This is a genomic window from Streptomyces sp. NPDC057253 (assembly GCF_042669125.1).
Lineage (GTDB): Bacteria > Actinomycetota > Actinomycetes > Streptomycetales > Streptomycetaceae > Streptomyces.
In genome coordinates this window covers 10259-56621 of record NZ_JBHUXV010000058.1, presented here as the reverse complement: position 1 = coordinate 56621, position 46363 = coordinate 10259, and the positions used below count along the sequence as shown (strand labels likewise).

Genomic DNA, 46363 nt, shown 5'->3' with positions numbered 1-46363 from the left:
CGCATCAACGTGCTCTTCGCGATGCTCCGCGACGGCACCTTCTACGAACCCCGAACCCCACGCCTCGCTTGACCAAAGACATAGAGGCACCCCCCCGGAGCCCCCAGCAGTCCCGTCGGCCTACACCCTGGCCGCGTCGCTCGCCATGCATTCGGCCCGGGTGCGCCGCCGTCTGCTCGACGCGGTGACGGTGCGTCAACTGTCGCGCGCTCCCGAGGGGCCGACTGGCCGTGCAACACCGGGACTCCAGTGGTGCGTTGACATCCTCACAGGTGGTCGCTTTACTCCTCGGCAGACGCTGGAGCCACGCTCCGCGTGCAGAGGTACGCCCAGCCGGTATGCAGGCCCTCGCGCCGCGAGCCCGGCCCGAGTCGCCAGGACGCCCCACGTGTCCGAGGCGGGGACGTGCCCGCGTCCTCTGGAGCTCACCGCATGAGCAACCTGAACACCGCCTCCCGCAAACTCACCGGCGCTGCCATCGGCGCCGCGGCCCTGATCGGCTCTCTGCTCGTCCAAGTGCCCTCGACGCAGGCCGCGACCGTGACCCCGCCGCCCACCCATGCGGCCTTCGACTACCAGATCGGCGGCGCCTACACCCCTCCGAGGGGTGTCAAGGTCGTCACTCGTGACCACACGGCCTCCCCGGCGGCGGGCCTGTACAACATCTGCTACGTCAACGCCTTTCAGGCGCAGCCGGGAGCCGAGAACGACTGGGACGCGGACTTGTTGCTGCGCGACTCCGCGGGCAAGGTCGTCTACGACGAGGACTGGGGCGAGGCCCTCCTCGACGTCAGTACGGACGCCAAGCGGCAGCGGATCGCCGGCACGATCGGAGCCCAGATCGACGGCTGCCGGAGCAAGGGCTTCCAGGCTGTCGAGCCCGACAACTACGACAGTTACACCCGCTCGGGGAACCGCTTGACGGCGAACAACGCACAGGCATTCATCAAGCTGCTGTCCGCTCGCGCCCACGCGGACGGCCTGGCCATCGGCCAGAAGAACACCTCCGAACTGGCCGGCAATCGCAAGGCCAATGGCCTCGACTTCGCCGTGGCCGAGGAGTGCGGCCAGTACGACGAGTGCGGCGACTACACCAGTGCCTTCGGTAACAACGTGATCGTGATCGAGTACACCGACGCCGGCAGGTCGAAGGCGTGCCGGGGGTGGGGTGGCACGCTGAGCATCGTCCAGCGCGACGTGGACGTCTCGCCGGCCGGTGCCGGCGGGTACGTCCGCAAGACCTGCTGAGCGTTCCTTTCCTGGACCTGTCGAGCGGCCGTTGACGTTGCCCGACAGTCCTGGAGGGCGGGCCTGTGACGGCTCGGTGAGGTGTCACAGGCCAACGCTCACAGCCCGACCAGTGCTCAATCATGCATATTTCATGGGCGTTTCAAGCAGGTTCGAGCACGTCCGCCTCTTGACAGCCACCTATCGCCGTCGTTTAACTCCTCGCCAACGCCGTAGTCGAAGCACTCGGCGGGAGAGGTACGCCCAGCCGGTAGCTGGCCCTGCGCCACAAGCCCGGACTGAGTCGCCAGGACCCCATCGGAGTCCGAGGCGGGGTCGTGCCCACCAGGATCTGGGGCCCGGACATGATCCTCATCTGCGCGACTCCCCCCAGCCGCCGTGACACGGCGGCCGCGCCTGGACGCGCTCCTCGCGCTCACCGACCCACTCGGTCCCGCGAGGCCCGCACCCGACCCGCCTCGCCTCACCTGAGGCGCGCGGTGCCGGCGGCAGCGCCACGGCCACCGTCCGGCTTGCAGCATCGGCGGCGCTGAGCACCGCCCGCAGCGCTGAGCACCACCCGCCTCGACGCCACGACGGACGCCGGCCGGCCGCACACCCGCCCCGCCGAGACGACCGACCTCAGCCGTGGGTCAAGCGTCGTACACCCAACGCGCATCCCGCGCGGAGACACCTGTCCCACCGCTCCACACCGGAGGAACCATGCATGCAGCCACCCGCAGCGCGCCGCCCGCACGCCGCGACGTGCTGCGCACCGGCGCGGCCTGGGCCGCCGCGGCGGCCACGGGCCTGTCGGCCGCCGGCTGCGCGGCGGGCGACGACGGCGTCAGCGCCGACGGCACCGTCACCATCGAGATGTGGCACGGTCAGACCGACACCGGCAAGAAGGCCCTGGAATCCCTGGTCGCCGCCTTCATGCGCAGCCATCCCCGCATCCGGGTCGAGCTGGGCGGGGGAGTCCTCGCCGACTCGATGCTCCAGAAGGTGACGGCCGCCCTCGCCGCCGGCTCCTACCCGGACATCGCCTACATCTTCGGTTCCGACCTCGCCAGCGTCGCCCGCGGCCCGCAGGTCGTCGACCTCACCGACATGGTCGGACACGCCCCCACTCCCTGGGGGACCTACTGGGAACCGGCACGCGCGGCCGTGACCGTCAACGGCCAGGTGCGCGCCGCGCCCGCGCTGCTGGACTCGCTCGCCGTGGTCTGCAACAAGAAGCTCTTCCGGCAGGCCGGCCTGCCGCTGCCGGAAACCGGCTGGCGGTGGGACGACTTCACCGCCACCGCCAAGGCGCTCACCGACAGCGGCGGCGGCCGCTTCGGCACCGGCTGGCCCGGCGTCGGCGACGAGGACACCGTCTGGCGCCTGTGGCCCATGATCTGGGATCTCGGCGGGGATGTCGTCGCCGACGACGGCAGGCACATCGGCTTCGCCGACGCCGGGACCCGCGCCCTTGAGGTGGTGGCCACCCTGGCACGCGACAAGAGCGTCTACATCGACCCGAAGCCGGGCAGCGAGCAGATGTACCAGGTCTTCGCGTCCGGCCGCATGGGCATGGTCGTCACCGGTCCGTGGCAGTTGCCCGACATCCACCAGGCGAAGATCGACTATCACGTCGTGCCACTGCCCAGCTTCTCCGGCCGGCCGGTGACCATCAGCGGACCCGACACCTGGACCGTGTTCGACAACGGCGGCGCCCGCACACGAGCCGCCAAAACCTTCGTGACCTGGCTCATGCAGCCCGCGCAGGACGTGCGCTGGGACATCGACGCGGGCAGCCTGCCCCTCAGCCGCCGCACCCGCGACCTGCCCGCCTGGCGGCACAAGGAAAGCGGTACCGAGGGACTGGGGGTGTTCACCAAGGCCCTCGACACGGCAAGGGCACGCCCCGTCCACGCCGCCTACCCGCAGATCTCGCAGGCTCTCGGCCAGGCCATCGTCGCCGTGCTGCTGGGACGGAGCAGCCCCACCAAGGCACTGCGCGCCTGCGCCGCCGACGCCAACGCCGCACTGCTCATCCCGCGCTGAGGAGCCCCGTCATGTCGCGACTTCCCACCCCGATCACCGTGTCCGGGCCCCCGGACAACCGGCGAGCACTGCGCCGCAGACGAACCGGCGAAGCCGCCCTGGCCTGGACGTTCGTTTCCCCCGCCGTCCTGATCATCATCGGCCTGAGCGTCGTACCCATCATCTGGTCGCTGCTGCTGTCCTTCCAGGCCGATGACCTCGTCACCCCCAGCCGCTGGGTGGGACTGGACAACTACCGTGCCCTCGCCGAGGACCCGCACTTCAGCCAGGCGCTGCGCAACACCCTGCTGTACACCGCGCTGTACGTGCCTGCCAGCATGGTGCTCGGCCTGTTCCTCGCGCTCGCCCTCAACCGTCGTATCCGCTTCGTCGGGCTCTACCGCACCCTGTACTTCGTCCCGTTCGTCGTCTCCGCGACCGCGCAGGGCGTGCTGTTCTCGTTCATCCTGGACCCCGAGTTCGGTGCCGCCAACGCCGTCCTGCACCACCTCGGAATCCCGTCCCAGGGCTTCCTCACCGACCCCTCCCAGGCACTTCCCGTACTCGTCGCGATCAGCCTGTGGAGCGGCACGGGCTTCTGCCTGGTCATCTACCTCGCGGCGCTCCAGGACGTGCCGGCCTCGTTGATCGAGGCGGCCCGGCTGGACGGTGCCGACCGCCTCCAACTCCTTCGCCACGTCACCCTTCCCGCGCTCAGGCCCGTCACGGTGTTCCTGCTGCTGTGGCAGACCATCGAATCCCTCCAGGCGTTCGACCTCGTGTACGTCACCACCAAGGGTGGCCCGCTCGGCTCCACCACGGTGATCGTCTACTTCATCTGGCAGCAGGCCTTCCAGAACGCCACCGCCGGATACGGGGCCGCCTCGGCCTACGTCCTGGCCGTATCCCTGGGTCTGATCGGCCTGATCCTCCAGCTCCTCCGCCGCCGCGTGCAGGGGGCCTCCGCATGACCACAGTCTCCGCCCCGCCCGACGCCGCGCAGGCGGCTTCCGCCGCCCCCAGCCGCGATGTACGACAGCGCACGCCGCGACTGCCCTTCAGCCCCTGGCACTTGCTGCTCGCGCCGATGGCCTTGCTCTTTGCCGTCCCCTTCATCTGGCTGGCGCTCAGCTCGGTGATGAGCAACGCCGAGATCAACCGTTTCCCGCCCGCGCTGTGGCCCTCTCACCTGGACCTGGGCGGCTATCGCTACGTGCTGGGCAACGCGATGTTCCCTCGCTGGTTCGCCAACTCCTTCCTCGTCAGCCTTGTCACGGTCACCGCGAACCTCGTGCTCGGTACCCTCGGCGGCTACGCGTTCGCCCGGATGCGGTTCGCCGGCTCCCGGCTGCTGCTCGGCCTGATGCTGGCCACGATGGCGATCCCGTTCCAACTCACCATGATCCCCACGTTCCTGGTGATGAAGCAGCTCGGCCTCATCGACACCCTCGGCGCGCTGATCGTGCCGTCCCTGGTCACGCCCTTCTCGGTGTTCCTCCTGCGCCAGTTCTTCCTCTCGCTGCCACGCGAGCTGGAGGAGGCCGCCTGGATCGACGGCTGCTCACGCCTCCACGTGCTGTGGCGGATCGTGCTGCCCCTGTCCCGGCCGGCCCTGAGCACGGTGGCGGTCCTGACGTTTCTCAGCACCTGGAACGACCTGACCTGGCCGCTGATCGCCATCAACCACGACACCCAGTACACGCTCCAGCTCGGCCTCACGACCTTCCAGGGCCAACACCACACCCAGTGGGCCGCCGTGATGGCCGGCAACGTCATCACCGTGGTGCCGGTCCTGCTCGCCTTCCTCGGTGCGCAGAAGGCGTTCATCCAGTCCATCACCTCCACCGGTCTCAAGGGCTGACCCCGTTCGCCCCCGACACACCCCTCAGGCAGGAACACCTCAATGCCGCACCCATACGACCTGCTGGTCATTGGTGACGCCAACCCCGACGTCGTCGTCGGCCCGCTCGACGGCCCGCTCGCCTTCGGCCAGCGCGAACAGCTGGTGCCCACCGGCACCCTCACCGTCGGAGGATCCGGCGCGATCGTCGCCTGCGGGGCCGCCCGCCTCGGGCTGAGCGTCGCCTTCGCCGGCCGGGTGGGCGACGACGACGCGGGCCGCTACATGCGCGACCAGCTCGCCGCCCACGGCGTCGACACCGAAGCGCTGCGGCTCGACCCCGGCCGTCCCACCCCCATGACGGTCGTGCTCACCCGCGGAGACGACCGGGCCATCATCACCGCCCCCGGCACCCTGACCGCGACCACGGCCGACGACGTACCCGCGCCACTGCTGAAAGCCGCGCGGCACGTGCACGCGGCCTCCTACTTCCTGATGCCGCAACTCGCCGTCGCACTCCCGGACCTTCTGCGCACCGCACGCCGGCACGGCGCCGGCACCTCCCTGGACACCAACGACGACCCGGCGGGCCGGTGGGAGGCCTCAGGTCTGGACGCGGTCCTGGCCCACACCGACTTCCTGCTGCCCAACGCCGCCGAAGCCCGCCGCCTGGCCCGGCTGGACACCGACGACCCCGCCGAGGCCGCCGCGCGGCTGGCCCGCCGCGGACCGGTCACCGCGGTCAAGAACGGCGCCGACGGCGCCCTGTGCCACGACGGCGAACGGCTCTTCACCACCCGGGGCATCCGGGTCCAGCCCCTCGACGCGGTCGGTGCCGGGGACAGCTTCGACGCCGGATTCATCGCCGCACTGCTCGACGAGACACCCCTGCCGGAGGCCCTCCGCTTCGCCGCGGTCTGCGGAGCCCTGTCCACCCGTGCTCACGGCGGTACCACCGCACAGCCCACGCGGGACGAAGTCCTCGCCCGCCTGTCCGAGACCGAGGAAGCCGCCGTATGACCACCCCCAAGATCGCTTTCGTCGGAGCGGGCAGCGTCGTCTTCACCCAGGGACTGCTCGCCGACCTCCTCGCGTTCCCCGAACTGAAGTCGGCGCACATCGCGTTGCACGACATCGACAGCGAGCGTCTGGCCACCGCGTACGCCGCTGCCATACAGATCGCGGACACCCTCGGCGCCCATCCCACCGTCACCGCGAACACCGACCGCCGCAAGGCCCTGGCGGACGCCGACTTCGTCATCAACATCGTGCAGATCGGTATGGGCGAGGCCACCCGGACCGACTTCGAGGTACCGGCCCGCTACGGCGTACGCCAGACCATCGGCGACACCCTCGGCATCGGAGGCATCTTCCGCGCCCTGCGCACCTTCCCGTTCCTGAGGGAACTGGGGCGTGACATCGCAGAAGTCTGCCCGCAGGCCTGGCTGTTGAACTACACCAACCCCATGGCCATGAACGTCCAGTACCTGACGCAGGCCACCGGCCTGACCCGGGTCGTGGGACTGTGCCATTCGGTGTACTGGACGATGCGCGATCTCGCCGATCTGGTCAAGGTCCCCTACGAGGAGATCAGTTACCACGCCGCGGGCGTCAACCACCAGGCATGGGTACTGCGCTTCGAGCACCAGGGCAGGAGCCTCTACCCGAAGCTTGACGAACTCATCGCCTCCGACAGCCAGTTGCGCCGAAGGGTCCGGGTCGACATGTACCGCCGGCTCGGCTACTACCCGACGGAGACCAGCGAGCACTCCTCCGAGTACGTTCCCTGGTACCTGCACCACAGCAGCGAAGTCGAACGGCTGCGGCTACCGATCGGCGAGTACCTCAAGATCGTCGACGAGAACGTCGCCACCTACGAGAAGACCCGCGAAGCGCTGGCCGCAGGAACACCGGTCGCCGTCGAGGGGACGATGGAGTACGCGCCCCAGATCATCCACAGCATGGTCACCGGCACCCCGCGCACGGTCTACGGCAACGTCCCCAACCGGCATCTGATCGACAACCTGCCCGGGCACGGTGTCGTCGAAGTGCCGTGCCTCGTGGACTCCCTGGGCGTCCAGCCGACCCGGGTCGGCTCCCTCCCGCCCCAGCTGGCAGCGCTCAACCGCACCTACCTGAGCGCGAACGACCTGGTGGTGCGGGCGGCGATCGAGGAAGAACCGCGGCACATCAGACACGCGGCGATGACCGACCCCGCCACGGCCGCGGCCCTGCCGGTCGAGGACATCTGGCGCCTGTGCGACGACATGGTCACCGCCCACGGCGACCTCCTCCAGCCGGGGCTGCGCGTCCGCCTCGCCCCGTAGGCACCGTGATCGGCGGGCCGCCCGGGCCGGCCCGCCTACCGGACCACATCCAAGGGTGTAGCCCGGTGTGACCTTTAACTTTCCGCTACCACTGGGACTTTGAAACAGCCCTGGGTCCTACTCCGGGCAGCAGTGCCGAGAACGATCCATATCTCGGCACACGATGACGCTGGAGACAGGCAGGATGAGGCCCTGTCCACCGTTCTCACATTTCCTCGACGCTCACACGTTGGGGACCTGTAGCTTGTCCCAACTGGTCCTGCCGGGTATGCCGTTGGCGGCGGCCCCTTCGAAGCCGAGCTTCTGTTGCCAGGCGGCGTATGACTTCACGTCGCCTGGGCCCCATACGTCGGCGTTGGCGTGGGACTGGTACCGGTCGCAGCCTTTGGCGACGAGTCGGTGGTGCATTGCGGCGATGATCGGCGACTTCCGGCCGGTGTGGAAGAACGACGCGCCAGGGAACGGCTCGGTGCTCGACACACGGACCGGGTGTGAACCCTTGAAATGGTCGTACGCCTCCTGGGCCGCCGCGAGGACCTGGTCGTAGAGCGTGTCCATGTGCGGACCGGCGCAGGCGGTTGAGGACCAGTGGTGGTGGTAGAAGAGGTTGTCTGCGCCAGGGCGTTCGCCGATCACCTTGGCGAAGAGCCAGCCGGCGAGCCGTGCGGCGTTCTTCCATGTGATCTCGGAGACCTTCCAGGCGGGCCCGAGCGTTTCGTTCGCCATTTCGATGCTGATCGATCTCTGGTTGCCGACCGTGTTTCCGACGGCCCAGGCGTACTCGTTCACTTTGACGTACTGAGCGACGGCACCGGCTGCGTCCACGTCGAAGTGCGCTGAAGCGGGACGCGTTTTCCAGACGTCGAGTACACCCTGGTGCGAAAGTCGGCCGCCGTTGTGGTGCAGCGTGACTGACGTCTTCCTGTAGGCCTTGTGGGTGACGTGGCCCGTCGCGCTGAGTTTGTCGATGAAGTTCGAGACGGGGCGGTCGTAAGCGATGGTGGCGGTCACTTGAGGGCCTCCGTTTCGTTCTCGACCCCGTCATCGGCGAAGGCGACGAAGTCGCTTGGCGGAAGGTCATCGAGGTTGTCGGTGCCGGGTCCGTCGGCGGTGTCGGTCCTTTCGCGGGCCGCCTTCACGTCCTCGTGGTCGAAGTTCTTCTCGGGCATGACGCAGTCCTTCCACTCACCACTGTTATGTGTCGCCGGCGGTTCGACCTGCGGCCGGGGACGAATTCTCTCGTCGCCGTAGGGAAGAGCACGGGGGGTTTGATCAGACGTTGGGGACCTTTAGTTTGTCCCAACTGGTTCTGCCGGGTATGCCGTTGGCGGCGGCCCCTTCGAAGCCGAGCTTCTGTTGCCAGGCGGCGTATGACTTCACGTCGCCTGGGCCCCATACGTCGGCGTTGGCGTGGGACTGGTACCGGTCGCAGCCTTTGGCGACGAGTCGGTGGTGCATTGCGGCGATGATCGGCGACTTCCGGCCGGTGTGAAAGAACGACGCACCCGGGAACGGCTCGAACTTGGCATGGTCGCCATCCATGTACTGCTTGTAGGCCCCGTTGGTGAACGTGGACCACTGGTTCCAGTCGTGTGCGTCCTTGATGGCCTTTGCCGTCGTGGCGTTGTAGAGCGGATCTTTGAGTTTTGCCTCGACCCTGAGTGTGTCCGGTGGGGAGAACTGCCCCGGGTGCTTGAGCGAGCGAATCTGGAACAAACCAATGGACGGCCCCCACTTGTCGTCGACCAGATCCTTGTCCCCGATGACGACCGGGTTGCCCTTCGACTCTGCCATGGCGACGGCCGCGGCGATCTTGATATCGCTGCCGGTGAACCCTGCCTGTGTGGCGAGTGCGCGCAGCTCCGCCAGGCTCATTTTCATTTCCGACGCCCCTCTCCGCCGCTGCGACCCATTCCTGATGGGCGCTCAACACCTGAGACCGGGATCCTTGTCGCTGCGCATCTGTGGGGGCGAACAGTTTTGCGAAGCATGAAAGATCGGCATTTCTAAGATATTGCAAGGTCAGGCATGGGGCAAGCGCAATGTCGAGGCGCTGGTGCACGGTTGAACGAAATCGCCGCGTACCTCGATCTGGCGTTCGTTCACAACTGTCCGGCTGAAGGCCCGACACCGATGCGTCGGCCGTCCGCCGCGTCCTGCCCGCCTGATCCTGCGACAGGTGTGGCTGCGTCAGTCGCGTCTGACTATTGACTATTGCCGTCAAGAGAGGTCTGGTCGTGTGAGCCTCGGCAGACGGGGTCGACCGTTTGCGCTTCTCGGTAGCGAGCCGCCGAGTTGGGCGCGAACCGGTCGTGGTGAAGCCTCCGAACCCCCAACAAGGAGTCCGCATGGCACCGCACATCAGCCGTCGTACCGTACTGACCGCCGGAGCGACCGCTGCCGGCCTGTCCCTGCCCGGCGTTGCCGCGCACGCGGACGACCGTGCCACCACCAGCGTGAGATTCACCCTGAACGCCCAGGTGCTCGACGGCGGAGAACAGGTCACGTCGATCATTCTCAGGACCTCCCGGCTCGGCCCGATCGACCCGGCCGGCCTGACCACCGACACCTTCAGCGTGCACGCCAAGGCCGTCAGCCCGTTTCCCGTCGCCCCGGACGACATCATCTTCGGCGAGTACGACCTCGACCGTACGGTGACCGCGGTCCGGCTCGACCACCGTGGCGACATCGTGCTCGAACTGAGCCATGGCGAGGGGCAGTCCGGGGGCGGCACGCTCGGCTACCTCGCACGCGCGGGCCGCAACGTGATGCTCGACCTCGCCTACACCCTCACCCAGCATGCCCCGATCCCGTTACGCAACGGCCGGACGATCACCATCGACAGCTTCGCGCAGGACCCGCGAGTGTCGGACCCCGAGGTGGATGCTTTCAGCTCGCACATCTCCGGCTCGGGAATGAAGTACCGCCTGTACTCGCCCACCGCCTCCCACGCTTCCCGGCACAAGAAGCGTCCGTTGATCCTGTGGCTGCACGGCGGAGGTGAGGGCGCCTCACTGCCCAACAACTACTACGACAACGAGACCACGCTGCGCGCCAACCGCGGTGCCCTGGGCTTCGCCACCCCCGAGGCACAGCGCATCTTCGACGGCGCCTACGTGGTCGCCCCGCAGAGCACCTCGTACTGGATGGAGGACGGCCCCCGCTTCGCCCCCCTCATCCACGAGATCATCAGCGATGTCACGCGCCGCAACCACGTCGACCGCAACCGGATCTACGTCGCGGGCTGCAGCAACGGCGGTTACATGAGTCTGAAGATGACCACCGTCTATCCCGCTCTGTTCGCCGCATCGGTTCCGATCTGCGGCGTCGTCGGGTCGTTCCCGCCTGGCGGTGCAGCCCTGATCCCCGACAGCGACCTGGCCCGGATCAGTACCCCCACCTGGCTCGTCACCTCCGGCGACGACACCACGGTGGACCCGCAGGCCAACACCGTGCACGCGTATGACGTGATTCCCCGTTCGCTGATGACGCTCTACGACAACGTCGTCTGGAACGGCTACCAGTTCAACGGCCACTGGTCGTGGATCTACGTGGCTCGCAACGACCCCAGCATCAACGGGACTCACGTCTGGCAGTGGATGGCAGCCCGGCACCGCCACTGACAGTTGGGTGAAGGGCGGTTGCGGGAGATCACCGGCAGGCTCCCGGGCCGATCGCGGCGAAGAACCGTTCCAGGCGCGATTCGCCGGAGTGGTCGAAGACCGTCTCGGGCGGGCCCTGGACCAGGATGCGGCCGTGGTGCATGAAGACCAGCCGGTCCGCGACCTCGCGGGCGAAGCGCCGCCTAGGTCGGTTCGTCGAAGAGCAGCACGCGTGGAAGACGGTGACGGCGCTGGGCGGCGAGTTCACGGTCCTTGCCGCCCATGAGCCGGCCGTCGATCTCCACACTGCCCTGGTCGAGTCGTTCCAGGTGGTTGAGCGTGCGGACGAGGGTGGTCTTGCCCGAGCCCGAGGGGCCGATGACGGCCACCACCTCCCCGCGGTGCACATCGAGGTCCACCCCGTCCAGGACGGTCACCGGTCCGAACGATTTCCGCAGTCCCCGCGCTCGTACCACCACTTCGCCCTCGTGCGCGGTGCGGGGCCGCGTCCGAGTGCGGGGGCGGTTCACGCCGAAGCCGCCGGCTGAACCGGCATCGCGTCATGGCGGTGTCAGGTGGTGGCGTCGTCGATCGACGGTCGCAGGGTGAGGACGCTGTCGGCTCCGGTCATCTCCAGGACGCGGCGCAACTGCGGGGCCGGCGCCGCGATGCGCAGGTCTGTCTCCTGGTTGATGCGCAGTAGCAGGTTCAGGAACGTGGAGTCCGCGAAGGTGATGCCGGAGGCGTCCACGATCACCTTGGTGTGCTGGGACGCCGCGGTCTGCAGGGCTTCGGCGAACGGGGTGATGGAGTCCATGTCGAAGACGCCGTGGGCGACGATCACCCAGGCGTCGTCCCGTTCGTACTGAACGAGTTCGATCTGTTCCGGTACATACCCGTTGACCCGGCCAAAGGAGCTGCGGCTGTCATCGGCGGCGCTCATGGCGGCCAGTATGCCCGCCGATCGGTAACGCAGGGGTTTCGCGAACGCCACGGATCGCGCCCCCCGTCATGTGCCCGGCACAGGCCCCGGCACAGGCCCCGGCGTGAGCAGGCCGCGAGGGCCGAGGCTGGGGCCCACCCGATCGAGTCGGAGACCGACGAGACCGCCGGACGCGACCGGCCCTCAGCCGGCGTGTGGTGGGCCCGGCCCCCGGGCTCGCCGGCGATGCCGGTGCCCAGGGTGAGCCGGCCCCTGGCGTTCAGGTCCCCGATGGAGAGGAGTCGCGGCGGCGAACTCAGCTGTCGAGAACGCGCCTGATGTGGTCGTCGGCGGCCGACTCGAAGGACCGGATCTTGACCAGCAGATCTCTGAGCTGCTGCTGCTCTTCCGTGGAGAGCTTGAAGATCGGTGAGCGTTCGAAGAGCTGGGCGAGGATCTCGTGGTACAGCGTGTCCCCGCGCTCGGTGAGCCGCAGCACGCGCCGGCGGCCGTCGGTGGGGTGGGGAAGGCGTTGCACCAGGCCCATCGCGACGAGCCGGTCGGCGAGCAGGGAGACGTTCGAGGGGTCGTAGTTCAGCTTGGCCGCCAGCTCGCGCATCGACATGTCGCTGCTCGGCTGGAGAACCCACAGCATCGTGATCATGGGCTCGGTGAGCTCGGTCTGCCTGAGTGCCAGTTCGGTCTGCCGTCGGACCAGGTCCGAGGCGGAGACCACCAGCCGCAGCAGCCTCACTTGCTCGGCTTCTTGATCAGCCTCTGGTCGCATCGCGGGTCCTCCAGTCCGTATCCAAGCAGTTTCTTGACTTCATTGAATCACTCATGCTTATATTCGAGCAACTCATTGAGCAACTCATTGATTGGATCCTGCTATGGACGCGCAAGCTGGAACGGCGCCGAGCGGCGCCTCTTCGGGGAAGTCCGCGTCGTCCGCGGCGAGCACGCAGTCCGTACCCGACCGGCGTCGCTGGTGGGTCCTGGCGGTCATGTCACTGGCGCAGCTGATCATCGCGCTCGACGCCACCGTGGTGAACGTCGCGCTGCCCGAGGCCCAGCGGGCGCTCGGCTTCTCCGATGCCTCGCGCCAATGGGCCATCACCGCCTACGCGTTGACCTTCGGCAGCCTGCTGCTGATCGGTGGCCGCATCGCCGACACGCTGGGGCGGCGCCGGACCCTGCTGATCGGCCTCGCCGTGTTCGGGATCGGCTCCGCCCTCGGCGGAGCGGCCGGCAGCTTCGGCGTCCTGGCCGCCGCCCGCGCGCTCCAGGGTGTCGGCGGCGCACTGCTGGCACCGGCCGCCCTGGGCACCGTCCAGGCCACCTTCACCCGGGCCAACGAACGCGCCCGCGCCTTCAGCGTCTTCGGCACCGTCGCCGGCCTCGGAGCCGCCGTGGGCCTGCTGCTGGGCGGCCTGCTGACCGAACACCTGAACTGGCGCTGGACGATGTACGTCAACCTCGTCCTGTCGGCCGTCGCGGTCGTCGGCACCCTGCTGACCGTCAGGGCCGACCGGCCCACCACCCGGGCCCGCATCGACGTGCTGGGCACGGTACTGGTCACCGGCGGCCTGTTCGCCCTCGTGTTCGGGTTCAGCCGCGCCGAGGTCAACGGCTGGTCCGGCACCTCCACCTGGTCCAGCCTCACCGCGAGCGCCGTCCTGCTGACCGCGTTCCTCCTCTGGCAGGCACGGGCCAAGGCACCCCTGATGCCGCTGCGGATCTTCGCCGACCGCAACCGCTCCGCCTCGCTGCTCGCCCTGCTGCTGGTCAACACCGGAGTGTTCTCGGCGTTCCTGTTCCTGACCTACTACCTCCAGGTCACCCTCAAGTACAGCCCCGTCGAGACCGGACTGGCCTTCCTGCCGCTGATCGGCGGCACACTCGCCGGCTCCGTCCTCGCGCTGAGCGTCTTCCCCCGCTTCATCGGCCCCCGCGTCAGCATCCCGGCCGGCATGCTGCTGGCCGCCGTCAACCTGCTCTGGCTCACCCAGCTCGACGCCACCAGCAGCTACACCCAGAGCATCCTGCCGGCCCTGGTCCTGCTCGGCGCCGGCGTCGGCATCATCTTCCCCACCGCCACCAACCTGGGCACCAGCGGCGTCCAGGAAAGCGACCACGGCGTCGCCGGCGCCCTGGTCAACACCACCCAGCAGGTCGGCGGATCGGTCGGCATCGCCCTGCTGAGCACCCTCAGCGCCTCCGCCACCGGCACCTACCTCGCCGCCCACGGCACCAGCGCCACAGCACTCCAGGACGCCGCCCTGCACGGCTACTCCGTCGCCTACGCCGTCGCAGCCGGCATCTTCGCCGGAGGCGCCCTGCTCAGCGCCCTCCTCTTCCGCAACGGCATCCCCGACGAGATCCGCAGCGGCGAAGCCCCCGTCGTCCTCTGACACCCCCCAGCACAACACCTCCCCGGCACCACAGCACGCCCCACCCCTGACAAGGAGAACACCATGCACGCGTCCAAGGCCCTCGAGACCCTCAAGCCCGACGTCTGGGCCGCCACTTCGCTGAAGCAGCGGCTGCAGCTGCTGGAGCAGGTCCAGCGCAACATGGCGCAGTACGCCGAAGAACTCGCCGAGGCCGACGGGACGATGAAGGACGGGCTGGTCGAGCAGCAGGTGTTCTCCGTCGGCCTGAACCTGAACTCGACCGTGGGTCTGATCGGCGGCACCATCGCGGCCACGGTCGACCTGTACCAGTCGATCCTGCGCGGCAAGCCCCTGACCGCCAAGCAGGTCACCGCGATCGGCGACGGAACCTACGACATCGAGGTCTACCCCCAGACCCGCAAGGACGGGATGACCGCCGGTCGGCAAAGAGGGCACCTGCGGGTCAAGGGAGAGCCACACCAGGTGGATCCCCTGGCAGGGGCTCCCGGAGTCGTCGCCGTGCTGGGCGCGGGGAACTACAGTGCCTCGACCGAGTCGATCAAGGCGCTGTTCTGGGACAACAAGACGGTCATCCACAAGCCCCATCCGCTCAACGCCGGCAGCGACGCCGTCTGGCAGAAGGTCTTCGCACCGCTCGTCGAGATCGGAGCCCTGGCCTACTGCGACGCCGACCAGGGCACTGAGCTCACGCAGTTGCCCGGGCTCACCGCGATCTACTTCACCGGCAGTGCAGCAACCGCCCAGGCGATCATGGCCGGCACCGACACTCCCGTCGTCGCCGAGTGCGGTGGGAACAACCCCTGCATCGTCGTACCGGGCGACCGGCCCTGGACCGACAAGGAGATCGCCCACCAGGCGCAGCAGTACGTCTCCCTCGCGAAGATCAACGGAGGGGCCGTGTGCGGACGCGCCCAGACCCTGGTCACCTCCAGGCACTGGCCGCAGCGCGAGCAGTTCCTCGATGCCGTCCGCAAGGCGTTCACCGAGGAGACCCCCGCCATCAGCAGCTACTACCCCGGCAGCAGCGTCGCCAAGGAACACTTCGCCGCCCACTACCCGCAGGCCGAGGTGCTCGTGCCCGAGAACGGCAGGCAGGCGGCCAGCGAGGGGCTGTTCATCACCGGCGCCGAGCCGGACGGCTTCGCCGCGGCGAACGAGGCCTTCTGCCAGGTGATCGCCGAGATCCCGCTGGACGTGCCCGCGGACGCGGACGAGTTCCTCGCCCAGGCGGTCGCGTACTGCAACGACGGCCTGCTCGGTTCGCTCGCCTGCATGATCGTCATCGACGAGGACACCAAGAAGGCCCACCAGGCGGCCCTGGACACCGCGATCGACGACCTGCGCTACGGAGCCATCGCCGTCAACACCATCCCGGCACTGCTCTTCACCAACCCCTACCTGGTCTGGGGCGGCGCCGACCGCGACGGCGAAGTCGTCTCCGGGCACGGCAACTTCGGCAACCTGCTCGGCTACGCCAACGTGTACAAGGCGGTCCTCTACGACCAGTTCGTGTCGATGACCCACTTCCTCTACAACAAGAAGGCGCCGTTCGACCGCCTCATGGCCGCCAACGCCCGCTACACGGTCCAGCCGACCTGGCTCAACCTCACCAGGATGGTCGGCTCCGCCACCCGCGCGAACATGGCCCGCAAGGACTTCTGACCTACGGCCCCGCCGCCTCAGCCGCTGCCCAGGACCGGTGCTCGGCGTCGAACCAGTGAGCACGACGGCTGGCCCATCCTCTCTGTGAGGGTGGGCCAGCCGTCGTCCCGTCGGTCGCTCGCTCTTCTCGCATCCGGGATGCCTCCGTGCTCACGCCATCGCCCTGCCGTCCGACGGCGAGCCCACCCCAGGCGACAGGCGACAGGCGACAGGCGACAGGCGACTCGCCGTCGCCTCACCGCCCCTCGGCCAGCAGTCGGGCCAGTCCTGCCGGACTGAACACCTCCTGGGCGGCGAGGGCGATGCCGCCATGCAGGCCGGCGCTGCCTCTCAACCGGCTGGCGGTGATGGTCAGTTTGCGGGTGGCCAGGGGGAGGGCCCGCTGGTACACGGCGGCCCGTACGGCCGAGACCAGGTCGTCGCGGAGTTCGCTGAGCGGTCCGGCGAGCACCACCGTGCGGGGGTTGAACATGTGGACGAGCATGGCCACGACCTCGCCGATCTCGGTGGCGGCCTGGCGCACGGCGTGCAGGGCGGTGGGGTCGCTGTCGGCGATGCGCCGGGCGAGCTCCCGGGTGCCGAAGAGGGCGTCGTCGTCGGTCGACTCGGGGATGCCGAGGCCGCGCAGCACCGCCTTGTGGGAGGCCAGGGCGCCCACGCAGCCGACGTTGCCGCAGGCGCACAGCGCGGTGCCGCCGCCCACCGCCCGGATGTGTCCGATGTCGCCGGCCGCGCCGTCGGCCCCCCGGTAGAGGTCGCCGTTCTCGGTGACCAGACCTGAGCCGATGCCGCTCGCGATCTTGATGCAGAGCAGCGGGGTCTCCATCGCGCCCCGCTCCGCCTCGCCGAGAGCCATGAGGTTGACGTCGTTGTCCACGATGACGGGTGCGTGGAAGCGCTCCCGCATGTGCTCGGCCACCGGAAAGCCGTCCCAGCCGGGCATGCCGGTGGGTTGTACGGCGCAGCCCTGCTGGAAGTCGACCGGGCCGGGCAGGCCGATCGCGATCTGGCGTACCCGGCCGGGGTCGCAGTCGTGCCGTTCCAGGAGTTCCCGCAGTCGTTCGGTCACCGTGGCGAGCACGGTCTCCGGGCCCGCGCCGATCCGGACGTCCACGCTCTCCTGGACGATCACCTGGCGGGTCAGGTCGGCGATGGCGATCCGGGTGGTCGAGGTGTCCACGTCGGCGACGATCACGGTACCGGCCCGAGGGCTGATCGTGAGCACGCGCGGAGGGCGGCCGCGTACCGACCTCCTGGACTCGACCTCCTCCAGGATGCCCGTGTCGACGAGTTGGTCGACCTGCTGACCCACGGTCGAGCGGGCCAGACCGCTGCGGCGGGCGATCTCCGCCCGGTTGGTCGCCGCTCCCGAGACCACGAGATCCAGGACCCGGCGCAGCGCCAGGGGTACCGAGGGAGAACTGCTTGCCTCCGTGCCGTAACCATCGTCTTTATGCATTCCATTGAACTTAATGGCGCACCTTTGCGCCCGTCAATAGGTTCACGATCCTCCAGGTCACAGAGGATCTTTGAGGACATGACTGCCGAGATTCAACCGAATTTAGGCCTTGAAAAAAATTAAATGACCCCTCTTGTGTGCGATGTGCGAACTAAACGATGGTGATGCGCAACGCGGCGTTCAGACCGTGGACGAATGCCGGACAACGGAGGTGCAGCGGTGAGTGGTTCGATCCGGGCGGTGGTGGTCGGGGCCGGAATGATCGGCGCCGTGCACGCCGCCGCGATCCGCGCCGCGGGCGGCGAACTGGCCGGTGTGGTGGCCTCCGACCCCGCGCGCAGCGCCGCGGCCGCCGAGGCCTGGCAGGTGCCGGCCCGGTACCCCGACCTCGCCTCCGTGCTCGCCGACGACAGCGTCTCGGTCGTCCACATCTGTACGCCGAACAATGTGCACGTACGGCAGGCCGAAGCGGCGCTGGCCGCCGGCAAGCACGTGATCTGCGAGAAGCCCCTGGCCACCTCGGCCGCCGACGCGGAGCGACTGACCCGGCTCGCGGAGGAGTCCGGGCTGCTGCTGGCCGTTCCCTTCGTCTACCGGTACCACCCGCTCGTGCGGGAGATCCGCGACCGCAGGCTGCGCGGCGAGTTCGGAGCCTGGCAGCTGATCCACGGCAGCTATCTCCAGGACTGGATGCTGTCGGAGAACGCGATGTCCTGGCGGGTCGACCCGGCCGACGGCGGACCGTCGCGGGCGTTCGCGGACATCGGCTCGCACTGGTGCGATCTGGTCGAGTGGGTCGCCGGAGTCCGCTTCGGCGAGGTGAGCGCGCGACTCGGCACGACGGTGGCGACCCGGCCCACGGGTACCGGCACCAGTTTCGCGACCGCCTCCACCGGACCCCGTGCCCGGGTGCGCACCGAGGACGTGGCCGCCGTGCTCCTGCGCACCGACGAGGGTGTCCTCGGCACGCTGACGGTCTCCCAGGTGTCCGCAGGGCGCAAGAACCGGCTGTGGTTCGAGCTGGACGGTTCCTCGGGCAGTGCCGTCTTCGACCAGGAGAGCCCCGAGACCGTCTGGCTCGGCGCGGCCGACGGGGCGCGGGTGCTCTTCCGCGACCCGAACCACGGCTCGGCCGAGCAGCGCCGCCTCTCCCGCCTTCCCGCCGGCCACGCCCAGGGCTACGCCGACTGCTTCGCCGCCTTCGTCACGGACGCGTACGCGGCTGTCCGCGGGGAGAAGCCCGAAGGCCTGCCCACCGGGGCGGACGGGCTCCGCTCCGCCCACGTCGTCGAGGCCGTCCTGCGGTCCGCGGCCTCGCACGCCTGGACCGACGTCCGTTCCGTATCCGCAGTTCTGGAGACCAGCGCATGAAACTCGGCATGCTCACCGCCTGTCTGCCCGCCCTCTCCCTCGCCGAGATCGCCGCCTGGGCCGGCGACGCCGGGTACGAGGCGCTGGAGGTCGCCGCCTGGCCCGCCGTCGGAGGACGTGACTTCGAGGCCTCGCACCTGCCGGTGGCCCGCTTCGACGCCCGCGCCGCCGAGGAGACGAACGCCCTCATGGCCCGCCACGGCCTGGAGATCTCCGCTCTGGCGTACTACGAGAACAACCTCCACCCCGACCCGGAACGCAGGGCGGAGATCCACGACCACCTGAGGGCGGTCATCGACGCGGCGGCCGCGCTCCAGGTGCCGTACGTGGGCACGTTCGTGGGCCGGGACTGGACCCGGCCGGTGGCGTACAGCCTGGAGGAGGCGGAGAAGGTCTTTCCCGGGCTCGTGACCTACGCGGCCGACAGGGGCGTACGGATCATCATCGAGAACTGCGTGATGGAGGGCTGGCACCCCGACGGCTACCCGGGCAACCTCGCCTACTCCCCGGAGCTCTGGGACTGGATGTCCGCTCTCGGCCTGTACCTCAACTGGGACCCCTCACACCTGACGTGGATCGGCGTCGACCCGGTCAAGACCATCGCCCCGTACGCCGACCGCATCGTCCATGCCCAGGCCAAGGACCTTCAGATCCTGCCCGGCGCGGCCGACCGCTACGGCTTCTTCGGCAAGGCGGTGCGGCGCGAGGACCCCTGGGACACCGGCTGGTGGCGATATCGCGTCCCCGGACGCGGTCAGGTCGACTGGGCGGCCGTCGTGGACGCCCTGTACGAGCACGGTTTCACCGGCACTCTCTCCGTCGAGCACGAGGACCCCGTCTGGGGCGGCACGGAGGAGAGGGTCAAGACCGGCCTGGAGATCGCGCATCGCACGCTCCGGCCCCTGATCGTCGCCTGACGGTCCGTCAGTCCATCACCCACTTCAGGAGATTCATGGAACGGCAACACGCGCGGCACCGCATCGGGATCCTGGGCGCCGGCAACATCTTCGGCCGCTACATCGAGGGCCTGCGCACCTTCCCGGAGCTCGACGTGGTCCGTGTGGCCGACGTGGACGCGGCCCGTGCCCGGCGGGCCGCGGACGAGTACGGCATCGCGGCCTGGGGTGACGGCGATGCACTCCTCGACGACGACTCCGTCGACATCGTCGTCAACATCACGCCGCCGCAGTTCCACGCCAAGACGGTCATCGCGGCGCTGGAGGCGGGCAAGCACACCTACGTCGAAAAGCCGCTCGCGGCCACGGTCGAGGAGGCCCGTGAGGTCCTCGCCGCCGCCGCGGGCACCACGGCGCTGCTGGGGTCGGCCCCTGACACCTTCCTCGGCAGCGCCGTGCAGACCGCCCGGCACGCGATCGACGCCGGCCTGATCGGCGAACCCGTCGGAGCCACGGCCTTCGTGCGGTCCAGCCGCGCCGAGACCTGGCACCCCGATCCGCGCGCCTTCTACGGTCCCGGTGGCGGCCCGGTCCTCGACATGGGCCCCTACTACCTGGCCGCCCTCGTCAACTGCCTCGGCCCGGTCGCCCAGGTCGCCGCCGCCACCCGCGTCGGCGCCCCGACCCGCACCGTCAGCAGCCCCGAACGTGTCGTGGACGAGGTCACCGTCGAGGTCCCCACCCACGCCTCGGCGACCCTGACCTTCGCCAACGGCGTCATCGGCACGACCCTGATGAGCTTCGACGTCTGGGACACCGAACTGCCGCGCATCGAGATCTACGGCACGGAGGGCACCCTCGCCCTGCCCAACCCCAACTTCTTCGACGGCGACGTGCGCCTGAAGCGCCACGACGACGCCGACTGGAGCGTGCTCACCCCGGTCACGGAACTCTTCGGCGCCGTGGGCACCCCCGAGCAGCACCGCCGGGGACTGGGCGTGCGGGACCTCGCCGAGGCCATCGGCGGCGCCCCCCACCGCGCCACCGCGGACTTCGCCTTCCACGTCCTGGAGGTTCTGGCGAGCTTCCAGACCTCCCAGCAGGAGAATCGATTCGTCACTCTGGCGAGCACCTGCGACCGCCCCGCACCACGCCTCGCCCAGTGAGAGGACCCCGCACCATGAAGATCAGGCAGGACCGCCTCGCCATCAACCCCCTGCAATGGGTCGCGAGCGCCGACGGCTGGATCGACCCCGGCCTCGCCCCGCCGCTCGACACACAGCTGGCGGCCATCAGGGACGCGGGCATCACGGCCCTGCACAGCGCCGTCCCCGCCGACCTGGCCCCGAAGGACTACGCCGAGCGGCTGGCCGCGTACGGCATCAGCCCCGCACCCGGCTACATCCCCGTCCGGCTCACCGAGGACGCCACCGAGCGGCAGACGTTCCGGGACACCGCGGCGCGCGTCGCCGCCCAGCACGCGGAGCTCGGCGTGCCCACCGTCTTCCTCGCCATGGGGATGGCCAAGGACGCCGAACGAGTGGCCCGGCCCGCGGTCGGCCACCGGGCCGAACAGGGGCGGCTGGAGCGCGTACGCGATCTGCTCGCCGAGATCGCCGGGATCATCCGCGCCGAGGGCATCACCCCGGCCTTCCACCCGCACGTGGGCACGTGGGCCGAGACCGAGCTGGAGACCCGTTTCATCCTGGACACCGTCGACGCCTCCCTCCTCGGTTTCGGGCCGGACATGGGCCACCTGGCCTGGGCGGGCGCGGACCCCGCCCAGCTCGTGCGCGACTACGCGGACCGGGTGGCGAGCGTCCACATCAAGGACCTCGACCTCGGGCTCGCCGCCGAGGCCAGGGACGCGGGCTGGGACTACCGCAAGACGGTGCTGGCGGGACTGTGGTCGGAGCCGGGCCACGGAAACGCCGACATCGACGGGTTCGTCGCGGCCCTGCCCGACGACTTCGACGGCTGGCTGGTCATCGAGGTCGACAGGGGAGCCCGGCCGACGCCGGAGGAGAGCGTGCGCCTGTGCGGCGAGTGGGCCGTGGGACGGGCTTAGCCGTGGACGAGTTACGCGGGCCGCGCACGGCCATCAGCGGGACGACCCGGGGGATCAGCAGGAGCCGAGGACAATGAGACACGTGGAGAGAACATGCGCAAGACAGCGGCCCTCGTCGGTGCCGGACTTCTGACAGCGACAGTCGCGGCCTGTGGCGGCGGCTCCCAGGCGGCGGGCGGGGACAAGACCCTCACCCTCGCCGAGTCCGTCACAGCCACGCCCTGGGACCTGGCCCAGGCCAGCATGGGGCCCGAGGCCCAGTACTACCAGCCGGTCTACGACACCCTGATCCGGCTGAACACCGCGGGGGAGCCCACCCCCAACCTGGCCACCTCGTGGTCGTACGACAAGGCCCAGACCACCCTGACCCTGAAGCTTCGCGAGGGGATCAAGTTCACCGACGGCACCGCCCTGGACGCGGACGCCGTACGCAGGAACTTGCTGCACACCAAGAGCGGCACCGCGAGCGCCGCGGGCGAGATCCAGGACATCACTGGCGTCGACGTCGTCGACACCCACACGGTCGCCGTCAGGCTGAGCCACCCCACCGCGGCCCTGCTGCCCGCGCTCGGCCAGGTCCCCGGCATGATCGCGAGCCCCAAGACGCTGGACAACCCCAAGACCCCCGTGGGCTCCGGGCCGTACAAGCTGGACAAGGCGACCACCACCGCCGGCCAGACGTACACCTACGTCCGCAACACGGACTACTGGAACACCAAGGCCTTCCCGTACGACAAGATCGTCATCAAGTACCTGTCCGACCCCGCCGCCCGCACCAACGCACTGCTGTCCGGCCAGCTCGACGGGGCCACCCTCAGCCTCAGCCGGGTGGCGACCGTCAAGGGCCGTGGTCTCAGCGTCGTCACCTACCAGCCCGGCGACGTCGAGGGCCTGTACATCTGGGACCGCGCCGGCAAGAAGGTGCCCGCCCTCGGCAAGGTGAAGGTCCGGCAGGCGCTCAACTACGCCTTCGACAAGCAGGCCATCATCAAGTCGGCCAAGACCGGGCTCGGCACGCCCACCACGCAGGTGTTCGCCAAGGGCGAGGACGGCTACCAGGCCGCCCTCGACGACACGTACAGCTACGACCCCGCCAAGGCCAAGAAGCTGCTCGCCGAGGCCGGCTACCCGAACGGCTTCTCCGTCACCGTCCCCGACATGTCCTCGATCTTCCCGCAGGAGCAGGCGGCGCTCACCCAGTCCCTCAAGGACATCGGCATCAAGGTCAAGCTGGACACCCTCCCCAGCGACCAGATCTTCAGCGCCATGCTCTCCGGCAAGTACGCCATGTCCTACTTCAAGCTCGGCGCGCCGACCTCCTGGGACAAGATCCAGCTCCAGCTGACGAAGAAGTCGACCTGGAACCCCTTCAAGTACGACGACCCGAAGGCCGACGACCTCATCGACCGCATCGGGCAGGCGACCGGCGCCGAACGGACCTCGCTGATGACGCAGCTCAACTCCTACGTCGTCGACCAGGCCTGGAACGCCCCCTGGGACGTCCTCGCCAACGCCTACGCGACCGCCAAGGACGTCAAGGTGACGCCCCAGCCGGGATCCCAGTACCCGCCGATCTACAACTACGAGCCGGCGGCGAAGTAGCCGCGGTCGCGTTCCGACGCACGGAAGGAGGAACGAACCGTGCTTGTCTTCCTGCTCCGGCGCATCGCCGCCGGTGCCGTCCTGGTGGTCGTCGTGGCCACCGCGACGTTCCTGCTGCTCAGCCTCACGGGCACCGACGTCGCCCGCAACATCCTGGGCGAGACGGCCTCCCGGTCCGCGGTGGCCACCAAGCAACACGAACTCGGCCTGGACCAGCCCCTGGTGGAGCGGTACTGGCACTGGGCCGAGCAGGCCGTGCAGGGCAATCTGGGCAGTTCCTGGTTCACCGGCGACTCGGTGAACCAGTCCCTGACGGACACCCTGCCGGTCACCCTCTCCATCGTGCTCGCCGGCCTGTTCGTGGCGGCGGTGCTCAGCGTGCTGCTGGGCACCGCGGCCGCCCTGCGCGGCGGCTGGGTGGACCGGCTGGTCCAGCTCGCCGCGGTGCTGGGCACCGCGGTGCCCAGCTTCCTGATCGCCCTGATCCTCGCGGTCGCCCTGGCCGTCCAGCTCGGGTGGCTGCCCGCCACCGGCTATGTCGCCCTCGGCACCTCGCCGGGGGGCTGGCTCCGCTCGATCACGCTGCCCGCCCTGTCCCTGGCGGTCGCCGCGACCGCGGCCACCGCGATGCAGGTGCGCGGCGCGCTCGTGGACGTCCTGCGCGCCGACTTCGTGCGCACCCTGCGCAGCAGGGGCCTCAGCACGCGCAGCGTGGTGTTCCAGCACGCGCTGCGCAACGCGGCCCCGCCCGCCCTGACCGTGCTCGCCCTTCAGTTCATCGGTCTGATCGGCGGTGCCGTCGTGGTGGAGAAGGTGTTCGGTCTGCCGGGCATCGGCTCCCTCGCCAACTCGGCGGCGGTCCGCGGTGACGCGCCCGTCCTGCTGGGCACGGTCGTGGTCACCGTCGTCATCGTCGTCGCCGTCAACCTGCTGCTGGACATCGCGTACGGCTGGCTCAACCCGAAGGTGCGTGTCTCATGACCACCGCCGAGACCCCCGCGGCCCCGGCACGGCGGGAGCGCCTGCTGCGCCGGACCCTTCGCGACCCGGTCGCCGTCGGCTGTCTGGTCGTCCTGGGCCTCGTGATCGCCGCGAGCCTCGCCGCGCCCCTGCTCACCGACTACGCCCCCGACCACAGCGCCCTGGCGGACACCCTCGCGCCCTTGTCGGGCAGCCACCCCCTCGGCGGCGACGGAGTGGGCCGGGACGTGCTGGCCCGGCTGCTGTACGGCGGCCGCACCAGCCTCGTGGGCGGCGCCCTGGCCGTCCTGGTCGCCTTCGCCGTCGGTACGCCCCTCGGCCTGGTCAGCGGCTACTACCGGGGCTGGTTCGACGCCGTGTCCGGCTGGCTCGTCAACGTCATCATGGCGGTGCCCGCGATCATCGTGATGCTCGTGGTCATGGCGGCCGTCTCGCAGGATCTCAACGTCGCCATGATCGTGCTCGGGGTGATCATGGCTCCGATGGTCTTCCGTCTCATCCGCGCGTCCGTGCTCGCGGTCCGCGAGGAGCTCTACGTCGACGCGGCCCGGGTCTCCGGACTCGGGGACGCGCGCATCATGCGCCGGCACATCCTGCCCGTGGTCGTGGCCCCCTCGATCATCCAGGCGACCCAGGTGTTCGCCGTGGCCATCGGCATCCAGGCGGGCCTCGCCTTCCTGGGCCTGGGCAAGGCGTCCCAGGCCAGCTGGGGCGCCATGCTCAACGACGCCTTCACCAACGTGTACACAGCGCCGATGCTCCTGGTGTGGCCGGGCCTCGCGATGGGTCTGACCATCCTGGCGTCCAGCCTGCTGGGCAACGCGGTGCGGGACTCGCTGGGCGTCGTCGACCCCCCGACGGCGAAGCGGCGCAGGCGCCCTGCCGCCGCGGCCTCCGCCCCGGCCGCCGACGCGCCCGCCGACCGCCTCCTGACCGTGACGGGACTGCGCGTCTCCTACGGGGAGAAGACGGTCGTCAACGGCGTGGACCTGACCGTGGCGCAGGGCGAAGTCCTGGGCCTGGTGGGGGAGTCCGGCTCCGGCAAGAGCCAGACGGCGTTCTCCGTGCTCGGACTGCTGCCCGACCAGGCCGAGGTGACGGCCAATCAGCTCACCTTCGACGGCGAGCAGTTGCTGAACCTGGATGTGACGTCCCTGAACGCCCTGCGGGGACGCGGCATCGGGTACATCCCCCAGGAGCCCATGTCCAACCTGGACCCCTGCTTCCGGATCGGCTCCCAACTCGTGGAGCCCCTGCGCAAACACCTGCGGCTGTCCAGGTCGGAGGCCCGCACCAGGGCGCTCGAACTGCTGGCACGAGTCGGCATCCCCGAGCCGGAGCGGGTGTTCCGCTCCTATCCGCACCAGATCTCCGGCGGCATGGCCCAGCGCGTCCTCATCGCCGGCGCCGTCTCCTGCGGCCCGAAGCTGCTCATCGCCGACGAACCCACCACGGCCCTCGACGTCACCGTCCAGGCCGAGGTGCTCGACCTGATGCGCTCGCTCCAGCAGGAACGCGGGATGGGGATGATCCTGGTCACCCACGACTTCGGTGTCGTCGCCGACATCTGCGACCGGGTGGCGGTGATGCGGCAGGGCCGCATCGTGGAGACCGCGCCGGCCGCGCGGATCTTCACCGGCCCCGAGGACGACTACACCCGGATGCTCCTCGACTCGACTCTCGAAGGCGGACCGGCACGCGGACCGCTGGCGACTCCCGCCGAACCCCTGAAGGAGGTGACCTCATGACGTCCCCGCTGCTGGAGCTCGACGACGTCGTCGTGGAGTACCCCGCGAAGGGCCGCGGCAAGGAGCCCTTCCGCGTCCTGCACGGCGTCTCCCTGTCCATCGCGCCCGGCGAGACGCTCGGCCTGGTCGGCGAGTCCGGCTCGGGCAAGACCACCCTGGGCCGGGCCGTCCTCGGCCTCGCCCCGGTCACGGGCGGCGAGATCCGCTACGAGGGCCGCCCCGTCTCCCGGCTCGGCAAGCGGGAACGGCGGGCCCTGAGCAAGGACATCCAGGTCGTCTTCCAGGACCCGTTCACCTCGCTCAACCCGGCCATGACGGTCATGGACATCCTGACCGAACCGCTCCTGGTGACCGGAGTGGCGCGGGCCGAGGCGGAGAGCCGGGTGCAAAAGCTCCTCGACTACGTCTACCTCCCGCGGGACGCGGCGCGACGGCTGCCCCGGGAGTTCTCCGGCGGCCAGCGCCAGCGCATCGCCATCGCCCGGGCCCTGTGCCGCGACCCGAAGCTCATCGTCTGCGACGAACCGGTCAGCGCCCTGGACCTGACCACCCAGGCCCGGGTGCTGGATCTGTTCATCGAGATCCAGGAGGCGACCGGCGTGGCCTATCTCTTCGTCACCCACGACCTGTCCGTCGTACGGCACATCAGCCACCGCGTGGCCGTGCTCTACCGCGGCGACATCGTGGAGACCGGCGACGCCGCCCAGGTCACGGAGAGCCCCGAACACCCCTATACCCAGCGCCTGTTGCTGGCCGCGCCCGTCCCCGACCCGGAGCGTCAGGCGCAGCGCCGCGCCGAGCGGCTGAAGGCGGCCGCGTCATGACCGCCGACGTGGTCGCCACCCTGAACCGCTACCTCGCGCTGTGCGACGTGCCCGCGAGCGCGGAGGGCGAACTGGGCGCGCTGGGGGAGCTGTTCACCGAGGACGCGGTGTGGGAGGGCGGCGGCAGCGCGTACGGCGAGAAGTTCGGCCGTACCGAGGGACGCGCGGCGATCGTCGCCATGCTGGCGGACTACCTGCCGCCCAACCCGCACTTCCGGACCAACGTCCATCTGCTGTTCCCGGGCACGGTCGACGTGAACGGCACGACAGCGCAGGGTAGTTGGCAGATGCAGCAGCTCTCGCGATACGGCTCGGGCGGCACCGAGGTGATGGTCGCGCGTCTCGACGTGACCTTCCGGCTCGACGCCGACCGGCCCCGTATCTCCGCCTTCCGCACCGAACGAATCTTCAGCGCACCCCTGCCGGAGGAGCGATGAGCGCCCGCACGATGCTGTTGACCTGCTACGCCGACACCCACCGCTACGGCTGGCACCACGTCGACCTCTTCACCCACGACCACACCGGCCGCGAGGTCAACTGGGTCCACTGGACGGTCGAGGAGGACGGTCCCGACGGCGCCGACGCGGCGACCTCCCGCGTCGAGCCCGCCCTGCGCCGCACCACCGAGTGGCGGCACGGCGTCAGCGCGGACGGCAGCGAGTACTGGACCGCGCAGGCCGACTGGGACGGCTGAGATGTGTCTCGTCTACATCGTGGACGACGACGAGGAGCTGAGCGAGTCCCTCGCCTGGCTCCTGGAGTCGGTCGGCATCCCCTCCGAGCGCTACCACGACGCCCGGACCTTCCTCGCCTCCTACGACCGCAGCCGGCCCGCCTGCCTGGTGCTGGACGTCCGGATGCCCGAGCTGAGCGGGTTCGGAGTCCAGGACCTGCTGAACGAGGCGGGGGCCCCGCTGCCCGTCGTGTTCGTCTCCGCCCATGGCGACATCCGCATGTCGGTGCGCGCGCTGCACAACGGCGCGGTCGACTTCCTGGAGAAGCCGTACGACCCGCAGCACCTGCTGGATGTCGTACAGACCGCGCAGCGCACGGCACACGAGCGCTTCGCGCAGGCGGCACGGCACGGCGAGCTGCGCGCCCGGCTGGACACGCTCACCGTGCGGGAGCGGCAGGTGCTCACCCTGTCCGTCGAGGGCGTGCCGAACAAGCAGATCGCCGGCCGGCTCAGCATCAGCGCCAAGACCGTCGACGTGCACCGCGCCCGCATCCGGGAGAAGACCGGCGCCGACAGCATCGCCACCCTGGTCCGGGACGTCCTGCGCCTGGAGGCGCGGTGACCGCCGCGGACGACCTGGTGCCGACCGACTTCCAGGAGCTGACCCAGGCCCTGAAGTACTGCGTCCTGCTGCACGACGCCCGCACCTTCGAGATCCTCTGGGCCAACCGTGCCGCCTGCGACCTGCTCGGGTGGACCGTCGACGAGCTCCGGCCCCTCAAGGCACCGGACATGAGCAAGAACGCCCGCCAGTACAGCCGCGAACTCGGCCACCGCTGGCTTCGTGGCGCGGTGGACAACGGCGTCGGCGCCACCGAGTGGTGCTACCGCTCCAAGAGCGGAGAGGAGATCCTCACCGAGGCCATCGCGATCCGGGTGGAGCTCGCCACCCGAACAGCGATCATGGTCCAGTTCCGGGACATCGCCGAGGAGAAGGCGGTCCGGCGCGACCTGGTCCGCACCGAGCACCGGCTGCGCGCCTTCCTCAGCGAACTCGCCGAGGGAATCGTCGTCCTCGACGACAGCGACCGGGTCGTCTTCGCCAGCGAATCCGCCCTCCGGCTGCTCGGCGAGCACCTGCGCGGCGCCGACTTCACCGCCTACTGCCGCGACGGCGCCGTACCCGCCCGCGAGGGCCGCTGCCGCCTCGCCGCTCCGGGGCACGAGCCGCGCTGGTACGCGGCCACCTGCCAGCGCATCGACATCGAGAGCGATCTGCGCGGCCGGATGCTCCTCTTCTACGACATCACCGACCGGGTCCTGGCCGAGGAGCGCCACCGTCGCGACACCCAGCGCCTCGACCACCTCGCCCGCTACAACGCCATGGGCGACATGGCGATGGCCATCGCCCACGAGGTCAGCCAACCCCTGGCGGCCGCCTACAACTTCGTCGAGGGCGCGCGGGGCCGACTGGCCACCGGGGACGAGTCGGTCGCCTGGGGCCTGGACAACGCCGCTCGTCAGATCGACCGGGCCCGGCGGATCCTGGGCAGTCTGCGGCAGTACGTGGGCCGCCTGGAGCAGTCCGAGCAGCTGACCGACCTCAACGCGATCGTGCGCGACTGTGCGTACTTCATCGAACTGCGGGCCAGGGAAGCCGCGGTGACGGTCGCGATCGACCTCACCGACGCACCGCTTCCGGTGCGGTGCGAGAACGTGCTGATCGGGCAGGTCGTGATGAACCTCGCCTTCAACGCAGTAGAGGAGACCGCGGGCCTGCCCGAGCAGGAGCGCCGGGTGGAGATCGCCACCCGGCTCGCCGAGGACGGGTCCGCCGAACTGGCGGTCCGCGACCGGGGGCACGGCCCGCCCCCTGACGAGCGCGTCTTCGACGGCGGCTTCACCTCGAAGGAGAACGGGAGCGGTATCGGCCTGGCCCTCAGCCAGCGCATCGTCACCCGGCACGGCGGACGGATCGGCGTCGGCCCGAACCAGCCGTGCGGAGCGGTCTTCAGCTTCCGACTCCCGCTCGCCGAACCCGAAAACCGCTGACCCGCCGAGGACTTCGTCGGGCCGTCGGCCGCCCCGCGCGGAGTCGTGCCGGGCCCGCCTATGCCCGTGCCCTTCCCCCCACCTCGTGAGAACGGAACCGAGATGACCACCCGATACCACCACGCCGTCCTCATCGACGGCACCGGAGCCGCACCCGTGGCCGACGCCGTCCTCGACGTGGACGACGACGGACTGATCGCCTATGCCGGCCCCGCCGCGGCCGCTCCGCCGACGGTTCCGACCGCGACCGTCGACCTGGGCGGTCGCACCCTGCTGCCGGGATTCTTCGACTGCCACGCCCACTTGTGCATGACCCCCGGACGCGGACTGCTCGCGGGCCTGACCACCGATCCCACGGTGGAGACCTTCGAGATCGCCGAGCGGCTGCGCGCCACCCTGGACGCCGGCGTCACCTCGCTGCGCGACCTCGGCGGCATACCCGCCGGCTACCGCACCGCCGTGGAGCGAGGGCTCATCACCGGCCCCCGCCTCCAGGTCGCCGTCAAGGTCATCAGCCACACCGGCGGCCACGCCGACTGCTCCCTGCCCGGCGGGGTCGACGCCGCACCTCACCTCGGGGAGATCGCCGACACGCCTGACCAGGCACGGGTCGCAGCCCGGAGGATGCTGCGGGCCGGTGCCGACGTCGTCAAGGTCTGCGCCACCGGTGGCATGGGCAGCCCGCACGACGACCCGGATGACGAGGGCCTGAGCGTCGAGGAACTGCGGGCGGTCGTCGACGAGGCCGCACGCCACCGGGGCAAGCCCGTGGCCGTGCACGCCCAGGGCACGGCCGGCATCCGCAACGCGCTGCGCGCCAAGGTGGCCAGCGTCGAACACGGCTACGGAATGACCGACGAACTGTGCGACATGGCGCTGGAGAACGGCACCTTCCTGGTCCCCACGCTCTCGACGGTATTCGCTGAACTCGATCCGGCCGCCATGCCCGAATACCACTACCGGAAGAAGACCCGGTGGGCCGGAATCAGCAAGGAGAACATCGCCCATGCCATCAGCCGGGGTGTGCCCGTCGCGCTCGGCACCGACGCGGGAGTCGTCCCGCACGCCCGCAATCTGCTCGAACTCTCCTACCTGGTCGACCTCGGCATGGACCCGCTCGACGCGATCACCGCGGGGACGCTGAACGCGGCCCGGCTGCTCGGGGTGAGCGAGCAACTCGGGTCCCTGGAAGCCGGGAAGAAGGCCGACTTCGTGGTCCTGGCCGGCGACCCCGTGCGCGACATCGGCGCCCTCGGCCGGCCCGAGCGCATCGTGCTCGTCGCCCAGGGCGGAGCGGTGCGCAAGAACCTCCTGTGAACCGGGGGGTAGGGGAATTCCCCTATTCCGTGCGGGGAATTTCCAATGGTGGCTGCCCAGTTGGCGGGCATAACGTGAAACCACAGCGCGTGAGAGAACCCCGGAAACGCGAGGAGAATTCCGCATGGGGCATTTCGAGAAAATGCTGGAAGTGGTGGCGGAACGGCGTGCCGAGTTCGAGGAGAAACGGCATGTTCCGCCGGACGTGATCGCCGAGTTCAAACAGGCCGGGATCTACCGGGCGGGCGTGCCCCGGCGCTTTGGCGGTGACGCACTGCCGCCCGCGGAGTTCCTGCGGCTCGTCGAGCGCGTGTCGAGCGTGGACGGCTCGGCCGGCTGGGTCGCCAGCTTCGGCTCGTCCGCCGTCTACCTGGCCGCTCTGCCGCTCGACACCCAGGCGGAGCTGTACGCGGACGGACCCGATGTCGCCTTCGCGGGCGGGCTGTTCCCGGTACAGCCCGCGGAGGCCGTCGACGGCGGCTACCGCATCTCGGGCCGCTGGAGGTTCGCCAGCGGCTGCAAGGGCGCCGACCTCCTCGGCGTCGGCATCAAGGCGGGCGAGGACAAGGCCGGCCGGCCGCTCACCGCCGTACTGCGCCCCGACCAGGTCGAGATCGCCGAGAACTGGGACGTCATCGGGCTGCGCGGCACCGGCAGCCACGACCTGGTGGTCGACGGGGCCGTCGTAGCACGGGAGTGGACGTTCGTCCGGGGCGGGCAGCCCACCGTCGACGAACCCCTGTACCGCTACCCGGCCGTCCCCTACGCGTCGCAGGTCCTCGCGGTCGTCGGCCTCGGCGTCGCCCGCGCCGCCCTCGACCACGCCATCGAGCAGGGCGGCCGCTCCGGCTACACCGGCGCCCCCAAGCCGGCCGAACGCGCCACCTACCGCATCGCGGTGGGCCAGGCGGAGGCCCGACTCCGGTCCGCCCGGGCCTTCTTCTACGAGATCACCGAGGAGGTGTGGGCGACCGTCGAGGCGGGCAGCGCCGCGGCCCCCGAACAGGCCAGCCTGCTGCGGCTCGCCTCCACCCACCTCGCCAAGACCTCCTTCGAGGTCGTACGGGCCGCCTACCAGCTCGCCGGCATCGCCGCCATCACGGACGGCAGCCCCATGCAGCGCTACCTCCGGGACGCCTCGGTGGTACCGCAGCACGCCTTCCTCCAGGAGGGCATGTACGACGGCGCCGGCGCGGTCCTGACCGGCGTCCAGCCCTTCCCCGGCTACCTGTAAAGGCAGGTCCCCATGTCCGATTCCCCGCTGCGGGTGCTGTTCTGCATCGGCGTCAACCAGAACTTCTTCGACCTGCCCACCGGTCAGGGCAAGACGGTCTGGGACGGCTTCACCACCATGCTCGCCCAGCTCCACGACCTCCCCGGCGTCACCGTCCTCGGCACGATAGACGACGACCAGCACATGGTCGGCCCCTCCGACTCCTGGCCCTGGACCTGCTACGTCCTCGCCGACGTCGTCGACCAGCCCACCGTGGCCGCGGCCTGCAATCTCTTCCGTACCGTCCAGGTCGGCGAGCACGGGCTGTGGCGCTACATGAAGATCGAGGCGCGCGTCGGCCGCCCGCTGCCCGAGCCGGAGGTGGCCCGATGACGTACGACTCCACGCTGGTCGGGGCCGACCGTGTCGCCGGCACCCTCTACACCGACCCGGCCCTCTTCGAGCGGGAGATGGACCGGATCTTCCACCGCACCTGGGTGTGGGTCGCGCACGAGAGCGAGATCGCCAAGGCCGGGGACTTCAAGATGGCGTGGGTCGGCAGCCGCCCCGTCATCGTCACCCGGGACCGCCGGGGCGGCGTCAACGTCCTGCTCAACCGCTGCCGCCACCGCGGCGCCAGCGTCTGCGAGACCCCCAAGGGCAACGGCAACGGCTTCACCTGCCCCTACCACGCCTGGTCGTACGGCCTGGACGGCAGCCTGCGCGGCATCCCGTACCCCGAGGGCTACGAGGGCGTCGTGGAGAAGCAGGACCTGCCGCTGCAACGCCTGAAGGTGGCCAGTTACGCCGGCATGGTCTTCGCGAGCTTCAACGAGGACGTCGAGCCCCTGGAGGACTTCCTCGGCGGGGCCCGCCTGTGGATCGACCGCTTCATGAAGCAGGGCGCGGGCTATCCCGTCAAGGTGCAGGGCGAGCACCGGTTCCGCTTCCGGGGCAACTGGAAGATCCAGCTGGAGAACACCACCGACTGGTACCACTTCCCGATCGTGCACCGCTCCTGGATGGCCTCGGTCGACGCGGAGACGGCGAGCATGCTCTCGATCATGACCGACGAGAGCGCGGTCACCCACTCCCTGGGCAACGGCCACAGCGTCTCCGTGTCCGTCGCCGAACATGTCGACCTGGACGCCGACGACGGCACCGAGAAGCTCCAGGACCGCTTCAGCCACATCGTCGAGGAACTCTCCAAGGACATGCCGCCGGAGCAGGTCCGGCGCATCGTCCGCTCGCTCCACGGTGCCGGGTTCAACCTCAACCTGTTCCCGAACGTGGCGATGTCGATGTCGTTCTTCCGTGTCCTGCGCCCGGTCTCGGTCGACGAGACGGAGATCCGGCACGTGGCCCTCGGTCTGGACGGCGGCCCGGAGATCGTCAACCGCGAACGGCTGCGCATCCACGAGCACTTCCAGGGCCCCTTCGGTTTCGGCAGCCCCGACGACGCCGAGGCGTGGAACCGCGTCCAGCGCGGAGTCTCCGGCGGGACCGACATGCCGATCCTCGTCAACCGCGGCCTGGGCCGCGAGAAGCCGAACGACCTCGGGCAGCCCACCTCCCACGCGACCGACGAGACCGGCATGCGGGAGGCGTACGACATGTGGAAGAGGATGATGAACGATGGCGACTGAGGCCCTGAGCACGGCAGTCGAGCTGCCCCTGGACGACCCGCGCGCCCTCGCCGCCGTCTCCCTGATCTGGCGTGAGGCCCATCTCCTCGACGCCCGTCGCTACGAGGAATGGGACGGGCTGTGGGCCGAGGGCGGCGAGTACGTCGTCCCCATCGACCGCGAGGCGACCGACTTCGCCTCCCGGCTCAACCTCGTCTACGACGACGACCGGATGCGGCGGATGCGCATCGAGCGCCTCACCGGTGGATTCTCCATCTCGGCCGCGTCGGCCGCCCGCACGGTCCGCTCGGTGTCCCGGTTCGTGGTGACCGGGCGGGAGGAGGACGCGATCGAGGTGTGCTCGGCGCAGATCCTCGTCGGCTACAAGCGGGAGGAGACCTTCGTCCTCGCCGCCGACGTCACGCACCGTGTCGTCTTCTCCGCGGACGGCCCCCGCATCTCCCGGAAGATCGTGCGGCTGGTCAACTCCGAGGAGTCGGTCACGGCGTCCGGGTTCCTGCTGTGAGCCCGCAGGGAACCGGCGGGCCCTGGGGGGACTGGGAGGACGACACCCACCGCGTCGTGCTGGTGACCGGTGCGGCCGGCGGCCTGGGAGCGTGCATCGCCCGGCGTTTTCACGACCGGGGCTGGCGGGTCGTGCTCACCGACCTGCACGAGGAGAGCGCCGTGAAGGCGGCTGCCGCGCTGGATCCCGCCGGGCACGACGCCCTCGGTCTCGCCCTCGACGTGCGGGACAAGGACGCCTTCGTGCGGGCGCGCGATCAGGTCGTAGAGCGCTGGGGCGCGATCCACGCCCTGGTCAACAACGCCGGGCACTCCAAGGTCGAGCCCCTGATGGACATCGGTCCGGAGAGCTTCGACGCGGTCGTACGGACCAACCTGGACGGCACGTTCTTCGGCTGCCAGGTGTTCGGCGCCTACTTCGCCGAGCGCGGTTACGGACGGATCGTCAACGTCGGCTCGCTGGCCGGCCAGAACGGCGGCACGGCCACCGGGGCCCACTACGCGGCGGCCAAAGGCGGCGTGGCGACCCTGACCAAGGTGTTCGCCCGGGAACTGGGTCCGCACGGAGTCACGGTCAACGCCGTCTCCCCGGGCCCCCAGGACCTTCCCGTGGTCCGCGCAACGGTCGCTCCGGAACGCCTCGCGCAGATCGAGGCGTCGATCCCGGTGGGCCGGCTCGGGCGCCCCGAGTTCATCGCCGACATGGTCCTGCTGATCGCCGCGGAGCACGCGGACGCGGTCACCGGAGCCTGCTGGGACGCCAACGGCGGCCTGTACATGCGCTGACGACGCCGTCAGCACCACCCTCACGACACCGAAGGCAGACGGATGTTCCCTGTCACCGTCACCGTCACCGAGACCGTCGAGGAGACCGCCACCGTCAAGGTCCTGCGGCTCGTCCGCACCGACGGAACCCCCCTCGACCCCTACCCCGCGGGCGCCCACGTCGACGTGACCGGACCCACCGGGATCACCCGCCCGTACTCCCTGTGCGGTCCGCCCGACGACGCCGGCGCCTACACCATCGCCGTCAAGCGCGAGGAGGACTCCCGCGGCGGCTCCCAGGCCCTCCACGACAAGGTGCAACCCGGCACCGAACTGACCGTGGGCACGCCCCGGCAACTCTTCGGCCTGGCCCCCCAGCAGGGGGAGCACCATCTGGTGGGGGCCGGGATCGGCATCACCCCGCTCCTCGCCATGGCGTACGAACTGCACGCCCGGGGAGCGGAGTTCCGGCTCCACTACGTGGCCAGCGAGCGGGCCGGAGCGGCCTTCGCCGAGCTGATCGAGTCCAGCGCCTTCGCGGACCGGGCCGTCTTCCACTTCGGCCTGGGGAGGGAAGCCACGGCCGACCTGCTCGCCGCGGAACTGTCGACGCTGCCGGCCGGCGCCCACGTCTACACCTGCGGCCCCGAGGGCTTCATGGACCAGGTGGCCGCCCTCGCGGCCCGCACGCTGCCCGAGGACCACGTCCACCGCGAGTTGTTCCAGGCCGGTACGGCACCGACCGGGGGCGACAGCTTCGAGGTCGAACTCGACACCGGCGAGGTCCACACCGTGCCGGCGGACAAGAGCATCGCCGAGGTGCTGGAGGCGGCCGGGGTGCCCCTGGACACCTCCTGTCGCGAGGGCATCTGCGGGACCTGCGTCCTGCGGGTCCTGGAGGGCGAACCCGACCACCGCGACCACTGCCTGTCCGTCAAGGAGAAGGCGGCCGGCGACCAGATCGCCGCCTGCGTCTCCCGCGCCAAGTCTCCGCGACTGGTGGTGGAGCTGTGGTGAACGCGATCCGACCCGAGCAGCAGAGGAGCGGCACCGCCGTGATCCCCGACCAGGCCGAGTTCCGGGAAGCCATGGCGCATCTCCCGGCGGCCGTCAACATCCTGACCACGAACGGGCCGAACGGCCGCTGCGGCATCACGCTCAGCGCCGTCTGCTCCGTGACCGACGACCCACCGACCCTGCTGGTCTGCGTCAACCGGTCCAGCGCCATGCACGACGTCTTCCAGGCCAACGGGCGGGTGTGCGTGAACGTCCTGGGCGGCGAACACCAGGAACTGGCGATGCACTTCGCCGGAGCGACGAAGGTGCCCATGGCCGAACGCTTCACCTGGGACATCTGGGACCACACCCCTGACGTACCGGTCCTCAAGGACGCTCTGGTGACCGCCGTCGGCACCATCAAGGACACCGTGGCGAGGGGCTCCCACAGCGTGCTGTTCGTGGAACTGGAGCAGATCCGCACCCGCTCGGGCGGGCAGAGCCTCGTCTACTTCAACCGGGCCTTCCACCGGCTCGAGGCCACACTCCCGGGAACGGCGCGATGACCGGGGCGTCGGCGGTCGAGGACGCGCTGAACCGGCTGGAGAAGACCGAGCCGGAGATCCGCGCCTGGGTCCGTGTCGACGCCGACGGCGCACGCGCCGCGGCCGGGCGGTCCGTGGACGGGCCGTTGAAGGGCCTGCCGTTCGGCGTCAAGGACATCATCGACGTCGCCGGACTGCCCACGGAGTGCGGCTCCGCCCTGCGACGCGGCCGGATCGCCACGGGTGACGCCTGGCTGGTGCACCGACTGCGCGGGGCAGGGGCCGTTCCCCTGGGCAAGACGGTCACCACCGAGTTCGCCTACTTCCAGCCCGGCCCGACCCGCAATCCCCACAACCCCCGCCACACTCCGGGCGGCTCCTCCAGCGGCTCGGCCGCCGCCGTCGCGGCCGGTGTGGTGCCGCTGGCCCTGGGATCGCAGACGGCGGGATCGCTGACCCGTCCCGCCTCCTACTGCGGCGTCGCCGGATACGTCGCGCCCGTCGGCGCATGGCCGACGACGGGTATCACCGGCCTGAGCCCCACTCTTGACGCACCCGGACTGCTCGCGGCGGACGTCACCGAACTGGCCCGGGCCGTGCGGGCGGTCGACGGTACGCAGGCCGAGGCCCCGCGACACCTACGGCTCCTGCTGTGGCCGGGAACCGGTCCGGCCCCCGTCGACCGGGCCATGCTCGACGCGCTGAAGCGCACGGGACGGTCCCTCGCGGCCGAAGGCGCGGCCGTCGGCGACCTCGGCGACAGCGGCCTGACCCGCCGGCTCGCGGATGCCCACGCCACCGTCATGGCCTACGAAGCCGCCCGGGCCCTCGCCGACGAGGCGGAAAGCCCCGAGTTCCTCAGTGATCCACTGAGGGACCTGCTGACCCGAGGACGGAACACCTCAGCAAGCGATCACACGGCGGCGCTGGAGCTCCGGTACGTCGTCCGGGCGCGGATGCTCCGGCTCCTGGAGACCACCGACGCCATCCTCGGCCCGGCGGCCCCCGGTCCGGCGCCTCACGGCCTGGCCGCCACGGGCGACCCGGTGCTCAGCCGCCCCTGGCAGCTGCTCGGCCTGCCCGTGGTCACGGTCCCCGGCCACCGCGACGCCGAGGGCATGCCGCTCGGACTGCAACTCGTCGGTCATCCCGACCGGGTGGGACGGCTGCTCGGGGTGGCCAGGCATACGGAGGGACTCATCCGGCGGATCACGGGAGGCGCCCCGTGAAGATCACGGCGATCGAGACCGTCCCGTACTCCATCCCGTACACGAAGCCCCTGAAGTTCGCGAGCGGATCGGTGCACACCGCGGAGCACGTGCTCGTGCGCGTGCACACCGACGAGGGACTGACCGGAGTGGCCGACGCCCCGCCCCGGCCCTTCACCTACGGCGAGACCCAGGCATCCGTGATCGGGGTGATCGAGAAGGTCTTCGCACCGCAGCTCCTCGGCGTGGACGCCTGGGCCCGCGAACGCGTCCACGGCCTGCTGCACCGCACGGTCGGCAACCCGGCCGCCAAGTCGGCCATCGACATGGCCCTCTGGGACATCGTCGGCCAGGCCCTCGGCCAGCCGGTCGGCCGGTTGCTCGGCGGTTACACCGACCGCATGCGGGTCAGCCACATGCTCGGCTTCGACGCACCGCGGCGGATGGCCGACGAGGCCGAGCGGATGCGCGACACGTACGGCATCACCGTCTTCAAGGTCAAGGTCGGCCGGCACCCCGTGCGCGACGATCTCGACGTGTGCCGGGCCGTGCGTGAAGTCCTCGGTGCGGAAGCCGAGTTGTACGTCGACGGCAACCGGGGCTGGACCCCTTCCGAAGCCGCCGCCGCCCTGCGCGAGCTGGACACCCTGGGCATCACGCTCGCCGAGGAGCTCTGCCCCGCCGACGACGTCCTGGGCCGGCGCCGCCTGGTCCGCGACTGCCCCGTCCCCTTCGTGGCGGACGAGTCCGCCACCACCCCGGCCGAGGTCACCCGCTCCCTTCTGGACGGTGCCGCCACGGCCATCAGCATCAAGACCGCCCGCACCGGCTTCACCCAGTCCCAGCGCGTGCTGTTCCAGTGCGAGGGGATGGGCGCCGAGGTGGTGATGGGCAACCAGATCGACGGCCAGCTCGGCACCGTGTGCACCCTCGCCTTCGGAGCCGCCCACGCCGCCTCGTCCCGCCGCGCCGGCGAGCTGTCCAACTACCTCGACATGAGCGACGACCTGCTCACCGAACCGCTTCGGATCAGCGGCGGCACCCTCGCCGTTCCGACCCTGCCCGGTCTGGGCGTCGCGGTCGACGAGGACAAGCTCGGCCGCTACCGCCAGGACCAGTGACCCCCACCCCCGACCTACCGAAGGAGCCGTATCCCCATGTCCGACACCACCCTGAAGGCCACCGCCGCCGCATCCGGCGCCTCGGCCACCGAGCGCTTCCTCACCGACAAGAACGGCCCGAGCGCCCCGTACGCCGACACCGCACGCGTCAACACCCTCGCCACGGAGGTCATCACGGCCCTGCACGAGGTCATCCGCCGCCATCAGGTGACGTATCAGGAGTACGACGCCCTCAAGTCCTGGCTGATCTCCGTCGGGCAGGACGGCGAGTGGCCCCTGTTCCTCGACGTGTGGGTCGAGCACGTCGTCGAGGAGGTCGCCCACAGCACCCGCGAGGGCAGCAAGGGGACGATCGAGGGCCCGTACTACGTGCCCGGGGCCCCGGAACTGCCCAGCGTCGCCACCCTGCCGGCGCGCGCCGACGAGCGCGGCAAGCCCCTGTGCTTCACGGGGCAGGTCACCGACGTGTCGGGCAGGCCCCTTGCCGCGGCCGTACTGGAGATGTGGCAGGCCGACGACGACGGCCTCTACTCCCAGTTCGCCCCGGGTATCCCGGAATGGAACCTGCGGGGCAGCGTGACGACCGACGCCGAGGGCCGCTTCGCCGTCACCACCGTGCAGCCGGCGCCGTACCAGATCCCGACCGACGGCTCCTGCGGGCGGCTCATCGCCGCCGCGGGGTGGCATGCCTGGCGCCCGGCCCACCTCCACGTGAAGGTGACCGCGCCGGGGCACGAGTCGCTCACCACGCAGTTGTACTTCCGGGGCGGCGAGCACATCGAGGACGACGTGGCCTCCGCGGTCAAGGCCGAACTCGTCCTCGAACCGAAGCCGACCGCCGACGGTGCCACCGAGGCCAGGTACGACTTCGCGCTCGCCCAGACCGTCTGACACCTCCGAGAAAAGGGAGCCGGCCGTGCTCTTCGCCGTCCAGATGACCGTCAACCTGCCGCCCGGCATGGACCCCGAGGTCCGCGCCTCGACGATCGCCGCCGAGAAGGAGTACGCGCAGCGGTTGCAGCACGCGGGGGAGTGGCTGCACCTGTGGCGTTGTGCCGGCCGGTACTCCAACCTCAGCGTCTTCGACGTCGTCGACAACGACCGGCTCAACGACATCCTGTGGGGACTGCCGCTCTTCCCCTACATGGACGTGACGGTGACCGCCCTGGCCCGGCACCCGTCGGCCGTGCGATGAGCGGTGGGGCGGCTCAGAACTGGTAGGGCCCGAAGCGGCCCCACACGATCACGCCCAGCAGAACGAGGAAGACGAGGTTGCCTACAGCCTCGGAGGTCTCGGAGCGGCGCAGGTGGATCGCCGTCCCGCCGGTCAGGATCGCGAGTCCGCCGATCGCGGCGAACGGGACGAGGACCGGTGCGATGTCCGTGGCCGCCGGAAGGATCAGTCCGAGGCCGACGAGAGTGTCCATGAGCCCGCTCACCTTGACGAACGAGTCGGATGACTGCTCGACCCAGCCGAAGGAGGAGGCCAGTTGGGCTCTGCTGCGCACGAGTTTCATGGTGCCCACGGTCAGGAAGACGGCGGCGAGGAGGGACTGGAACACCCACAGCGTTGTGTTCATCGAAAGCTCCCGAGGTGGGTTCTGCGTAAGGTGAATGACGGTTCATGATTATGGTGAACCGTCACTCACCTTGCAAGTGCCCGGAGCGCCCCGGGGGCGCGGAATTCGGGGCCGAGGCGCCTCCTGCCTTGCCGCGGTCGGCCACCAGGAGAACGATGAGAACGGGCCGTCAACGTGGTTCGGACCTAGGCAAGGCGCTATGACGGAAGACGCACAGGGACCAGGCAGCCTCCCTCCGGGACCGCTCGCGGCAGCCCGGGACCTGGTGGCTGTCGCCTTCGCCGCTGCCGACGGGAGGGTGACGCACTGGAGCGCCGAGGCTCGGACGCTGTGGGGTTGGCCGCCGGAGGAGGCCCTGGGTCTCGGGCTGTCCGACCTCTTCACCGCCGAGGCGGTGTCCCGGCACCAGGGCGGCCGTTCACCGGCAAGGGCGGCGGAGATCCGTGCACTCGTCGTCGACGGCCGGCCCGTCGGGTTCCTGCTCATGGGTGAAGCCGGTGCCACCGTGGACGGTACGGACTCGGGTGACTTGCTGTCCTGGCTGTACGACCAGTTCCCGGCGGCTGTCGGGATCACCGACAACGAGGCCAGGATCCTCCGGAACAACAGGGTCATGTGCCGGCTGACCGGCCGGGAGGAGAGCGAGGTCCGGGGTCTGCTCATCACCGAGGCCGTGCCGGATGCGTCGACGGAAGAGGACGTGCGACGGGTGCGCAGAGTGGCGGCCACCGGCGAGGCCGAGACCACGGAGCGGTTCGTCAGAGCACCCGGCGAGGAGAACGCGCACGCGTGGGTCTCGGACTTCTTTCCGCTGAAGGACTCGGCCGGAGTGGTTCGTGCGGTGGCCGTGGCGGCGTACGACTACTCCCGCCAGTACGGGACCCGGGAACGGCTGGCCCTCATGAGCGAGGCCCGCACCCGGATCGGCAGGTCCCTTGACGTGAGCGGGACCGCGGCGGAGGTCGTCGAGGTCGCGGTGCCCCGTTTCGCGGACGCGGTCAGCGTTCATCTGCTGGAGGCCGTGTTCCAGGGCGACCTTCCCGCACCCCTTCTGCCCGGATCCGTCGTCGCACTGCGCTCCGCGGTGGACCCGGCCCCGGGGTCGGCGGGCGATCGGCGGCCCCCGCCGATCGGCAAGCTGGATCCCGTTTCGCCCCTCGCTCGATGTCTGTGCGGTGATCGGGCGGAACTCCTTCGGGTCGACTCCTCGGAGATCGCGCACTGGTTCGGCAGCGATCCGCAGGCGGCCGGAAGCCTGGATCCGGGGGACCCGCGTTCGCTGATCGCCGTACCCGTCCGGGCGCGCGGCGTCACTCTCGGCCTCGCGTTGTTCCTCCGGCGCGGCACGGCACGTGAGCCCTTCTCCGAGGGCGATCTCATCGTCACCGAGGACCTGATCGCCCGAGCGGCGATCTGCCTGGACAACGCCCGCCGGTTCACCCGCGAACACGGCATCGCGGAGGCGCTGCAACGCACCCTTTTGCCGCAGGCCTCGACACGCCATCCGGCCGTGGAGACCATGGCGCGCTACGTGCCCGCGGGCGCGGGTGCGGACGTGGGGGGCGACTGGTTCGACGTGATCCCGCTTCCGGGCGCACGGGTGGGGCTGGTCGTCGGCGATGTCGTGGGCCACGGGATCACCGCCTCCGCCACCATGGGGCAGCTGCGCACGGCCGTACGCACCCTCGCGGACATAGAACTGCCGCCCGACGAACTGCTCACGCACCTCGACGACGTCGTCACGCATGCCGGGAACGAGGCCGACGCCGACGGCGGGTCGAGCGCCGGGGCGACCTGCCTCTACGCCGTCTACGACCCCGTCACGCGGGTCTGCACGCTGGCCGCCGCGGGGCACCCGCCCCCCGTGCTCGTACGGCCGGACGGTACGGCCGAGATCGTCGATCTGGCCGTGGGGCCACCGCTCGGCCTGGGGAGCCTGCCGTTCGAGGCGACCGAACTCCTCCTCCCCGAGGGAAGCGTCCTCGCCCTGTTCACCGACGGGCTGATCGAGTCCCGCGAGCAGGATGTGGACAGCCGCCTGGACGAGTTGCGGGCGGCCCTGGAGCGGCCGGGGCGATCGCTGGCGGCGCTGTGTGACGCGGCCCTCGACACCCTTCATGCACGGCCCACGACCGATGACGTGGCCCTGCTGGTCGCACGGACCAGAAGTCTGGACCGGGACCATGTCGCGGAGTGGGAGCTCGACAGCGATCCGGCGGTCGTGGCCGGTACCCGACGCATGGTGGACGAGCAACTCGGTGCCTGGGGCCTGGAGGAGGCCGCCTTCACCACGGAACTCGTGGTCAGCGAACTGGTCACTAACGCGATCCGATACGGTTCCGGCCCGATACGCCTGCGTCTGATCAGAGATCGTGCGCTCATCTGCGAGGTCGCCGACGGCAGCGCCACCGCGCCCCACCTGCGGCGTGCCCGCCTGAGCGACGAAGGGGGCCGCGGGCTGTTCCTGGTGGCTCGTCTCACCGAGCGGTGGGGCACCCGGTACACGCCCACCGGGAAGATCATCTGGGCTGAACAGGCCTTGGAAGCCTCTTAGTTGCAGTGAGGCAGGGGCGGTGGCAGGGCCTGGGACGCCGGGCGGGGTCACCCAGTCTGTGAAAGCGCTTTCTACTACTGGTGAGGACAGGAACCGGCGCACGCGCAAGGTCGATACTGGCGGCCATGAACGAAGAGCCCGAACCAGCCGGGGACGTCGGGGCGGCCCTGGTGCGCAGTGCGGAGTTGAGCGAGTTCCTGCGCAGTCGCCGCGCCCGACTCAAGCTCAGTGACGTCGGGTTGCCGGATCAGGGGCGGTTCCGGCGGGTGCCGGGGCTGCGCCGTGAGGAGCTGGCCGAGCTGGCCGGTGTGTCGCTGGCGTACTACACGCGCCTTGAGCAGGGGCACGCGCAGAACGCGTCGGCGGAGATCCTCGACGCGATCGCCGGGGTTCTGCGCCTCAGCGAGGCCGAGCGCCTTCACCTGGCCGATCTTGCCGGACCGAGGCGGCAGACGAAGAAGAAGGGGCCGTTCAAGCCGGCGGGCGTCCGGAAAACCCTGAACTACCTCATCGATTCCATGGAGCACGTCCCCGCCTATGTCATCGGTGGCTGCTCTGACATCGTTGCCTGGAATGCCATGGCCGCAGCACTTTTCGGTGACTGGTCGGAGTTGCCCGAGAACGAGCGCAACTGGGCACGTCTGGTTTTTCTGCGGCCCGCCTTTCGGGACCTCTTCGTGAACTGGGAGAGCAAGGCGGCAGAGGTCGTGAACTACTTGCGCATGACGGCCGGCCGTCAGCCCGAGGACGGTCGGTTGTCGGCTCTGGTGGGTGAACTCCAGGTCAGGAGCGCGGAGTTCCGGCAGATGTGGGCCAGGTACGAGGTTCAGAACACCGGCTTCGGCACCACGCGCATGTGCCACCCGCTGGTCGGCGACCTCACCTTGTCGTTCGAGACGTTCCGTGTGGCCGACGACCCCCACCAGATACTGATCACCTTCCAGGCCGAGCCGGGCACTCCGTCCGCCGAGGCGCTGCGCTGGCTCGCGAGCTGGGGCGCCGGCGAGACCGCCGCAGGCGTGACCGAAAGCCAGGCCTGACCTCTCCGCACCGCCCCTCCCGCCCGGCCCGGTGGCCTGTGAAGTTCACTCTTGCATCAAAGTGAATATGGGTTCAGGATATATTCTGAACGTCCGTTCATGTTGCCCGGTGGGTCTCCGCCGTGCATCCAGCCGGGACGCGCCCCTGCACGCCGGGGGCCGACCCTCCTCCGGAGTCACAGCCGAATCGAGAGACTGCGTATGCCTACTGAACCCAGTGATCATTCCTCCTCAGCCGCTCAGACTCTGACGACGCCGTCCCGACGTACCTTCATCGCGGTCACCGGCGCGGTCGGAGGCGCGGTCGTCGTCGGCGGCATGCTCGACGGCTCCTCCGCGGCGGCGGCCGAGTCGGACGCCGAGAAGCAGGCGCCCAGCAGCCGGGTCTCGCTGACCATCAACGGCAAGCGCCGCACGGTCACCGTCGACAACCGGACCTCCCTGCTGGACCTGCTGCGCGAGGACCTCGACCTGACCGGTACGAAGAAGGGCTGCAACGCCGGGGCGTGCGGTGCGTGCACGGTGCTGGTGGACGGCCGTCGGGTCAACTCCTGCCTGACGCTCGCCGTGCGGCTGGAGGGTGCCGAGGTGACCACCATCGAGGGCCTGGCGCGCGGCGAGCAACTCCATCCGCTGCAGCAGGCGTTCATCGACCAGGACGCCTTCCAGTGCGGGTACTGCACCCCCGGCCAGATCATGTCCGGCGTCGGCTGCATCCAGGAAGGGCACACCGGCTCCACGGACGAGATCCGGGAGTGGATGAGCGGCAACATCTGCCGCTGTGGCTGTTACGTCAAGATCGTGCGCGCGGTCGAGCAGACCGCCGGCCGGAAGTGAGGTGCGGCCATGCGTCCCTTCTCCTTCGTGAAGGCTTCCGACACCCGTGAGGCGCTGGCGGCCGGCCGTCGCGGCGGGCGGTACATAGCCGGGGGCACCACCCTGGTCGACCTGATGCGCGAGACCGTCGAGCGTCCCGGGACCCTCGTCGACATCACACGCCTGCCGTTGCGGGACATCACGGTCACCGAACGCGGCGGTCTGCGGATCGGAGCCCTGGTCCGGATGGCCGAGGCCGCCGCCGACCGCAAGGTGAGACAGCTCTATCCCGTCGTCTCCGAGGCCCTGGAGCTGAGTGCGTCCGCGCAGCTGCGCAACATGGCGACCATCGGCGGCAACATCATGCAGCGCACTCGCTGCACCTACTTCCGTGACGTGACCGCCGCCTGCAACAAGCGGGAACCCGGCACGGGCTGCGGGGCCCTGGAGGGCATCAACCGCACCCATGCGATCCTCGGCACCTCCCAGGACTGTGTGGCCACGCACCCCTCCGACGCCGCCGTCGCGTTCGCCGCGCTGGAGGCGACGGTGCACCTGCTCGGCCCGGACGGGGAGCGCAGCGTGGCTCTCGCGGACTTCCTGCTCCAGCCCGGTGACACCCCCGACCGCGAACACGCCCTGCATCCAGGTGAGTTGATCACCGCCGTGGAGATCCCCGCCCATCCGCGCCCGCTGAAGTCCGGCTACCTGAAGGTCCGCGACCGCCAGTCGTACGAGTTCGCACTGACCTCCGCCGCCGTCGCCCTGCACATCCGCAGGGGAGTGATCCAGGACGCGAAGGTCGCCGCCGGCGGAGTCGGCACCGTGCCCTGGAAGCTGCCCGCCGTGGAACAACAGCTCATCGGCGGACGACCGTCCGACCGGCTGTGGGCCAGGGCCGCCGCACACGCCGCCGAGGGGGCGCATCCGCTCCGGCACAACCGCTTCAAGATCGAACTGCTTCAGCGCACCGTCGAACGTCAGCTGCGCATCGTAGGAGGTGGCAAGTGAGCCCCCAGCCGCAGGCAGCCGTGGGCGCGCCCCTGTCCCGGGTGGACGGGCGGCTGAAGGTCACCGGCGCGGCGGACTACGCCGCCGATCACGCCCCCAAGGGAGTGGTGCACGCCGTCGTCGTCGACAGCAGCGTCGGCCTCGGCCGTATCACCGGCATCGACACCGGGGCGGCCCTTGCCCAGCCGGGCGTGCTCAAGGTGATCAGCCACCTCAACGCCCCCCATCTGCCCTACCTCGACAACCCTGGGGGCTACTTCAACCCGCCGGGCCAGAGGTTGAGGGCCTTCCAGGACGACCAGGTCCACTTCCGCGGCCAGCCCGTCGCCGTGGTGGTGGCCCCCACCC

Annotated in this window: 45 protein-coding genes and 1 pseudogene; 38 read left to right on the top strand and 8 right to left on the bottom strand. The window is 70.0% G+C overall.

The window, feature by feature from the left end; all coding sequences use genetic code 11:
• Positions 1–432: 432 nt before the first annotated feature.
• From ACFULQ_RS28265 to ACFULQ_RS28240, 6 genes are all read left to right on the top strand, one after another.
• Positions 433–1248, top strand: a complete 816-nt coding sequence (locus ACFULQ_RS28265) for an endo alpha-1,4 polygalactosaminidase (RefSeq protein ID WP_383548943.1) — start codon at positions 433–435, stop codon at positions 1246–1248.
• A 702-nt stretch (positions 1249–1950) separates the two neighbouring features.
• On the top strand, positions 1951–3276 hold the full coding sequence (locus tag ACFULQ_RS28260) for an ABC transporter substrate-binding protein (RefSeq protein ID WP_383548941.1): 1326 nt from the start codon (positions 1951–1953) through the stop codon (positions 3274–3276).
• 11 nt (positions 3277–3287) lie between these two features.
• Positions 3288–4226 (top strand): carbohydrate ABC transporter permease, encoded by a 939-nt coding sequence (locus ACFULQ_RS28255; RefSeq protein WP_383548938.1) that lies wholly within the window; start codon positions 3288–3290, stop codon positions 4224–4226.
• Positions 4223–5116, top strand: a complete 894-nt coding sequence (locus ACFULQ_RS28250; protein ID WP_383548936.1) for a carbohydrate ABC transporter permease — start codon at positions 4223–4225, stop codon at positions 5114–5116. The genes ACFULQ_RS28255 and ACFULQ_RS28250 overlap by 4 nt, the downstream gene beginning before the upstream one ends.
• Before the next feature lie 42 nt (positions 5117–5158).
• A complete protein-coding gene (locus ACFULQ_RS28245; protein WP_383548934.1) occupies positions 5159–6115 on the top strand; it encodes a carbohydrate kinase family protein in 957 nt (318 codons plus the stop codon).
• Entirely contained in the window at positions 6112–7422 is a 1311-nt protein-coding gene (locus ACFULQ_RS28240) for an alpha-glucosidase/alpha-galactosidase (RefSeq protein WP_383548931.1), read from the top strand. Before ACFULQ_RS28245 ends, ACFULQ_RS28240 begins: the two co-directional genes overlap by 4 nt.
• Before the next feature lie 222 nt (positions 7423–7644).
• On the opposite strand, the gene ACFULQ_RS28235 is transcribed toward ACFULQ_RS28240, so the two are convergent.
• From ACFULQ_RS28235 to ACFULQ_RS28225, 3 genes are all read right to left on the bottom strand, one after another.
• Positions 7645–8433, bottom strand: coding sequence for a peptidoglycan-binding protein (locus ACFULQ_RS28235; protein WP_383548928.1), 789 nt, complete (start codon positions 8431–8433; stop codon positions 7645–7647).
• A complete protein-coding gene (locus tag ACFULQ_RS28230; protein ID WP_383548925.1) occupies positions 8430–8591 on the bottom strand; it encodes a hypothetical protein in 162 nt (53 codons plus the stop codon). The genes ACFULQ_RS28235 and ACFULQ_RS28230 overlap by 4 nt, the downstream gene beginning before the upstream one ends.
• Positions 8592–8694: 103 nt before the next feature.
• Positions 8695–9303, bottom strand: coding sequence for a peptidoglycan-binding protein (locus ACFULQ_RS28225; RefSeq protein ID WP_383548922.1), 609 nt, complete (start codon positions 9301–9303; stop codon positions 8695–8697).
• A gap of 467 nt (positions 9304–9770) precedes the next feature.
• Here ACFULQ_RS28225 and ACFULQ_RS28220 point away from each other — a divergent pair, with 467 nt between their 5' ends.
• A complete protein-coding gene (locus tag ACFULQ_RS28220) occupies positions 9771–11045 on the top strand; it encodes a prolyl oligopeptidase family serine peptidase (protein WP_383548919.1) in 1275 nt (424 codons plus the stop codon).
• Positions 11046–11227: 182 nt separating this feature from the next.
• On the opposite strand, the gene ACFULQ_RS28215 is transcribed toward ACFULQ_RS28220, so the two are convergent.
• The 3 genes from ACFULQ_RS28215 to ACFULQ_RS28205 form a co-directional block, all read right to left on the bottom strand.
• Positions 11228–11461, bottom strand: coding sequence for an ATP-binding cassette domain-containing protein (locus ACFULQ_RS28215; RefSeq protein WP_383548916.1), 234 nt, complete (start codon positions 11459–11461; stop codon positions 11228–11230).
• 134 nt (positions 11462–11595) lie between these two features.
• Positions 11596–11967 (bottom strand): STAS domain-containing protein, encoded by a 372-nt coding sequence (locus tag ACFULQ_RS28210; RefSeq protein ID WP_383548914.1) that lies wholly within the window; start codon positions 11965–11967, stop codon positions 11596–11598.
• 295 nt (positions 11968–12262) lie between these two features.
• Positions 12263–12700, bottom strand: a complete 438-nt coding sequence (locus ACFULQ_RS28205) for a MarR family winged helix-turn-helix transcriptional regulator (RefSeq protein WP_383548911.1) — start codon at positions 12698–12700, stop codon at positions 12263–12265.
• Between the two features lie 136 nt (positions 12701–12836).
• On the opposite strand from ACFULQ_RS28205, the gene ACFULQ_RS28200 reads away from it, so the two are divergent.
• Both ACFULQ_RS28200 and ACFULQ_RS28195 read left to right on the top strand, forming a co-directional pair.
• Positions 12837–14357: an MFS transporter gene (locus ACFULQ_RS28200; protein WP_383548908.1), complete on the top strand. Its 1521-nt coding sequence runs from the start codon at positions 12837–12839 to the stop codon at positions 14355–14357.
• Between the two features lie 63 nt (positions 14358–14420).
• Complete coding sequence (locus tag ACFULQ_RS28195; RefSeq protein ID WP_383548905.1) at positions 14421–16022, top strand: aldehyde dehydrogenase family protein; 1602 nt, start codon at positions 14421–14423, stop codon at positions 16020–16022.
• A gap of 235 nt (positions 16023–16257) precedes the next feature.
• On the opposite strand, the gene ACFULQ_RS28190 is transcribed toward ACFULQ_RS28195, so the two are convergent.
• The gene (locus ACFULQ_RS28190; protein WP_383548902.1) at positions 16258–17481 is read right to left on the bottom strand and encodes an ROK family protein; all 1224 of its coding nucleotides are present in this window, start codon (positions 17479–17481) and stop codon (positions 16258–16260) included.
• A gap of 219 nt (positions 17482–17700) precedes the next feature.
• On the opposite strand from ACFULQ_RS28190, the gene ACFULQ_RS28185 reads away from it, so the two are divergent.
• From ACFULQ_RS28185 to catC, 24 genes are all read left to right on the top strand, one after another.
• Positions 17701–18852, top strand: coding sequence for a Gfo/Idh/MocA family protein (locus ACFULQ_RS28185; protein ID WP_383548899.1), 1152 nt, complete (start codon positions 17701–17703; stop codon positions 18850–18852).
• Positions 18849–19769 (top strand): sugar phosphate isomerase/epimerase family protein, encoded by a 921-nt coding sequence (locus ACFULQ_RS28180; protein ID WP_383548897.1) that lies wholly within the window; start codon positions 18849–18851, stop codon positions 19767–19769. The genes ACFULQ_RS28185 and ACFULQ_RS28180 overlap by 4 nt, the downstream gene beginning before the upstream one ends.
• Positions 19770–19804: 35 nt before the next feature.
• On the top strand, positions 19805–20914 hold the full coding sequence (locus ACFULQ_RS28175; RefSeq protein ID WP_383548894.1) for a Gfo/Idh/MocA family protein: 1110 nt from the start codon (positions 19805–19807) through the stop codon (positions 20912–20914).
• Between the two features lie 14 nt (positions 20915–20928).
• Positions 20929–21816: a sugar phosphate isomerase/epimerase family protein gene (locus ACFULQ_RS28170; RefSeq protein ID WP_383548891.1), complete on the top strand. Its 888-nt coding sequence runs from the start codon at positions 20929–20931 to the stop codon at positions 21814–21816.
• Positions 21817–21909: 93 nt separating this feature from the next.
• Complete coding sequence (locus ACFULQ_RS28165; RefSeq protein WP_383548888.1) at positions 21910–23418, top strand: ABC transporter substrate-binding protein; 1509 nt, start codon at positions 21910–21912, stop codon at positions 23416–23418.
• Between the two features lie 39 nt (positions 23419–23457).
• The gene (locus ACFULQ_RS28160) at positions 23458–24399 is read left to right on the top strand and encodes an ABC transporter permease (protein ID WP_383548885.1); all 942 of its coding nucleotides are present in this window, start codon (positions 23458–23460) and stop codon (positions 24397–24399) included.
• Positions 24396–26147: an ATP-binding cassette domain-containing protein gene (locus ACFULQ_RS28155; RefSeq protein WP_383548882.1), complete on the top strand. Its 1752-nt coding sequence runs from the start codon at positions 24396–24398 to the stop codon at positions 26145–26147. The genes ACFULQ_RS28160 and ACFULQ_RS28155 overlap by 4 nt, the downstream gene beginning before the upstream one ends.
• The gene (locus ACFULQ_RS28150; protein ID WP_383548881.1) at positions 26144–26971 is read left to right on the top strand and encodes an ATP-binding cassette domain-containing protein; all 828 of its coding nucleotides are present in this window, start codon (positions 26144–26146) and stop codon (positions 26969–26971) included. The genes ACFULQ_RS28155 and ACFULQ_RS28150 overlap by 4 nt, the downstream gene beginning before the upstream one ends.
• The gene (locus ACFULQ_RS28145) at positions 26968–27408 is read left to right on the top strand and encodes a nuclear transport factor 2 family protein (protein WP_383548879.1); all 441 of its coding nucleotides are present in this window, start codon (positions 26968–26970) and stop codon (positions 27406–27408) included. The genes ACFULQ_RS28150 and ACFULQ_RS28145 overlap by 4 nt, the downstream gene beginning before the upstream one ends.
• Positions 27405–27665 (top strand): hypothetical protein, encoded by a 261-nt coding sequence (locus tag ACFULQ_RS28140; protein ID WP_383548876.1) that lies wholly within the window; start codon positions 27405–27407, stop codon positions 27663–27665. Before ACFULQ_RS28145 ends, ACFULQ_RS28140 begins: the two co-directional genes overlap by 4 nt.
• Position 27666: 1 nt before the next feature.
• Positions 27667–28269: a response regulator transcription factor gene (locus ACFULQ_RS28135; protein ID WP_383548874.1), complete on the top strand. Its 603-nt coding sequence runs from the start codon at positions 27667–27669 to the stop codon at positions 28267–28269.
• Entirely contained in the window at positions 28266–29699 is a 1434-nt protein-coding gene (locus ACFULQ_RS28130) for an ATP-binding protein (protein ID WP_383548871.1), read from the top strand. Before ACFULQ_RS28135 ends, ACFULQ_RS28130 begins: the two co-directional genes overlap by 4 nt.
• 102 nt (positions 29700–29801) lie before the next feature.
• Positions 29802–31016 (top strand): amidohydrolase family protein, encoded by a 1215-nt coding sequence (locus ACFULQ_RS28125; RefSeq protein WP_383548869.1) that lies wholly within the window; start codon positions 29802–29804, stop codon positions 31014–31016.
• A 124-nt stretch (positions 31017–31140) separates the two neighbouring features.
• Positions 31141–32250, top strand: coding sequence for an acyl-CoA dehydrogenase family protein (locus ACFULQ_RS28120; RefSeq protein WP_383548868.1), 1110 nt, complete (start codon positions 31141–31143; stop codon positions 32248–32250).
• A 12-nt stretch (positions 32251–32262) separates the two neighbouring features.
• Entirely contained in the window at positions 32263–32622 is a 360-nt protein-coding gene (locus tag ACFULQ_RS28115) for a hypothetical protein (protein WP_383548865.1), read from the top strand.
• Positions 32619–33875, top strand: coding sequence for a Rieske 2Fe-2S domain-containing protein (locus ACFULQ_RS28110; protein WP_383548862.1), 1257 nt, complete (start codon positions 32619–32621; stop codon positions 33873–33875). Before ACFULQ_RS28115 ends, ACFULQ_RS28110 begins: the two co-directional genes overlap by 4 nt.
• Entirely contained in the window at positions 33865–34380 is a 516-nt protein-coding gene (locus tag ACFULQ_RS28105; protein WP_383548860.1) for an aromatic-ring-hydroxylating dioxygenase subunit beta, read from the top strand. Before ACFULQ_RS28110 ends, ACFULQ_RS28105 begins: the two co-directional genes overlap by 11 nt.
• The gene (locus ACFULQ_RS28100; RefSeq protein WP_383548857.1) at positions 34377–35165 is read left to right on the top strand and encodes an SDR family NAD(P)-dependent oxidoreductase; all 789 of its coding nucleotides are present in this window, start codon (positions 34377–34379) and stop codon (positions 35163–35165) included. The genes ACFULQ_RS28105 and ACFULQ_RS28100 overlap by 4 nt, the downstream gene beginning before the upstream one ends.
• Before the next feature lie 42 nt (positions 35166–35207).
• A complete protein-coding gene (locus ACFULQ_RS28095; RefSeq protein WP_383548854.1) occupies positions 35208–36161 on the top strand; it encodes a PDR/VanB family oxidoreductase in 954 nt (317 codons plus the stop codon).
• Entirely contained in the window at positions 36158–36706 is a 549-nt protein-coding gene (locus ACFULQ_RS28090; protein WP_383548851.1) for a flavin reductase, read from the top strand. The genes ACFULQ_RS28095 and ACFULQ_RS28090 overlap by 4 nt, the downstream gene beginning before the upstream one ends.
• Positions 36703–37914, top strand: coding sequence for an amidase (locus ACFULQ_RS28085; RefSeq protein ID WP_383548848.1), 1212 nt, complete (start codon positions 36703–36705; stop codon positions 37912–37914). Before ACFULQ_RS28090 ends, ACFULQ_RS28085 begins: the two co-directional genes overlap by 4 nt.
• Complete coding sequence (locus ACFULQ_RS28080; RefSeq protein ID WP_383548845.1) at positions 37911–39014, top strand: mandelate racemase/muconate lactonizing enzyme family protein; 1104 nt, start codon at positions 37911–37913, stop codon at positions 39012–39014. Before ACFULQ_RS28085 ends, ACFULQ_RS28080 begins: the two co-directional genes overlap by 4 nt.
• A gap of 36 nt (positions 39015–39050) precedes the next feature.
• Positions 39051–39905: a catechol 1,2-dioxygenase gene (gene catA, locus ACFULQ_RS28075; RefSeq protein ID WP_383548843.1), complete on the top strand. Its 855-nt coding sequence runs from the start codon at positions 39051–39053 to the stop codon at positions 39903–39905.
• A gap of 25 nt (positions 39906–39930) precedes the next feature.
• A complete protein-coding gene (catC, locus tag ACFULQ_RS28070; protein ID WP_383548840.1) occupies positions 39931–40209 on the top strand; it encodes a muconolactone Delta-isomerase in 279 nt (92 codons plus the stop codon).
• A gap of 13 nt (positions 40210–40222) precedes the next feature.
• Here the strand turns inward: catC and ACFULQ_RS28065 are convergent, their stop codons facing one another.
• A complete protein-coding gene (locus ACFULQ_RS28065) occupies positions 40223–40594 on the bottom strand; it encodes a DoxX family protein (protein ID WP_383548838.1) in 372 nt (123 codons plus the stop codon).
• A gap of 199 nt (positions 40595–40793) precedes the next feature.
• On the opposite strand from ACFULQ_RS28065, the gene ACFULQ_RS28060 reads away from it, so the two are divergent.
• The 5 genes and pseudogenes from ACFULQ_RS28060 to ACFULQ_RS28040 form a co-directional block, all read left to right on the top strand.
• Positions 40794–43148, top strand: coding sequence for a SpoIIE family protein phosphatase (locus ACFULQ_RS28060; RefSeq protein WP_383548835.1), 2355 nt, complete (start codon positions 40794–40796; stop codon positions 43146–43148).
• 125 nt (positions 43149–43273) lie between these two features.
• A complete protein-coding gene (locus tag ACFULQ_RS28055; RefSeq protein WP_383548833.1) occupies positions 43274–44188 on the top strand; it encodes a helix-turn-helix domain-containing protein in 915 nt (304 codons plus the stop codon).
• Between the two features lie 201 nt (positions 44189–44389).
• Positions 44390–45025, top strand: a complete 636-nt coding sequence (locus ACFULQ_RS28050) for a (2Fe-2S)-binding protein (protein WP_383548831.1) — start codon at positions 44390–44392, stop codon at positions 45023–45025.
• Between the two features lie 9 nt (positions 45026–45034).
• Positions 45035–46015 carry an FAD binding domain-containing protein gene (locus ACFULQ_RS28045; protein WP_383548828.1) on the top strand — a complete coding sequence of 327 codons (981 nt, stop codon included), beginning with the start codon at positions 45035–45037 and terminating at the stop codon, positions 46013–46015.
• Positions 46012–46363 (top strand): annotated as a pseudogene (locus ACFULQ_RS28040) (xanthine dehydrogenase family protein molybdopterin-binding subunit); the annotation flags it as partial. The gene ACFULQ_RS28045 and the pseudogene ACFULQ_RS28040, both read left to right, overlap by 4 nt.

Bases quoted from the DNA above. Each gene is read 5' to 3' on its own strand.
- ACFULQ_RS28265 (WP_383548943.1), top strand. From the start codon at position 433: ATGAGCAACCTGAACACCGCCTCCCGCAAACTCACCGGCGCTGCCATC.
- ACFULQ_RS28260 (WP_383548941.1), top strand. From the start codon at position 1,951: ATGCATGCAGCCACCCGCAGCGCGCCGCCCGCACGCCGCGACGTGCTG.
- ACFULQ_RS28255 (WP_383548938.1), top strand. From the start codon at position 3,288: ATGTCGCGACTTCCCACCCCGATCACCGTGTCCGGGCCCCCGGACAAC.
- ACFULQ_RS28250 (WP_383548936.1), top strand. From the start codon at position 4,223: ATGACCACAGTCTCCGCCCCGCCCGACGCCGCGCAGGCGGCTTCCGCC.
- ACFULQ_RS28245 (WP_383548934.1), top strand. From the start codon at position 5,159: ATGCCGCACCCATACGACCTGCTGGTCATTGGTGACGCCAACCCCGAC.
- ACFULQ_RS28240 (WP_383548931.1), top strand. From the start codon at position 6,112: ATGACCACCCCCAAGATCGCTTTCGTCGGAGCGGGCAGCGTCGTCTTC.
- ACFULQ_RS28230 (WP_383548925.1), bottom strand. From the start codon at position 8,591: ATGCCCGAGAAGAACTTCGACCACGAGGACGTGAAGGCGGCCCGCGAA.
- ACFULQ_RS28225 (WP_383548922.1), bottom strand. From the start codon at position 9,303: ATGAAAATGAGCCTGGCGGAGCTGCGCGCACTCGCCACACAGGCAGGG.
- ACFULQ_RS28220 (WP_383548919.1), top strand. From the start codon at position 9,771: ATGGCACCGCACATCAGCCGTCGTACCGTACTGACCGCCGGAGCGACC.
- ACFULQ_RS28210 (WP_383548914.1), bottom strand. From the start codon at position 11,967: ATGAGCGCCGCCGATGACAGCCGCAGCTCCTTTGGCCGGGTCAACGGG.
- ACFULQ_RS28200 (WP_383548908.1), top strand. From the start codon at position 12,837: ATGGACGCGCAAGCTGGAACGGCGCCGAGCGGCGCCTCTTCGGGGAAG.
- ACFULQ_RS28195 (WP_383548905.1), top strand. From the start codon at position 14,421: ATGCACGCGTCCAAGGCCCTCGAGACCCTCAAGCCCGACGTCTGGGCC.
- ACFULQ_RS28190 (WP_383548902.1), bottom strand. From the start codon at position 17,481: ATGCATAAAGACGATGGTTACGGCACGGAGGCAAGCAGTTCTCCCTCG.
- ACFULQ_RS28180 (WP_383548897.1), top strand. From the start codon at position 18,849: ATGAAACTCGGCATGCTCACCGCCTGTCTGCCCGCCCTCTCCCTCGCC.
- ACFULQ_RS28175 (WP_383548894.1), top strand. From the start codon at position 19,805: ATGGAACGGCAACACGCGCGGCACCGCATCGGGATCCTGGGCGCCGGC.
- ACFULQ_RS28170 (WP_383548891.1), top strand. From the start codon at position 20,929: ATGAAGATCAGGCAGGACCGCCTCGCCATCAACCCCCTGCAATGGGTC.
- ACFULQ_RS28165 (WP_383548888.1), top strand. From the start codon at position 21,910: ATGCGCAAGACAGCGGCCCTCGTCGGTGCCGGACTTCTGACAGCGACA.
- ACFULQ_RS28155 (WP_383548882.1), top strand. From the start codon at position 24,396: ATGACCACCGCCGAGACCCCCGCGGCCCCGGCACGGCGGGAGCGCCTG.
- ACFULQ_RS28150 (WP_383548881.1), top strand. From the start codon at position 26,144: ATGACGTCCCCGCTGCTGGAGCTCGACGACGTCGTCGTGGAGTACCCC.
- ACFULQ_RS28145 (WP_383548879.1), top strand. From the start codon at position 26,968: ATGACCGCCGACGTGGTCGCCACCCTGAACCGCTACCTCGCGCTGTGC.
- ACFULQ_RS28140 (WP_383548876.1), top strand. From the start codon at position 27,405: ATGAGCGCCCGCACGATGCTGTTGACCTGCTACGCCGACACCCACCGC.
- ACFULQ_RS28135 (WP_383548874.1), top strand. From the start codon at position 27,667: ATGTGTCTCGTCTACATCGTGGACGACGACGAGGAGCTGAGCGAGTCC.
- ACFULQ_RS28125 (WP_383548869.1), top strand. From the start codon at position 29,802: ATGACCACCCGATACCACCACGCCGTCCTCATCGACGGCACCGGAGCC.
- ACFULQ_RS28120 (WP_383548868.1), top strand. From the start codon at position 31,141: ATGGGGCATTTCGAGAAAATGCTGGAAGTGGTGGCGGAACGGCGTGCC.
- ACFULQ_RS28115 (WP_383548865.1), top strand. From the start codon at position 32,263: ATGTCCGATTCCCCGCTGCGGGTGCTGTTCTGCATCGGCGTCAACCAG.
- ACFULQ_RS28110 (WP_383548862.1), top strand. From the start codon at position 32,619: ATGACGTACGACTCCACGCTGGTCGGGGCCGACCGTGTCGCCGGCACC.
- ACFULQ_RS28105 (WP_383548860.1), top strand. From the start codon at position 33,865: ATGGCGACTGAGGCCCTGAGCACGGCAGTCGAGCTGCCCCTGGACGAC.
- ACFULQ_RS28095 (WP_383548854.1), top strand. From the start codon at position 35,208: ATGTTCCCTGTCACCGTCACCGTCACCGAGACCGTCGAGGAGACCGCC.
- ACFULQ_RS28085 (WP_383548848.1), top strand. From the start codon at position 36,703: ATGACCGGGGCGTCGGCGGTCGAGGACGCGCTGAACCGGCTGGAGAAG.
- catA (WP_383548843.1), top strand. From the start codon at position 39,051: ATGTCCGACACCACCCTGAAGGCCACCGCCGCCGCATCCGGCGCCTCG.
- ACFULQ_RS28065 (WP_383548838.1), bottom strand. From the start codon at position 40,594: ATGAACACAACGCTGTGGGTGTTCCAGTCCCTCCTCGCCGCCGTCTTC.
- ACFULQ_RS28060 (WP_383548835.1), top strand. From the start codon at position 40,794: ATGACGGAAGACGCACAGGGACCAGGCAGCCTCCCTCCGGGACCGCTC.
- ACFULQ_RS28055 (WP_383548833.1), top strand. From the start codon at position 43,274: ATGAACGAAGAGCCCGAACCAGCCGGGGACGTCGGGGCGGCCCTGGTG.
- ACFULQ_RS28050 (WP_383548831.1), top strand. From the start codon at position 44,390: ATGCCTACTGAACCCAGTGATCATTCCTCCTCAGCCGCTCAGACTCTG.
- ACFULQ_RS28045 (WP_383548828.1), top strand. From the start codon at position 45,035: ATGCGTCCCTTCTCCTTCGTGAAGGCTTCCGACACCCGTGAGGCGCTG.